Annotated in this window: 58 protein-coding genes and 1 pseudogene (2 of these 59 cut by a window edge); 24 read left to right on the forward strand and 35 right to left on the reverse strand. The window is 50.0% G+C overall.

Translation table 11 applies throughout. The annotated features are described in order from the left end of the window. From megL to CBW65_RS22465, 4 genes are all read right to left on the reverse strand, one after another. On the reverse strand, positions 1-60 hold the 5' end (the start) of the coding sequence (megL, locus tag CBW65_RS22450; RefSeq protein WP_087458788.1) for a methionine gamma-lyase. Its footprint begins 1131 nt before the window's first position; 60 of the gene's 1191 nt are visible here — the first part of the coding sequence; its start codon is at positions 58-60; the stop codon falls past the left edge of the window. Positions 61-139: 79 nt separating this feature from the next. Next, entirely contained in the window at positions 140-604 is a 465-nt protein-coding gene (locus CBW65_RS22455; protein WP_087458789.1) for an SRPBCC family protein, read from the reverse strand. After that, entirely contained in the window at positions 585-1001 is a 417-nt protein-coding gene (locus CBW65_RS22460; RefSeq protein WP_087458790.1) for a hypothetical protein, read from the reverse strand. Before CBW65_RS22460 ends, CBW65_RS22455 begins: the two co-directional genes overlap by 20 nt. A 69-nt stretch (positions 1002-1070) precedes the next feature. Beyond that, complete coding sequence (locus tag CBW65_RS22465; protein WP_157722134.1) at positions 1071-1376, reverse strand: 2Fe-2S iron-sulfur cluster-binding protein; 306 nt, start codon at positions 1374-1376, stop codon at positions 1071-1073. Between the two features lie 121 nt (positions 1377-1497). Between CBW65_RS22465 and CBW65_RS22470 the strand changes: the two genes are divergently transcribed. From CBW65_RS22470 to CBW65_RS22480, 3 genes are all read left to right on the forward strand, one after another. Beyond that, positions 1498-2469, forward strand: a complete 972-nt coding sequence (locus tag CBW65_RS22470; RefSeq protein ID WP_087458792.1) for an alpha/beta hydrolase — start codon at positions 1498-1500, stop codon at positions 2467-2469. Between the two features lie 159 nt (positions 2470-2628). Then, positions 2629-4305: a helicase-associated domain-containing protein gene (locus CBW65_RS22475; RefSeq protein WP_087458793.1), complete on the forward strand. Its 1677-nt coding sequence runs from the start codon at positions 2629-2631 to the stop codon at positions 4303-4305. After that, on the forward strand, positions 4296-5444 hold the full coding sequence (locus CBW65_RS22480; RefSeq protein WP_087458794.1) for a hypothetical protein: 1149 nt from the start codon (positions 4296-4298) through the stop codon (positions 5442-5444). The genes CBW65_RS22475 and CBW65_RS22480 overlap by 10 nt, the downstream gene beginning before the upstream one ends. A 152-nt stretch (positions 5445-5596) precedes the next feature. Here CBW65_RS22480 and CBW65_RS22485 read toward each other — a convergent pair whose 3' ends face one another. From CBW65_RS22485 to CBW65_RS22495, 3 genes are all read right to left on the reverse strand, one after another. Beyond that, positions 5597-7072, reverse strand: a complete 1476-nt coding sequence (locus tag CBW65_RS22485) for an ABC transporter permease (RefSeq protein ID WP_087458795.1) — start codon at positions 7070-7072, stop codon at positions 5597-5599. Between the two features lies 1 nt (position 7073). Then, positions 7074-8153 (reverse strand): ABC transporter permease subunit, encoded by a 1080-nt coding sequence (locus CBW65_RS22490; RefSeq protein ID WP_087458796.1) that lies wholly within the window; start codon positions 8151-8153, stop codon positions 7074-7076. A gap of 120 nt (positions 8154-8273) precedes the next feature. Further along, positions 8274-9245, reverse strand: coding sequence for an S-layer homology domain-containing protein (locus CBW65_RS22495; protein ID WP_198299699.1), 972 nt, complete (start codon positions 9243-9245; stop codon positions 8274-8276). A gap of 203 nt (positions 9246-9448) precedes the next feature. Here CBW65_RS22495 and CBW65_RS22500 point away from each other — a divergent pair, with 203 nt between their 5' ends. Both CBW65_RS22500 and CBW65_RS22505 read left to right on the forward strand, forming a co-directional pair. Further along, complete coding sequence (locus CBW65_RS22500; protein ID WP_087458798.1) at positions 9449-9889, forward strand: peptidylprolyl isomerase; 441 nt, start codon at positions 9449-9451, stop codon at positions 9887-9889. A gap of 154 nt (positions 9890-10043) precedes the next feature. Further along, positions 10044-10406 carry a hypothetical protein gene (locus tag CBW65_RS22505; RefSeq protein ID WP_087458799.1) on the forward strand — a complete coding sequence of 121 codons (363 nt, stop codon included), beginning with the start codon at positions 10044-10046 and terminating at the stop codon, positions 10404-10406. 47 nt (positions 10407-10453) lie between these two features. Here CBW65_RS22505 and CBW65_RS22510 read toward each other — a convergent pair whose 3' ends face one another. Continuing rightward, a complete protein-coding gene (locus CBW65_RS22510; RefSeq protein WP_087458800.1) occupies positions 10454-10810 on the reverse strand; it encodes a DUF6864 domain-containing function in 357 nt (118 codons plus the stop codon). Positions 10811-11011: 201 nt separating this feature from the next. On the opposite strand from CBW65_RS22510, the gene CBW65_RS22515 reads away from it, so the two are divergent. The 3 genes from CBW65_RS22515 to CBW65_RS22525 all read left to right on the forward strand — a co-directional run bounded on the left by CBW65_RS22515 (position 11012) and on the right by CBW65_RS22525 (position 12926). Next, entirely contained in the window at positions 11012-11401 is a 390-nt protein-coding gene (locus tag CBW65_RS22515; protein WP_087458801.1) for a hypothetical protein, read from the forward strand. A 59-nt stretch (positions 11402-11460) separates the two neighbouring features. Continuing rightward, positions 11461-11829: a hypothetical protein gene (locus CBW65_RS22520; protein ID WP_087458802.1), complete on the forward strand. Its 369-nt coding sequence runs from the start codon at positions 11461-11463 to the stop codon at positions 11827-11829. 101 nt (positions 11830-11930) lie between these two features. Then, on the forward strand, positions 11931-12926 hold the full coding sequence (locus tag CBW65_RS22525) for a CobW family GTP-binding protein (RefSeq protein WP_087458803.1): 996 nt from the start codon (positions 11931-11933) through the stop codon (positions 12924-12926). A 24-nt stretch (positions 12927-12950) separates the two neighbouring features. Here the strand turns inward: CBW65_RS22525 and CBW65_RS22530 are convergent, their stop codons facing one another. Next, a complete protein-coding gene (locus tag CBW65_RS22530; protein ID WP_087458804.1) occupies positions 12951-13220 on the reverse strand; it encodes a hypothetical protein in 270 nt (89 codons plus the stop codon). Positions 13221-13321: 101 nt separating this feature from the next. On the opposite strand from CBW65_RS22530, the gene tnpA reads away from it, so the two are divergent. The 3 genes from tnpA to tnpC are packed head-to-tail and all read left to right on the forward strand — an operon-like array spanning position 13322 to position 15640. After that, the gene (tnpA, locus tag CBW65_RS22535) at positions 13322-13633 is read left to right on the forward strand and encodes an IS66 family insertion sequence element accessory protein TnpA (protein ID WP_087456258.1); all 312 of its coding nucleotides are present in this window, start codon (positions 13322-13324) and stop codon (positions 13631-13633) included. Then, a complete protein-coding gene (tnpB, locus tag CBW65_RS25430; RefSeq protein WP_087456259.1) occupies positions 13627-13983 on the forward strand; it encodes an IS66 family insertion sequence element accessory protein TnpB in 357 nt (118 codons plus the stop codon). Before tnpA ends, tnpB begins: the two co-directional genes overlap by 7 nt. Positions 13984-14041: 58 nt before the next feature. After that, positions 14042-15640: an IS66 family transposase gene (gene tnpC, locus CBW65_RS22545; RefSeq protein ID WP_087456260.1), complete on the forward strand. Its 1599-nt coding sequence runs from the start codon at positions 14042-14044 to the stop codon at positions 15638-15640. A gap of 154 nt (positions 15641-15794) precedes the next feature. On the opposite strand, the gene CBW65_RS25220 is transcribed toward tnpC, so the two are convergent. Together CBW65_RS25220 and CBW65_RS22550 are read right to left on the reverse strand one after the other, a co-directional pair. Beyond that, positions 15795-15923: a hypothetical protein gene (locus CBW65_RS25220; protein ID WP_269767975.1), complete on the reverse strand. Its 129-nt coding sequence runs from the start codon at positions 15921-15923 to the stop codon at positions 15795-15797. Continuing rightward, entirely contained in the window at positions 15920-17230 is a 1311-nt protein-coding gene (locus tag CBW65_RS22550; protein WP_087458805.1) for a helix-turn-helix transcriptional regulator, read from the reverse strand. Before CBW65_RS22550 ends, CBW65_RS25220 begins: the two co-directional genes overlap by 4 nt. 267 nt (positions 17231-17497) lie before the next feature. On the opposite strand from CBW65_RS22550, the gene CBW65_RS25225 reads away from it, so the two are divergent. Then, a complete protein-coding gene (locus CBW65_RS25225) occupies positions 17498-17725 on the forward strand; it encodes a helix-turn-helix domain-containing protein (RefSeq protein ID WP_087458806.1) in 228 nt (75 codons plus the stop codon). Positions 17726-17730: 5 nt separating this feature from the next. After that, a complete protein-coding gene (locus tag CBW65_RS22560) occupies positions 17731-18930 on the forward strand; it encodes an MvaI/BcnI family restriction endonuclease (RefSeq protein ID WP_087458807.1) in 1200 nt (399 codons plus the stop codon). Positions 18931-18968: 38 nt separating this feature from the next. Here the strand turns inward: CBW65_RS22560 and CBW65_RS22565 are convergent, their stop codons facing one another. The 3 genes and pseudogenes from CBW65_RS22565 to CBW65_RS22575 all read right to left on the reverse strand — a co-directional run. Beyond that, positions 18969-20333 (reverse strand): DNA cytosine methyltransferase, encoded by a 1365-nt coding sequence (locus tag CBW65_RS22565; protein WP_087458808.1) that lies wholly within the window; start codon positions 20331-20333, stop codon positions 18969-18971. A 190-nt stretch (positions 20334-20523) separates the two neighbouring features. Continuing rightward, a complete protein-coding gene (locus CBW65_RS22570) occupies positions 20524-22164 on the reverse strand; it encodes a DNA cytosine methyltransferase (RefSeq protein WP_087458809.1) in 1641 nt (546 codons plus the stop codon). A 98-nt stretch (positions 22165-22262) separates the two neighbouring features. Next, positions 22263-22850 (reverse strand): annotated as a pseudogene (locus tag CBW65_RS22575) (AIPR family protein); the annotation flags it as partial. Positions 22851-23001: 151 nt separating this feature from the next. Between CBW65_RS22575 and istA the strand changes: the two are divergent. Then, a complete protein-coding gene (gene istA / locus CBW65_RS22580; protein ID WP_087455348.1) occupies positions 23002-24501 on the forward strand; it encodes an IS21 family transposase in 1500 nt (499 codons plus the stop codon). Further along, on the forward strand, positions 24498-25226 hold the full coding sequence (istB, locus tag CBW65_RS22585) for an IS21-like element helper ATPase IstB (protein WP_087455364.1): 729 nt from the start codon (positions 24498-24500) through the stop codon (positions 25224-25226). The genes istA and istB overlap by 4 nt, the downstream gene beginning before the upstream one ends. 18 nt (positions 25227-25244) lie before the next feature. Here the strand turns inward: istB and CBW65_RS22590 are convergent, their stop codons facing one another. The 8 genes from CBW65_RS22590 to CBW65_RS22625 form a co-directional block, all read right to left on the reverse strand. Beyond that, positions 25245-26486 carry an AIPR family protein gene (locus tag CBW65_RS22590; RefSeq protein ID WP_087458811.1) on the reverse strand — a complete coding sequence of 414 codons (1242 nt, stop codon included), beginning with the start codon at positions 26484-26486 and terminating at the stop codon, positions 25245-25247. Then, positions 26487-27509 carry a PD-(D/E)XK motif protein gene (locus tag CBW65_RS22595; protein ID WP_087458812.1) on the reverse strand — a complete coding sequence of 341 codons (1023 nt, stop codon included), beginning with the start codon at positions 27507-27509 and terminating at the stop codon, positions 26487-26489. Continuing rightward, positions 27502-28878, reverse strand: a complete 1377-nt coding sequence (locus CBW65_RS22600) for a Z1 domain-containing protein (RefSeq protein ID WP_087458813.1) — start codon at positions 28876-28878, stop codon at positions 27502-27504. Before CBW65_RS22600 ends, CBW65_RS22595 begins: the two co-directional genes overlap by 8 nt. A gap of 120 nt (positions 28879-28998) precedes the next feature. Continuing rightward, on the reverse strand, positions 28999-29799 hold the full coding sequence (locus CBW65_RS22605) for an ExeA family protein (protein ID WP_087455883.1): 801 nt from the start codon (positions 29797-29799) through the stop codon (positions 28999-29001). Next, positions 29792-31147 carry a DDE-type integrase/transposase/recombinase gene (locus CBW65_RS22610; RefSeq protein ID WP_087455884.1) on the reverse strand — a complete coding sequence of 452 codons (1356 nt, stop codon included), beginning with the start codon at positions 31145-31147 and terminating at the stop codon, positions 29792-29794. The genes CBW65_RS22605 and CBW65_RS22610 overlap by 8 nt, the downstream gene beginning before the upstream one ends. Positions 31148-31191: 44 nt before the next feature. Beyond that, a complete protein-coding gene (locus CBW65_RS25000) occupies positions 31192-31728 on the reverse strand; it encodes a DUF6431 domain-containing protein (protein WP_232463330.1) in 537 nt (178 codons plus the stop codon). 155 nt (positions 31729-31883) lie between these two features. Beyond that, positions 31884-33248 carry a hypothetical protein gene (locus CBW65_RS22620; RefSeq protein ID WP_087458814.1) on the reverse strand — a complete coding sequence of 455 codons (1365 nt, stop codon included), beginning with the start codon at positions 33246-33248 and terminating at the stop codon, positions 31884-31886. After that, positions 33241-34734 carry an ATP-binding protein gene (locus CBW65_RS22625; RefSeq protein ID WP_157722136.1) on the reverse strand — a complete coding sequence of 498 codons (1494 nt, stop codon included), beginning with the start codon at positions 34732-34734 and terminating at the stop codon, positions 33241-33243. Before CBW65_RS22625 ends, CBW65_RS22620 begins: the two co-directional genes overlap by 8 nt. 242 nt (positions 34735-34976) lie before the next feature. Here CBW65_RS22625 and CBW65_RS22630 point away from each other — a divergent pair, with 242 nt between their 5' ends. From CBW65_RS22630 to CBW65_RS22640, 3 genes are read left to right on the forward strand one after another with little or no spacing between them, the layout of a single operon-like run. After that, the gene (locus CBW65_RS22630) at positions 34977-35861 is read left to right on the forward strand and encodes a metal-dependent hydrolase (protein ID WP_087458816.1); all 885 of its coding nucleotides are present in this window, start codon (positions 34977-34979) and stop codon (positions 35859-35861) included. Continuing rightward, positions 35861-36655 (forward strand): DUF6602 domain-containing protein, encoded by a 795-nt coding sequence (locus CBW65_RS22635; protein WP_087458817.1) that lies wholly within the window; start codon positions 35861-35863, stop codon positions 36653-36655. The genes CBW65_RS22630 and CBW65_RS22635 overlap by 1 nt, the downstream gene beginning before the upstream one ends. Before the next feature lie 9 nt (positions 36656-36664). After that, on the forward strand, positions 36665-37324 hold the full coding sequence (locus CBW65_RS22640) for an oxidoreductase (RefSeq protein ID WP_087458818.1): 660 nt from the start codon (positions 36665-36667) through the stop codon (positions 37322-37324). An 87-nt stretch (positions 37325-37411) separates the two neighbouring features. On the opposite strand, the gene CBW65_RS22645 is transcribed toward CBW65_RS22640, so the two are convergent. Then, a complete protein-coding gene (locus CBW65_RS22645; RefSeq protein ID WP_087458819.1) occupies positions 37412-38101 on the reverse strand; it encodes a DUF421 domain-containing protein in 690 nt (229 codons plus the stop codon). 183 nt (positions 38102-38284) lie between these two features. On the opposite strand from CBW65_RS22645, the gene CBW65_RS22650 reads away from it, so the two are divergent. Next, positions 38285-39478: an S-layer homology domain-containing protein gene (locus CBW65_RS22650; protein WP_087458820.1), complete on the forward strand. Its 1194-nt coding sequence runs from the start codon at positions 38285-38287 to the stop codon at positions 39476-39478. 120 nt (positions 39479-39598) lie between these two features. Continuing rightward, on the forward strand, positions 39599-40396 hold the full coding sequence (locus tag CBW65_RS22655) for a carbon-nitrogen family hydrolase (protein WP_087458821.1): 798 nt from the start codon (positions 39599-39601) through the stop codon (positions 40394-40396). 264 nt (positions 40397-40660) lie between these two features. Here the strand turns inward: CBW65_RS22655 and CBW65_RS24455 are convergent, their stop codons facing one another. From CBW65_RS24455 to CBW65_RS22680, 6 genes are all read right to left on the reverse strand, one after another. Continuing rightward, entirely contained in the window at positions 40661-40825 is a 165-nt protein-coding gene (locus CBW65_RS24455) for a hypothetical protein (protein WP_157722137.1), read from the reverse strand. Between the two features lie 184 nt (positions 40826-41009). Then, positions 41010-42467 carry a protoporphyrinogen oxidase gene (gene hemY / locus CBW65_RS22660; RefSeq protein WP_232463399.1) on the reverse strand — a complete coding sequence of 486 codons (1458 nt, stop codon included), beginning with the start codon at positions 42465-42467 and terminating at the stop codon, positions 41010-41012. Positions 42468-42472: 5 nt separating this feature from the next. Beyond that, positions 42473-43408, reverse strand: coding sequence for a ferrochelatase (gene hemH / locus CBW65_RS22665; RefSeq protein WP_087458823.1), 936 nt, complete (start codon positions 43406-43408; stop codon positions 42473-42475). After that, a complete protein-coding gene (hemE, locus tag CBW65_RS22670) occupies positions 43405-44448 on the reverse strand; it encodes a uroporphyrinogen decarboxylase (RefSeq protein WP_087458824.1) in 1044 nt (347 codons plus the stop codon). The genes hemH and hemE overlap by 4 nt, the downstream gene beginning before the upstream one ends. Before the next feature lie 173 nt (positions 44449-44621). Beyond that, positions 44622-46175 carry an L-glutamate gamma-semialdehyde dehydrogenase gene (gene pruA / locus CBW65_RS22675; protein ID WP_087458825.1) on the reverse strand — a complete coding sequence of 518 codons (1554 nt, stop codon included), beginning with the start codon at positions 46173-46175 and terminating at the stop codon, positions 44622-44624. A 103-nt stretch (positions 46176-46278) separates the two neighbouring features. Further along, entirely contained in the window at positions 46279-46680 is a 402-nt protein-coding gene (locus CBW65_RS22680) for a hypothetical protein (RefSeq protein ID WP_087458826.1), read from the reverse strand. Between the two features lie 179 nt (positions 46681-46859). Here CBW65_RS22680 and CBW65_RS22685 point away from each other — a divergent pair, with 179 nt between their 5' ends. Beyond that, positions 46860-47783 (forward strand): proline dehydrogenase family protein, encoded by a 924-nt coding sequence (locus tag CBW65_RS22685; protein WP_408646515.1) that lies wholly within the window; start codon positions 46860-46862, stop codon positions 47781-47783. A 48-nt stretch (positions 47784-47831) separates the two neighbouring features. On the opposite strand, the gene CBW65_RS22690 is transcribed toward CBW65_RS22685, so the two are convergent. Further along, the gene (locus CBW65_RS22690) at positions 47832-49223 is read right to left on the reverse strand and encodes a class II fumarate hydratase (RefSeq protein ID WP_087458827.1); all 1392 of its coding nucleotides are present in this window, start codon (positions 49221-49223) and stop codon (positions 47832-47834) included. Further along, positions 49220-49747, reverse strand: a complete 528-nt coding sequence (locus CBW65_RS22695; protein ID WP_087458828.1) for a D-glycero-alpha-D-manno-heptose-1,7-bisphosphate 7-phosphatase — start codon at positions 49745-49747, stop codon at positions 49220-49222. The genes CBW65_RS22690 and CBW65_RS22695 overlap by 4 nt, the downstream gene beginning before the upstream one ends. Positions 49748-49860: 113 nt before the next feature. Between CBW65_RS22695 and CBW65_RS22700 the strand changes: the two genes are divergently transcribed. The 3 genes from CBW65_RS22700 (at position 49861) to CBW65_RS22710 (ending at position 52296) form a co-directional block, all read left to right on the forward strand. Then, positions 49861-50589, forward strand: a complete 729-nt coding sequence (locus tag CBW65_RS22700) for a PepSY domain-containing protein (protein ID WP_087458829.1) — start codon at positions 49861-49863, stop codon at positions 50587-50589. A 515-nt stretch (positions 50590-51104) separates the two neighbouring features. Then, the gene (gene pheA, locus CBW65_RS22705) at positions 51105-51998 is read left to right on the forward strand and encodes a prephenate dehydratase (RefSeq protein ID WP_087458830.1); all 894 of its coding nucleotides are present in this window, start codon (positions 51105-51107) and stop codon (positions 51996-51998) included. Position 51999: 1 nt separating this feature from the next. Next, positions 52000-52296 carry a chorismate mutase gene (locus CBW65_RS22710; RefSeq protein ID WP_087458831.1) on the forward strand — a complete coding sequence of 99 codons (297 nt, stop codon included), beginning with the start codon at positions 52000-52002 and terminating at the stop codon, positions 52294-52296. Here the strand turns inward: CBW65_RS22710 and CBW65_RS22715 are convergent. The 4 genes from CBW65_RS22715 to CBW65_RS22730 all read right to left on the reverse strand — a co-directional run. Continuing rightward, entirely contained in the window at positions 52293-53474 is a 1182-nt protein-coding gene (locus CBW65_RS22715) for a thiolase family protein (protein WP_087458832.1), read from the reverse strand. The two genes, CBW65_RS22710 and CBW65_RS22715, sit on opposite strands and share 4 nt — an antisense overlap. Before the next feature lie 68 nt (positions 53475-53542). Next, positions 53543-54049, reverse strand: a complete 507-nt coding sequence (locus CBW65_RS22720) for a GNAT family N-acetyltransferase (protein WP_157722138.1) — start codon at positions 54047-54049, stop codon at positions 53543-53545. Positions 54050-54099: 50 nt separating this feature from the next. Then, entirely contained in the window at positions 54100-55371 is a 1272-nt protein-coding gene (locus CBW65_RS22725) for an alpha/beta hydrolase family protein (protein WP_087458834.1), read from the reverse strand. 142 nt (positions 55372-55513) lie between these two features. Beyond that, a protein-coding gene (locus CBW65_RS22730; protein ID WP_087458835.1) for a DUF4129 domain-containing protein crosses the window boundary here: on the reverse strand, positions 55514-56419 show its 3' portion. The gene runs 378 nt beyond the window's last position; only the last 906 of its 1284 coding nucleotides appear in the window; its start codon lies off the right edge, out of view; the stop codon is at positions 55514-55516.

The following is a 56419-nucleotide window of genomic DNA, read 5'->3' on the forward strand; positions in this document are numbered from 1 at the left end:
CATACCGTCCGGCTGAATGCTACGCGTCGAAAAGCCTTTTTCGTCCTTCTTCACATTCATCGCCCCCTTTCTGGCAGTCTATGAAAAAAAGGGCTCCCGCGTACATCCCTCCCCGAAACGACAAAAAGCCCCACTGCAACTACGCCAACGGGACTTTTTTCGACTCCATCAATCTCTTCAATTTCCACAGCGACCACCGCGTGACGAGATACATCACCGGCTGCATCAGCCACGGATCGAACAAAAACCGCCACGGCTGCTTCAGCTCAAACCGAAACGCCGTCCGCACCACCGTGCCGTCCCCGTCGCGCAAATACGTCCACGACCCGGCCCCGCCCGCCACCGGCACGCCATGCGCCCGGAGCAGTTTGACCACCGTCTGCCGATACGGAGTCACCGTCAAATACTCCATCTCAAACGAATACGGCAGCAACAGCCGCCCTGCCGTCACAAACTGCGCGCCTTTCGTCGGCAGGCCATCCTTCGTAAACCGACCTCCCGTGATCCGAAAATCCCACTCCCCGCGCCGCGTCGGGTCCTGCATCACCCGCCACACCGCTTCCACAGGAGCGTCGATCTCCACCTCACACGTCACTCTTGCCATTTTTGTACTTGCTCCCGAGTCGTTCCGCCAGCTCCGCACGCAATTTTTCCGTATCGCGCACTTTGGTCAACGCCACAAATTCCCCGCGGCCTTCCCCTTGCAAAATCTCCAATCCTTCCGCCAGACGCTTCTCCTGCGAGTGATAGATGACCTGCAACCGCTGCCACGGATACACCTTCGACTTCAGCAGGCGGCGCTCCACCACAAGCCCTTCGTCAGCCACCCGCAGCCCTTTCATCGCAAAATGCCGCATAAACAACAGCCCCAGCAGCAGCACATACAACAGCGCCAATACAATCGCTTCCTTCACCGTCTCCTGCGCCCAGATCATATACAACACCGGCAGCGTCATCACCAGCAGCAGCCAGCCCATTTTGTTCTCATACCGATACAGCATCTCCCGTGCCTCCTCTTCATAGAAAAACCGCCCCGGTTTCGGTGCGGCCTTCTGTTCAACGTGTATGTATTAGTCGCGAGCCGGGTGATCCACTTCCAAGTCGGCGTTGCACTCGACTTGGCAGCCCAGGCGATGGCCGTCATCGATGCGGAACAGCAGGAAGTCGATCTCTTCTTCTGTCGGATCGTTGAGGTGCTCTTCGCCTTTCAAGATCTTCACGGAGCACTGACCGCATTCTGCGTTCATGCAGCCCCATTCCATCTCGATGTGACGCTTCTTGCATTCTTCCAGCAGGTTCGCGCCCTTTGCAACTTCCATCGTTACAGTTTCGTTCGTTTCTTCCAAGTGAATGGTAACTTTCACCGTATCTGCCATGGTATCGGACCTCATTTCTCTCTGGTTTCAAGCCTAACACCTTCCAGTTTACCAGTAAAAAAGGGTTTCTGCCACTCTGCGCGAAGTAGATAGACGATTCTAACAGAAAGAAGATGAAAAGATGAGCATGCCCCTGTTAAACACCACACCTCCCGCCTACCGGGTCCGCCGCAAGCGGAAATGGCTGCGCGTGAGCCTCACTGTCGCGATACTTCTCTTACTTTTGTTGCCCCTGCTCTCCGGTTACGTCACGTGGAGCCTGACCCATCCCGAACGCCGTCCGATCGAAGTGACGCCAAAGGACATCGGCGTAACCTATCAAGACATCGACTTCACCTCCGCCGACGGCACGCCGCTCAAAGGCTGGTTCCTGCCGGCAACATCAGGCAAAACGGACCGCCTGATCGTTTTCGCCCACGGCTACTCCGGCAACCGCGTCGCCGACAAACCGTCGCTGCCGACCGCCAAAGCTTTGACTCAGAACGGGTTTTCCGTCCTGATGTTCGACTTCCGCAACCACGGCGTGTCGGGCGGCGACCTGACCACCGTCGGTTTAAATGAAAAAGAAGACCTGATCGCGGCCGTCCACTATGCGGAGGAACAAGGCTACGGCACGAAAGGCATCGGCTTGCTCGGCTTCTCGATGGGCGCGTCGACCGCCCTGCTTGCCGCAGCCGACCTGCCCGATGTAAAGGCGCTGATCGCCGACAGCCCGTTCTCCGACCTGCGCCCGTATCTCGAGGAGAACATGCCGCACTGGTCGCACCTGCCCGATTTTCCGTTCACCAACCTGATCCTCTGGGAACTGCCGATGTTGATCGACCATTCTCCGGATGAAGTCTCGCCGCTCAAAGCGACCGAGCACCTGACCACCCGCCCGATCCTCTTCATCCACGGCGGCAAAGACGACGCGATCAACCGCGCCCATTCCGAAAAGCTGATCACCGCCCTCGCGCCCAACCAGCCCGAACTCTGGTCGATCCCACCAGCCAAACACGTCGGCACCTGGGAGCTCGACCCGGTGACCTACATGGACCGCGTGGTCGCCTTTTTCCAACAGCATATAGAAGAAATAGACCAAAACAAAATATAATAACAGATATATCTCCTCCCCTCCACATAACGGAGGGTTTTTTAAATAAACGTTCACTCCGTTATTGCAATTCGTTCAACTCTCCCCACTTGATTTCAAAGCCTAATTCATAAGAATTGAGCATATCTATCCATTGAGAAAAAGATCGGGGGGAGTAGAATGTACCGAAAACCTTTGTTTGTTCATTCCGACCAAACTATTTATCTAATTGAATCTCTCGATTCAAATCGAGAGGTCTCAGAAAAACTTAATCAATTTTCAGAACAGGTTAAAGCACCTGAAGGTGTATTTACCTTTAAAATCACCCCGCATTCCATTTGGTCTGCAGCTGCGAGAAAACTAAGTTCATCAGAAATCATTTCTTTCTTAAAAGAACATTCACAGAACCACATCCAACCAGCTCTAGAAGAAATGATACATAGGCACATAAAGGAATTTGGGACACTAAAACTGATCCGAAGTAACGATTATCTCGACTTAGAAGCAATACATCCCTCCATTATCTCAAAGATTCAAAACGAGACTGAATTAATAGCACTAGAACCAATAAAGGTCGACGACCGTACCTTACGATTTACGTCAACTAATCGCTCAAAAATCAAAGAAACCCTTTTCAATCTTAATTTCTTTGTGAGTGATGAAAGTAATACGTTCGGTGAACCACTGGAAATTCGATTAAATCCAAAAACCAAATCAGATATGTACTTTACACTCAGACCATATCAAGATGACGCCGTGAACTCCTACCTTGAATATAGTGAAAGTACTGGCGGAGGCGTTATTATGATGCCACCAACCTCTGGTAAAACAATAGTTGGTTTGAAGATCATTGAGCAACTTAAAACCTGCACATTAGTCCTAGTTGAGAATTTTGCAAGCGGTTCAAAATGGCTGAGAGAGCTCTCGGATAAAACAGACCTCTCTAAAAATAGTATCGGATATTTTCAAGGAGATCCATCAGATATCAAGCCTATTACAATTGCTGAATACCCTCAGTTTAAAAATATAGACGCATTAGAGTCTATTCAAACTGTTGATTGGGGACTTATTATATATGACAACGCACACCGTTTACCTGCTGATACATTTAGTCAAACAGTCGACATACCTTCATACAAAAAACTTGGATTTGCTTCTACATTGGCTCGGTCTGATCAAAAAGGGCAACTTGTACACGCTTGGATTGGACCGAAACTATATGAAATTCTGCCACGAACTCTTGAAATACAAGGATTTGTGAAGTCAGTCTCGTGCATGGAAGTACGTATTCCGCTTCAAGGTGAAGACTTAGATCATTACAACTACTCTAGAGCTCGAGAAGACACCCCATCTATGTTAAAAATCGCTGCAATGAACCCAAATAAAATAACAAGTCTTAAGCCGATTCTAGTACCAAATATGTCCGAAAACATTCTGATAGTTTCATACAAACCAGCGCTTGCTAAACAAATTTCTAACGAATTTGACTATCCGTTCATTCACACATCCACTCTAGATAAGGAACTTCAGAGCATCATCGATTTGTTTAATTTGCGTAAAAAAACAAGACTGGTAACCACTTCCATTTCCGAGCAGATCCCAATCACAAGTATTGACGTAATGGTTGCTCTTTCCTACAATCACGGTTCCGAACGAGAAGAATATTTAAGGGTAGGAAAGTTGATGTTCCCTGAGAAGGGTACATCGAAAGGCGTATTAGTTTCCTTTGTATCGGAGAACACGGTAGAAGAGGGTGCCTACACTCGACGTCGTAGAAGTATGATCAGAAATGGGTATCGATACAAAATTACCAGCTTGAGTGATCTATTGGAAGGGAAGGTGACAATATGGGATTGAATCTCATGGATTGGTTAGATAGATGCTCGAAAGAGCGTCTTCAAAGCATTACAAAAATACTTTATATTGAAGCGCCAGGGCAAACGGTAGGCTATATGAAAAACAAAATCGCAGATTATCTGTTGGATTCAAAGAAACTTGATAAAATCCTACAGACACTTGAGCCCAATCTTAGAGAAACGCTGCGTCATTTTGCATTGATCGGTGAAAAAAGAATAGGAGGCAGATATGGCGTTTATCTTGAAACGCTTGGGATTCTACATGAAGGAGTCATGCCTGATGACCTTTTTGAACTAATGCAACATGCACTGCTAGATGTCACGACCCGATTTGACGACGTTATCATCGCTCACCAGCCAAGTCCATTTTTAAACCTTGTTCTCTACGTTAGTGTTCTGTTAAATTGTGACATGAAGCTAAAATACAATACACCGAAAAATCGTAGCAACAGTCATACTAAAATCATGGAAAAATCAATGATATATACGGACCAAAATTTATCGCATATATTTAAATATATGCTTCAGAAAGGCTTTTACGAAATTTATGAAGGAGAAATGATTTGTAATAGTACAAAAGTTCAGCAGTGGTTCGATCCGGGGTCACAAGCATCAGAAATTCGAGAGTTTTACAATTTTCTGCTCAGAAGAAGAAACGCGGAAAATCTAAATGGTTTCTTAGAAAAATTGTCAACTTGGCAAAATAGCATAGATGATTGGGTTTTAGTTGATGTTTTGTTAAGTTCCCTTTCCGGTGCAGCATCCATTGAGAAAATTGAATCGTTTGGTTTGATTCGTTTTCATAGCCATGAGGGGAAGATGTATGCTCAGCTTACCCCAGAAGCATGGTTACTCACAAAAGATGACTATCCACTGGTCTGGAGGGAAAAACAAATGCTTCTATCTGCTGACTACGACCTGTTAATCCCTTATACTTTTGACCCTTTTATTATTGCTATGGCGTTAAAGTATGCTGATCTGTCCAGTAATGATGTTTTCCTTGTATTTGATATTTACAAGGTAGTTGAAAAAACGGAGCCTAGTACTTGTGTTCAAAACTTTGTTAAGGAAGTGATTGAGCGGACCGTCAAAGTCCCAAATGTTGTTGATTACGAATTCCAAAGAATTTTGTCTGCATAAATCCATCCCTTTGCGCATCCCCTTCTGTCCAAACAGGAGGGGATTTCTATTGCCACAAGTTATATCAATAAGATAAACGATCTTAGCGGCTCAGGCTAAGATCGTTTATAAACTGCAACCTTTCGCCTGACAATATCAAACCGATCACTTTCTCATTTCAAGATGATCGGCACCGATTCGCCCGGACCGCCTTTTGCCGACTGGATGCGCCCCGTCCCGATCATCTCCAGCACCCAGAATTCCACTTCGCCTTGCGGATTCTGCACCTGCAGTTCCACGTCATAACCGTGCTGCCCGTTCGCCTGTTTGAAAACCCGCTCCGCTTTCAGGAACTTGTACTCCCCGGAAGACAAAGCCTCTAGCCAGCTGTCAAACGGCTGTGGCGGTTGCTTGGAAGGAATCGCGAAAAAGGCTGCTTGCGCGCTGTCCCACCGATTTTGCTTCAAAAATTTCATGAACTCCCCCGCATTGACCAGCGTGGACTCCAAGCCCATCTCGTTCGCCCCGGTGATCACCTGATCGACCGCGCTTGCGCCAAACTCGCCGTTCGCCGCCACCGCTTCCGGCGCTTTGTTCGGCGCGAGCAGCACCAGCGCCAAACAGCCTGCGACCACAACACCGGCCGCTCCGACCGCTCGTTTGTTCTTCCACACCTTTTGCCCGCGATAGAAAGCCGGATGCTCCATCCGCTGCTGCAGCGCATGTGCAAAATACGAAAGGATCAGCACCGACACCGCCATAAACGCACACGGCGCGGCCACCAGCCATTGATAGCTGTTAATATAACCGATGCCGTACGCGATCATGGCTCCCCATTCGCCGGTCATCGACAACAGAATAAAGTTGATCTGCGTTTCATGGCCGAGGTGAAACGGTTCACTCCCGCCGATAAACACGCTGAGCACCGCCAACTGCCCGACCAAAAACAGCACCTGCACCAGTTCCGTCACGAACCCGTACAACAGCTCCGGCCGCAGATGCGGGAACAGATGCCGCCATACGATCCGGCTCGTCGATGCCCCCAAGGCACGGGAAGCGCTGATAAATTCCTTGTCACTGAAAAATTTCGCCCGGTCAGCGAACTGATCGGCCAGCGGAAAAATCCCAGCCCCGACCAGCATCAGGAACACCACGAGGCCAAAAAACAGCACGCGCGGGTCGTTCGGCATCAACCCCTGGTTGATGTACAGCTGCCCCGCCAACTGATACAGCGCCGTAAACAAGATCAGCACCGCCGGCACCGACGTCGTCACGATCTGCAACACCCGGATCACGCCGCGCAATCGGCCGGTCGCTCCGCTGTACAGCCCGATGGGCACAGCCAGCAGAAAACGCGTCGCCGTCACCAGCAAGCCAAAGCCAATCGTGTACTTCGCACCGTTCAACAGCAAGCTCAGCATGTCGTACCCGCGATGATCCGTCCCCAGCCAATGTTCACGGCTCGGCGCAAACGGCGGCATGACCATCTGCTTTTTGCCGTCGATCACCTGTTCCACCATCTGTACCTTGTCGAGGTCCCCGATCGTGCTCGGCATCAGATAGCTGCCAAACACCGTCACCACCGCCAGCAGAAGCAGCAGCGTCCAGGCCAGCCCGTATTGAAACCGCATTCCGCTCAGCGTCATCATGCTACTTCCCCTCCTTAAACGCCACAGCCCGGCGGTGGCGCACCAAAGCGATCAACCCGTTCGTGACCAGCGTAAACACCGCCAGAATCGCGCAAGTCACCGGCAACGACGACACCGAAGTCACCCCGTCGGCAAATGCGTAGCCCCCTAAACCAAACGTCCAGGTGATCACTTCCGCCGCCACCATCGACGTCACCGCGACCAACACCATGCGCGGCAGAACGGCCAGCAGATCCTCCCACGTATTGCGCAGCAGATGCGACAGGACGACCATCGGACGAGTCAGCCCTTTGGCATAGGCGGTGCGCACATACGCCTCCTGCCACTCGCGGGCAAAGGCCAGCCGCAGCGTTCCATACAAAATCGCCCCCGGCAACAAAGCAATCCCCAGCAGCGGCACCAAAAACGGCGTCTGATCCCCGAACTGCATCGCCACGATCAGCGGTTTCCCCGCCTGCTTGTCGATCACAATCGCCGCATACTGGATCATCACGATCAAAAAGAAATCGGGCAGTGACAGCAGCACCCGGTTCAGCACATCCAGCACCTTGCCCACCCGTGGCAGAAGCACCGCGAGCAGGACCGTCAAAAGTCCGCCGACAGCGGCCAGCACAAACGCCGGGATCAGGTAGGAAAACGTCCGCTGCACCATATCGCCCAAATGCCGCTCCAGCGGTTCATTGCGCGGATAGATATCCGTCTGGAACGTGATCTCGCCCAGCTCGCCTTTTGCATAAAATTCAACGGAGCGCTTCAGCACCACCCCGTACTGCTCCCAATCAATACGTGGGAACGCCGGCACCACAACTGTCAAATCGATCTGCCTGTCCATCTTCAGCAGCTGTTTGTATTTCTGCTCCTCCGCTTCCGGATAACCGACGATGATGCTCGGCTCTTTCTGAATCAGCGTCAAGCCCGGATAGCGGGCCACGATCTCTTCCGCTTTTGCGCCAGGCATGATCGTGATCTGCACCCGGTCATGCGCAACCGCGTCGATCGCGTAGCCCAAATTACTGACCAATAAGATGCCTGCGAGTACGCAGACGACAAGCATAAGTCCTTTTAGTAAACGAATCATCATATGAGATCAACTCCCTGCTACACCAATTAATTCCAATGTAGCACAAAAAAAAGGTGCGTCGAGAATATTTCCTCAATTCGCACCCTTTGTAACTATATTGTAAATTTCTTGCAATCAAAACTAATCCAAAATGTAAACATCCATCGCCTTGCGCCCAAACAGGCGGGCGGAGTAGTAGTCCGGATGGAACAGATCAACGCGCAGATTCTTGATCGCGCCGCCCGTGTCACCCGCGATCCCGTAGCCGTAGCCCGGAATGTACAGATGCGAGCCGAGAGCGATCTGTGCCGGGTCGACGGCGACCATGCCGACGCGCGGATTGATGCCGGTGTACGCCGGGTTGCCCGAGTAGGTGTAGGCGGTCGCTTCTGTCGCTTTTTTCGTGTGGTAGTTCACGCCCATTCCGCCGCGCGACGAGATGTTGAACACCTTCGTCGGCGTCGGCCGCTGCATGATCGCGTGGTAGAGGAACGTCGCCACTTCCTCGCGTGTTGCGTAGCGTTTCGGAGCGACTTTGCCGCCCGATCCGTGAATGATGTTTGCATTGGTCGCGTAGGCGACCGCTTTCACCGCCCAGGACGAGATGCTTCCGCGGTCGGTGTAGCCGGAAATGGCGCGGGAATAGGCGGTGTAGCTCATGCGGCGCGCCGACTCCGATTCCTTGCCGAGGGCGCTGACCGTCATTTTGATCATTTCTTCCCGACTTAACGGTTTGTTCGGTTGGAACACGCCGTCGGCGGTTCCACTCGTGACGCCCAGCCGATAGGATAGCTCCGCGTAGGTGGTGTACCATTCTCCCCGCGGGACGTCGCGAAACACTCCTTTATAAGGATCTGCGAGCGGCAGTTTCTTGGCGTTGATCAGCATCGCCGCAAACTCTGCCCGCGTCACTTGCTGTGTGGGCCGGAATGTGCCGTCAGAAAAGCCTTGGATGATGTGGTGGCTGTACATCGAAAGAATTTCGGTTTTTGCATACGACTTGTCGATATCGCTGAATGGATTTCCACTTGCCGCCTCTGTGGTCTGTGGCATGGCCAAAAACATGGTGGCAGCCAGCGCCAGCAAAGGCAGTGCTTTGATGATTTTTTTCATGATCTCCTCCTGCTTGCTTTCTCCCTGTGCCCCCGTGCACATGTACAAAGTTCGGAGTTTGTCCCGGTTTTCTGTCTCCTACTTTCGACTTACTTCGACAGACCCCCTGCGAGAAAAGCCCCTCCTCTTTTTGGCAAGGCTCCTTTTCGTGTATAATGGGATAGGTAAGCAGCAAGTACATAACGAAAGGCAGTGACTACATAATGAAAAAAGCAATCATCGAACTCGAGCGCGGCGGCGTGATGGAATTCGAAATGTTTGACGAGCACGCACCGGGCACCGTAGCCAACTTTGAGAAACTCGCTAACGAAGGCTTCTACGACGGCCTCAAGTTCCACCGCGTCATCCCGGGCTTCGTCGCCCAAGGCGGCTGCCCGCAAGGCACCGGCACCGGCGGCCCTGGCTACACCATCAAGTGCGAAGTAGAAGGCAACCCGCACCAACACCAAAAAGGCGCCCTCTCCATGGCACACGCCGGCCGCAACACCGGCGGTTCCCAGTTCTTCATCGTGCATGACCGCAAGACCACCGCTCACCTCGATGGCAACCACACTGTGTTTGGCCAGATCCTTTCTGGTGAAGAGTTGATCGACGGCATCGCGCAAGGCGATAAGATGAAGTCTGTAAAGATTGTAGAGGCGTAAGCAAGCCAACTGAGCCGACTCCGTATAGGAGTCGGCTCTTCTTTTTCCACAGCAAAAATTGTGATTTAAAAACAGCAATTCCTGAGAAGCCCGCTTATCAAAATCATCGTATGATATCCCTATCGTTAAAAACTCAAACGAAGGGTGATATCCGATGAAAAGAAAAATTGCAACTGCACTCCTGACCTCTGCACTGCTGATGACCAGCGCCTCTGCCGCATTCGCAGAGACGGAGCCGAACAACACCTGGGAAACGGCCGATGTGATGTTTGACAACAACTCCGGTGACATTTCCAATATCGACGACCAAGACTGGTTCTACACCACTGGCGGCGGCACGCTGTACTTGGACCACCAGAGCTTCTTCGGCAACACCGACATGTATGTCTACAATGCCAACATGGTCCGCATCGGCGTTTACTCCACGGCCGGTGATGAGGAAGTCTACCTTCCGTACGGCACCTACTACATCTGTGTGCTCGGCAGCAGCGGCCACTATGCGTTAGACTGGAGATAAGCAGCAAAAAGGGACTTTGTTCAACACGAACAGAGTCCCTTTTCCATCTACTCCTTCGGCCCTAAAAACCACGTGTAATGCACCAGCATGTTCTCCGAGTCCTTCGACCCGATCACAAAATACCGCAAATACAAACTCCGCCCGCGGAACTCCCCGACCTCGAGCAACTTCTTCTTATTCGAGACCCCGTCCGGGTCGTCAAAATTCACAAACGTCAGCAGCACTTCCCACTCGTTAAGCTCCTCAAACTCCACGTCCCGCTCACAATTGCGCTTATCCTTAAACGTCAACCTTACAGTCAACGCCCCGTCTCCATCGTCAAACTCAAACAACAACGACTCCTCATGCAATGCATGCAGCGACCCGCTCTCCAACACTTCCAGCCCGTCCACCGTCAGGATCATGTACCCTCTCTCCTTCTGCCAATCTATCACTCTCGTATATCGTATTCCCCCTCTTCTGCACCTATGAATAAATTATATTAATCTGATAATTTCACAATCGTAAATGATAATCATTTTCAAATATTTATATTGACATGAACCCCACTTCATTTGTATGATACTTCCATAGAAAAAATATACAGATTAGAAGGGTGATTCCAAATGAAGAAAAAACTCGCAACCACAATCCTCGCAGCAGCTATGTTGATCTCCGGCACCACGTCCGCCTTTGCAGCAGTAGAAGCTGAATATAACGGCAGCCAAGACCTTGCTGACTGGTTCGACAGCAGCATCTCCGGCGTGATCAGCGATGCGAATGACTACGACTGGTCCTATTCCTACGGCTGCGGCCATCTGTACCTCGACGCGATCGGCTTGACCGGCGATGTCGACCTGCGCATCTACCAAGACAAAGCATCTTGGGGATACGGCTGGCAACACAGCAGCTACACCACCGCCATGGATGAAGAGACCGGCACGCTCAACTGCGGCACCTGGTACTTCCTCGTCACCGGCGATGCAGGTGCCGACTACACCTTGTCCTGGAAGTAAGCCTACTCCCCAGCCCTATATCCAGCTACGTACCTACTCATGAAAGGTTGTTGATCTCTATGAAAAAGAAACTCATCTCCGGCCTCCTGGCTTCCGCAGTTCTCCTCGGCGCAGCATCTGCTGCCTACGCCGAAACCGAATACAACGACATGTTCGAGTACTCCAACTTCTTCGCAGAAAACGTCAACGGCACCATCGGCGGCGAATGGGACGTCGACTACTTCAAGTCCTACGGCTGCGGCGTCATGTACCTCGACTCCACCGACATCCTGGGCGAAGTCAACCTGTACGTGTACAACTCCGAGCGCACCCGCATCGGGATCTACGACACCTACGGCGACGATGAGACCGTCTCGCTGGTATGCGGCACCTACTACTTCCGCGTGACCGGCTTCAACGGCAGCACATACATTCTCGACTGGAGATAAGATAGAAAAAGAGAGCCTCTGAGGCTCTCTTTTTGTTTGCGTCCTCACGCATCCTCCCGTAGACTAAGAGATGATTCCTACTCACGGAAGGAGACCTATCAATGACAACGAACTCAATTCCCGTTTACATACTGACCGGCTACCTCGGCGCCGGCAAAACCACCCTTTTGAAAACCCTGCTCCGCCACGTCAAAGCAGCTGGCCAGACCCCCGCCGTCCTCATGAACGAGTTCGGTTCGGAAAGCGTCGACACCCTTCTGTTGCAAAACTCCGCCGTCCCCGTCATGGACCTGCTCGAAGGCTGTGTGTGCTGCACCCTGCGCGGAAGCCTAGCGATCACCCTGCAGCAGATGGTCACGCAGTACAAGCCCGACGTGATCTTCCTCGAAACCACCGGGGTCGCTTCGCCTGTTGACCTCGTCGAAGCGCTGGTCGAGCCTGAGTTGGCGGACATCATGCACCTCGCAGGCATCTACACCCTCGTCAGCGCCAAACGCTTCCCACTGGACCTCTCCCCTGAGTCCCTCGATGCGAACGAGCGGACGATGATCCAGCAAGTGCAATACGCCGACGCGATCCTCGTCTCCAAAACCGACCTCGTGAAGCCCGAGCGCTGGGAGTCGTTGCAGAACGTCCTACAGGAGCTGAACAGCAACGCACCACTCTTGCAAGTCTACAAGGGCGAGGTAGACGCCGCAGTACTGCTCGAAGTGCGTACCACGCCAAAAGAGAAGCCATCTGCCTCCGCCAAACCAAAAGGACTCACCCGCCGCACCGTAGGGCAAGTGAAGCCGACCACTCGTGAGCGCACCAGCTTCGGGAACTTGCAGACGTTTACTTACGAGTTTCAAGGGGCGGTGGACAAGGAGAAGTTCTTGGACTTCCTAAGAGCCCTGCCGGACAACGTCCTTCGTGCGAAAGGGTTCTACAAAGACTCCGAGCACGGCATGCTCCACGAGTTCCACTACGAGCCCGGCGCGCCGATGTCAGCCATCGTTGACATAGACGGCAATGGCAGAGCATTTGCAGTGTTTATCGGGAAGGATTTAGACGAAGCAGCGATCATCGAGCAACTTCAAGCATGCAAAAAAGACTGAGTTCGTTTTCACGGACTCAGTCTTTTACAATCTAGTCGGCCCCGTCATCAGGTCATATCCAACAATCCCTGCTCCAATCAGTACAAAGAAGCCCAAGACCATCCAGAACACCTTACGAGAAGCAGTGTGATACAGCACAACCAGCAGCAGATAAGCAATCAGGATTGGTATGCCGATCGCCAAATACAGCCAGAGCAGCATTACCAGTTCATCTTTCAGCGTTATCCCCATAAACAGGGCGAGGACTGCATAGATCGCGGAGATCACCGACCAGATTATCAAAGAATGTCTCATCTTTCCCCTCCATCTCGGTAAGCGTCTAATACTCCCCACCTCCACACGAAACATAGAGCATGAGATAATCCTCCTCAGACGGAAATGAGGAGGAATTTTTTATGACTCGAAGCGAGCTTCGAGCTGTATGGGAATCTCGAATCTCTGACTGCCGCGCCAGCGGTCAAAGTGTAGCGGCGTGGTGTACAGCTCATCAGATCAATTCTCGCCAGTACTACTATTGGCTGCGCAAGCTCTCCAACACTGAGATGCCTTCACCTCGCTGGTTGGAGGTCTGCGCAGACCAACAGCCAAGTAACGAAACCGACTCCTGCTTGCAGGTCAAAATTGGCTCTGCCGTGATCGAAGTCAAGCCAGGTTTCAATCGAGACCTGTTGGCGGATGTCGTCCTTGCCTTGCAAACGATATGTTAAACGAAACCGACATAACTCGTGTCTACATAGCCAGCGGCCACACGGACCTTCGCAAGTCGATAGACGGTTTGGCCGCCTTGGTTCAGGAGAGTTTCGAACTGGATCCATTCTCCCAATGCCTGTTTGTCTTTTGCAATCGGCAACGAGACAAACTTAAAATCCTGCACTGGGAGCATAACGGCTTTTGGCTCTACTATCGCCGCTTAGAGCGAGGAACCTTCCAATGGCCGCAAAAGAAATCTGGTCCAACGATGCAGATCAGTCGAAGAGAGTTGCGGTGGCTTCTGGATGGCTTGTCGCTTCAGCAACGAAAGGCACACCCGAAACTCACCGCACAGACGGTGATTTAGTATGAAAAAATTCTTGTTCTCACTAGGAGAATGAGAGCTTCAAGGCGAAGAAAAAAGTATGAAACCTACAATAGCCATCCCAACCACCATTGAAGAACTTCAAAAACAGAACATACAACTTGGAATACAAAACGCAGAGTTGAAAGCTAAGCTCAACTGGTTGGAACAACAGTTTCGTCTCAGCCAACAGAAGCGTTTCGGTGCCTCAAGTGAGCGGACAAACGCGGATCAGTTGGAACTGTTCAACGAAGCGGAATCCGAATCCTCCACTGCCGTGCCAGAGCCGACCGCAGAAACGATTCAATACGTCCGCAAGAAGAAACGTGGACAGCGAGAAGAGTTGCTTGAAAACCTGCCGGTTGAAACGGTGGAATACCGTCTCTCGGAAGACGAGCAGGTCTGCTCGTGCTGCGGTGGTCCCACCCATGAAATGAGCACGGAGGTTCGCCAAGAGCTGAAAATCATCCCGGCTCAAGTAAAAGTGTTGAAGCATGTTCGCTATGTGTATGCGTGCCGCCGTTGTGAGCGTGAGGAGATCAGCACTCCCGTGCTGACAGCTCCCATGCCGCAACCTGTATATCCTGGCAGTTTGGCTTCCCCATCCGCATTGGCTTTTATCATGAATCAAAAGTACGGGGAAGGCTTGCCCTTGTATCGTCAGGAGCAGCAACTCATGCTTCTCGGAGTAAACCTGTCGCGACAAACGATGGCCAACTGGATGATCTATGCAGCTGACCGCTGGCTGAGCCTGCTGGAGAATCGTATGCGAGAGCACATGCTGAAGCAAGACATTCTGCATGCCGATGAAACGACCCTGCAAGTACTGCGTGAACCGGGTCGGGCAGCCAAGAGCACATCGTATCTCTGGCTTTACCGTACCGGGCGCAACAGTCATCCGATCATCGTGTATGACTACCAGCCGACACGAGCAGGCGAACACCCGCGACAGTTCCTGTCCGAGTTTCACGGCTACCTGCATGTGGACGGATACGCGGGGTATAAGAAGATCCCTAACGTCACCCTGGTCGGGTGTTGGGCACATGCTCGCCGCAAGTTCGACGAGGCTCTGAAAGCATTGCCGGCCTCCAGCCGAACCGCAGCTGTAACCGCGAAAGAAGGGCTCGAGTTCTGCAATCGTCTTTTCGCGATCGAACGCGAGATGAAAGATGCCTCGCCGGAAGAACGATACACGGCCCGTTTGGAGCGTAGTCGGCCCATACTGGAGGAATTTTCGGTATGGCTACAGACTCAAAAATCCCGCGCGTTACCGAAGAGCGCACTGGGGCAGGCCATAAAGTACTGCCAGAACCAATGGGTAGCATTGGGGGCGTTTTTGCTCGATGGGCGTTTGGAGATCGACAACAACCGAAGTGAACGCGCCATCAAACCATTCGTGATTGGACGGAAAAATTGGCTGTTCGCCAATACTCCACGCGGCGCAAAGGCAAGCGCTGTGATCTATAGTCTTGTCGAGACGGCGAAGGCGAACGGGGTAAATCCGCTGGTCTACCTGACCTATCTCTTCGAGACCCTGCCCAACCTTGCGAACCCTCATGATCACCATGAGCTGGATCGCTTGCTCCCGTGGTCGGACACGCTGCCGCTCATCTGCCGAGTATTTAATAAAAAGCACGAATCGCCTTCAGTTCTTGCGTAGCTGAAGGTTATTCGTGTTTTGTTTACGATGAATATCTTTCAAGCAGTCCCCACCTTTCGGCAAACGACACAAGGTGGGGACTGTTTTACGCTTACCCATCTCGGAGCCAAGTACAACAAAGCCATGACAACTAAGTCATGGCTTTCATCATACTTTATTTTTGTACTGAGATGCCCATAACCGGGGGACCAGGCACTGACTCGGCGTTAGCATTTACTTCCATTGTCAGTGCAGAAATCACCATAATACAAACCAAGAGACCTAATGCCACATATTTTCTCATCTTACAGCCTCCTTCCGATACAGTTGTGCCATCAGTTTGTTACGTTCTCTTTCCAAATCCAATGCAGATACGAGATCACCGGATTCTCGGTAGGCATCCACAGCAACTTCCAAAGAATCCACTTGTTCGGCAATGACTCCCATTCTAGCATAGATAATTGCAGATTTTAACGCGCAACTCAGGCTATCAGCGTACCTTTTGCAGTGCAAAAAGTACTTTGCATTAATCCGGAGATAGTACACGTATTCCTCGGTTTCTTGAAGTGATTGTCGATTGATGAGTTCTTCTGCAAGTGTGAGCATTGCTTCAGCTTCTTCTAGATTTTGATCCAAGAGTAGTTCTGCCTTTTTTGAAAGAACTAGTAAGTAGTTCGTGTAATCATTGTCCCGTAGATAAAATTCAGCACATTCGTTCAACTCTCGAAGTGCTCTATCCTTATCCTCGATAAGAAATACGGCAACATTGTGCTGAACCTTAACGGCCATAGAAATCAGATTCAACCCCGTATACAGGACGTGTGCCTGTTGGTAGAGTTCCGCAGCTCTTTTCTGATCCATAGCTTCGTAATACACTTGTGCATTCGCAAAAAGAGTATCTGCAACACGTCTAACGTCTTGATTGCTTTGGAAATATCCCTGCGCACTTTCTATATATGCCCCAGCTTGCTTGTATTGTCCTAATAAGCGTAATGTTCTCCCTAAGTTATATGATATGAACGCAGCTAATTGATCGTAGGCGGAGAAACGTTCAATACGGTCATACGCTTTTTGATAATTGTAGTAGGCTAATGTGAACTCATTTCTTAAGAAATGTGCATTCCCGATCTTATTTCGCATTCTAGCCAAGGTATGTACGTCATCAAAAAGATTTGTTTCTAACTCAGTTACTGTTGGAGTCAAGAGTTCGATTGCCGATTCATACATCCCTTGCTGAATCATACATTCCGCATGATCAATAGCTACTTCAAGCTGATCTGCATACGAAAGGTCAGATTGCTGCTTTAAATAAAGTAGATGAGGTTCTGCTTGCTCAGGTTGATGAGTCTCCAGGTAAATCTTTGCAAGTTTGTGGCGGTTGTACAACTCCATCTGATCCACTTCGTCCCGAACTAACTCATGAAGTTGTACCTGCAGTTTCCGTGCAATATGTCTTAACAGCTCTATCGAGGCTGTATTTTTATCGCGCTCAATTTGACTGATCATAGAAACTGTAACAAAACCATCAGCCAATTCGCCTTGACTCATACCTTTTTCAAGTCGGAGTCTCCTGATCTTTTCACCTAAGGTTTCTGTTTGATTGTCTTTCAAAATCTCCGCCTCCTCAACCTAACATTAATAACATATCACAATATTTTTAGATGAGGTAGAGAATATTCCAGTTAGCGTATCTAATACCAGATTGTATTTGCTTTCCTGAAAAGGACCTGAATCAACGATTCAGGTCCTTTTTTGTCCTATCTATCCCCAAAAACCAGTAAGGGGAATTAAGAATTAAGCCTATAAAATGACGGATATAATCTGCATACTACCGGAAGATTTGCTGTTAAACTTTTCATAGAGGATCGAGGTGAGAAAATGAGGACCTTAAAAGTGGAGTTCGGTTACAACGTTTCTTCTCGCAGAAAAGCCCTAAGGTTGACGCAAGAAAAGCTCGCTGAAATGTGCGAATTGGACAGAACGACAATCGGCCAAATCGAAGCAGGCAAATCAAATGCAACATTGGAGACGATTGAATTAATTGCGAATGCTCTAGACGTACACCCCTCCGAGTTACTAAAAACAGAAACGTACCATAGGGGGTAGAATACATGCAGTTATTCAAAAAACCAGAGAAAATCGATGACGTATTCTGTAAAGTTTTAACCCGCAATGATGACAGCGGACGACATGGGGTTTTGATTCCAGTTCACGCATACCGACTTTTCCCAACATTCAAAAACTTCATTCCGGATACACCTGAAAACTACGAGGAGGATATCATTACATATTGGGAAGAGTCAAGGGGATGGGCACAAAAGAAAAGTAAGTGGAAGCACTATCACAGATATCCCGAAAGACGTATGACATCCCTCTCACCCGAAAATTTGAACAACAAGATCGAAGGCTCATTAATTGTTGTGGGCAAATACCGTGACAACTATGAGTACGAATGTTTTGTTGTTAGTCCAGATGACCCACTCTACTTAGAAGTGGGTACGTTGTTCAATCTCGGAGAAGAAGGTGGCCAATTTGTTGGATCATCGATAATCCCAATTGCAGCTTTCGAAGGTGACAATGACGAAGATGAAGTCATTGATGAGTTAGTAGAAAAAATCAAACAGATTCGCTCACTGGGTTTCGTTAAGTCGTTAAAATCTGGGGACACAGGTGTTGGTTTCACATTCGAGGCACTGCTCGGTATTGCTGCTAATTCTGACAAGGCTCCTGACTATAAGGGTATAGAGATTAAGACAACACGATCTGCTCAATCAAAAGAGACTCGAAAAGCGTTAACAGGGAAACAAACACTTTTTTCTTTAATCCCGCAATGGGGAATTGCCGGTTCTAGAAAAGGACTAGTCGAAGAATTTGGCTATTGTGATAAGATACGAGGACGTACTGCCCTTTACTGTACTATTAAGGTCGTGCCAAATAGTTTAGGCTGGTCATTAGACGTGTCAGAGAAAGATGGACTAATCTACGTTTTGCGTGATGGAGTAAACGTTGTCCATTACTCTATGATCGATTTACAGAATTCTCTCGAAAGCAAGCATAAAGAGAGCGTATTCGTGACAGCTCAAGCACGAAAAAACAAAGATGGCTCCGAAGAATTTCTTTACGATTCAGTGTTACATTGCAAAGAAGTTTCGTTTGTGGAATTCATCACCATGATCAAAGAAAACCTAGTTGGAGTAGATTTTGCAATTCACTCTTCGGACGGAAAAGTTCGTGATCACGGATTCTTGTGGAGGCTTGAAAACAAAAAGTATGTACCTAGACTGTTTAAATACGTACAGGAAAGACTCTAATAAAAAAACCTCTGCCGACATATGGCAGAGGTTTTTTATTATTGATGAACAAGACTCTGTTTACTTGCTAGGATTGCTTTTTTGATTTCTAATGCAATTGCTTTAGCTAATAAGGGAGGGACCGCATTCCCAACCTGAGTGTATTGTGGTACATCTGACTTTCTCCGATCTCCGCCCGTAGTTCTTTTACCTAAAAACTCAAAGCTGTCATCGAATGACTGTAGTCTGGCCATCTCTCTAACCGTAAGACATCGATCCTCAAATGGACTGATAAAATCATCAGGTAAGGTAACCATTGTTAACGACTGTCGGTGTCTTTCTAACCTAATACGACTATTCTTTTTTGTTAGCAACGCCTTGAGCATTTCCTCTGTGATTTTCCCGCTCTTGAATGCTTCTTTTATCCGATCTGCCTCATACTTCCCTTTCAGTTTCCCTATACATTCCTCGATTAGATTTGGATACTTTTCATAATCAATTCCTTGGGCCAAAATTCTCTTGGCGACTTGTGCTGCGCTTTCACCTTCCTGAAACAAAGAGAATCGTTCACGCACAACAGCTGTATGTTTTGAAGACTCGTGATTTAAGGTAACGCCGTTACTAGGAATACGTCCTCCGGCAAGTGTCGGAGTTCTCCCATTTCTTGAATCGTTTTGATAGTCGGAAAGACCAAAAGCTTGACATTGCTTGCCAAACACCAGATCACTTATTGCTTCATCTACGGTTACTTTTTGATCACTTTCTGCTGTCGAAGCTTCGGGATAGCTTGGAATTGCCAGCCGATCCCCTTCATGATTTCGGAAAGCGATAAAGATAACCCGTCTTCGTTTTTGTGGCACGCCATAATCTGACGCATCCAATAACCTCGGCTCTATCGTAACATAACCAATGCCGTCAAATTCTCTTCTTAAGATATCAGGTACCAGACAATTTTGAGGATATACTTCTCCATTAACTCCAATAAAATTATCTAGTTTCGTATCAAGAAAACCTTCTACATTTTCCATAACAACATACTTGGGCTTAATATCTCGGATAAGACGAATATATTCTTTAAACAACTGATTACGAGGATCATTCTTGTCCCTACGTCCCGCCCGACTAAACCCCTGACACGGAGGACCACCAAAAACTGCATCAATCTCGGGGAAAGCTTGTCCACTGAACATCTTAAGGTTCTTTACTGCGTCCTTCACGAACTCTTCCGTAAGATCCCTTATATCTGCACATTCGAAGTGTGTATTCTTGCCTTGAATAAGTCCTAACTTCTCATGCCGATTCGTATATGTTCTCATGACGTCTCGATTTATGTCACTTGAAAAAATGATGTGAAACCCTGCCTGAAGAATCCCTTCGCTCATCCCTCCCGCTCCACAAAATAAGTCAATTGCTAATGGCTTCATTTCAGACACCTCTTCTTCACTGTCTTTCTCGAACGTACTTTCGTATAATGTTATTATCCTAAAAAAAAGCCGATCTGTCCAGGCCTAAATCATAGAAAATAGTGCCCTTTTTGGAATCGTCTCAAGTAAAAAACAAAACCACCTATACATAAATAAGGTGGTGGATAATTTATAGGAGCGAAAAATAAACCTAAACTTCGCGCTTTAGTATATTGACAATGCTGCTATTAACTGGATTTCCAAGTAGACTCAAAACTTGCTCCGCTATCGCTCGACCTAATAACGGTGGGACAGCATTGCCAATTTGCTGGTATTGGGAATCCTTACTCCCCATAAATCGGTAATCGTCTGGAAAGGATTGTAATCTAGCTGCTTCTCTAATACTTACAGCTCGATTCTTTGTCGGGTGTATCCACATAGACTTACGAACATTTACCACAGTACGAGAAGGTTTAGCATATTCTAATCTTAGATACACGGTTTTTTGTGTACGTTTAGGATCTGTATAATTTGATTTCTTGTCCTCATCAAGATCTTGAAAACTCTGACCTTGATCTAGTAATTTAAATCGTTCCATCGCAGTTGGTCGTGTATCAGTCGTAATGTGATTATATAATTCATTACCCTTACTACGGAGTAGTCTTTGTAATGGGTTTGTAGGTATATTAGATAAATTGATTTTTCCAGACACTACTGTCTTACTTGGCTCAATATCCTCAAGGTCTTGAATAGCCTCTTCAATGGTGTAATACTCCCCTTCAGTAAGAAAACCTTTCGGAAAACTTATTTTGGGCTCTGGACTATCCACTGTTTTCCTAATACCAATTACAAAGCACCGCTCCCTGTGTTGAGGAACACCAAAGTTAGCAGCACTAAGTACCTCAAAATCAACTGCATAATGCATACTTCTAAGTTTTGCTATGACATAATCGAAAACTTTGTATGTCTTGACTTCGACAGTACACTCGTCACCGGTATTCATGAAGCTGTAAATTATGCTATTTGCTTTTAACTCGGAAATCTTGGAAATAACTTTCTGAATCTGGATGATAGATTCAATATTATCGATTAATTTAGAGGAGATTTGACCATTAGTGATACTTTCAGATATCTCAACACCAAGACTATCCCAAAGCTCCATATAATCTCTGCCCCAAAGAACATGAATTCGCCGCCATTCATCTATAAACTTCTTAAATACATTGATATTCTTCTGCATATAGTTATTCATATTTTGGTACGAGGATCGCACACGATACAACGAGTTAAGTTTTGACATTACATCTTTTCTAAGGATGAATTGTGATAAAACTTCTTGGACTTGTACAAACCTTTTCAACTCATCTATAAATCTAGGAATTTTCCCAAGACTCAAATATTCTATTTCAGTTGTAATATTTAAATCATCAAGTTCATTTTCCATATCGGAAGAAAGGAAAAATTTGTGCGTATCTGAGGTTATGGTTTTAACATTCTCCATAACAAATGCTTTAGGAGTAAGATGCTTGATTGCTTTAATAAACTCTTTAACCAAACTATTATTACCTGAGATCAATGAATTTTTCTGTCTATTTGCATTCGAAAATCCTTGGCAAGGCGGACCCCCAATTACTACATCGATTTGTCCAAACTTATTGCTAAGTTCCTCATAATCAAGTTTTGTTACATCATTATAGACCTTAACTCCTCCTCGATTCTTCATATAGGTCTGAATGGCGTACAAGTTGATCTCAACTGCAGCCTTTGTTTCAAACATCTCTGTCTGCTCAAAACCAAGACTTAATCCTCCTGCACCTGCAAAAAGGTCTACTACTTTTAATCGATTTGTCATTTACCGTTTTCCTCCTGAACTTCGAACGAATGTTCTATTTATTCAATAAAACAGAGAAAATACCCTCCTTATGTCTAAGAAAGGTAAAAAGTAGAAATCTATGCTTCATGTGTGGTTGCAACAAACTCCGCTACTGTAGGTATAAGACTTTGACGCTCTTTCAGCAGATCCCAGCACTCTTCTTTTTTACACCATTGAGTGACGTTTGTACCAGCAGCCGTTGGATGGGTAATATGTTCCCATACGATTTTAGCTATTTCTGTGAGCATTTCTCTTAGTTTTTCATCTATATCTTGTCGTTGCCATATTTGCAGTAGATCTACCCTTTGTCCAGTCAGATAAGATAATAAAGCGATCGAATATGTTACTACATTTGCTTTATAACCAGGATAATCAAGATCTCTAACGATATTGTCGCACTCTTTAAAAAGAATCGCTTTCGCAACCATTTCCTTGAAATAATCCTGATCGGGTTCCTTATTGGCAAATTCGTCATTGATTACCTTGGTAAAATGGACAAAATTTGTTTCACCGCCTTTACTGACTAAGTGGGGAAACTGTCTCCAAGACATATCGTATTTAGCAACTGCTGTTTTAACTAGTTTTTGCTTGTTTGGATGTCGATCTAAAAACTCTTTTCTTTTCTTAGGTGACAATTGTCGATTAGCTTCAACCATATATTGGCCTCTAGCCTGTTTATCGCATAATGAAAATGCAGAATGTCGCGGCGTAAAAGTGCAGACTTTGCCCGCGACATTTTGGCATTAAAAAAGCACTTGCCAACATCGATCTACTATCTTACCCTACGGTTTGCGACGACCAAGGGGGATCGAGAGGATGTTGAAAGTGCCTGAGCAACAGTATATCAAATTTTTGCGCGAACACGAAGGGTGTTCGATTACCGAAATTGCAGAACGATTGGACATAAATTGGAGAACTGCCAAAAAATATGCGGACAAGGACGATTGGAACGAGACGACTGGAAAACGATTCGGACGTTATCCGGTTCTCGGTCCGTTTCTCGAAATCATAGATACATGGCTTATGGATGACGAGGCTCTTCCACGCAAACAGCGCCACACCGCTCGGCGGGTCTTCCACCGTCTCAAAACAGAGCATGGATTTAATGGCGGCGAACGAACGGTACAGGAGTACGTGTCCAAATGGCGGGCGGCTTACGCCCATGAACGAGCGAAGAGTTACGAACGGCTGGAGCATCCAGGTGGCGAAGCCCAGGTGGACTTTGGAACCGCGCATGTTTCGCAGAATGGGAAGTTGGTGGAGCGCAAGATTCTTACAGCGTCTTTCCCATTCAGCAACGCTGCTTTCGCATTCCCTGTTCCTTCGGAAAATAGCGAGTGCTTCCTCGAAGCCTTGAAGCGCCTCTTTGAGCAAATAGGTGGTGTACCGCGACGAATCTGGTTTGACAACCTCGCGGCAGCGGTTGCATCCATTGAGAAGAACGGTGACCGAAAGCCGACTGATGCGTTCGCAAGGTTTTGTGCTCATTACCGTTTCGAACCAGTCTTCTGCAATGTGGCAAGTGGCAACGAGAAAGGAAATGTAGAGAACAAGGTCGGTTACGGCAGGAGGAATTGGTGTGTCCCAATCCCCATAATTCAATCGCTCGACCAATTGGCTGAACATCTGGAAAAGGAATCTAGGGAGGATCGTCAACGCATTCACTATGCGAAGAAGGAGAAGGTGGACGATCTATGGCGACAGGAGCAGACAATGCTTTACTCCCTGCCATTAGAACCGCTCGAAGTCTTTCGCCTGGATATAGGCCGATTAAACAAATATCGTGAACTGTCGTTCGAGAAAGTCAAGTATCCACTCCCGCAATGCAAAGCGGAGCAGCGTGTGTTGCTCAAGGTCAAGTGGGATCGGATTGAGGTATTGGACGAATCTTACAGCAAGATCTTCGAGTTTCCGCGCCCCTATACGGACAAGACGATAGAAGTCGAGTGGAGAGCCGTTTTGGACGGGCTCAAGCGGCGCCCCCGTTCCGTCAAATACTCGACCTTTGTGTCGATGATGCCCGAGACCCTGAAACGCTTCTTGAGGGAAGTGGAGTCGGAGAATTGTAAGGCACGCCTGTCACTTGTGAGACGTTTGTTGGAGAACTATTCGATGGAGGAGATCGCCGATGGCCTGCACGAACTCATGCCTTGGGATTCTCGCGCTGAAACGGCTCTAGAGCACGCCTTGTACAAGAAACGGCATCCTGAGTTTCATCCTGAACCGTTCCAAGAGCTACACACCCCGACAGAGATTCAAGGCTATCATCCCGGTGACTTGGCTAATTACAACGACCTGCTGGGGGTGACACTATGAATACAGAGATGTTGGCGCAGGCGTGCAAAACGCTCCATCTGGCGCATGTGATGAGCAACTACGATTCGGTTCCGTTCGAGAATCGGATTGACTTCTTGCTGGCAATCCTGCAGTCGGAGATCCAAGGACGTGAGTCCAGCAAGATGAAAAGACTGTTGAAACGCGCCAATTTCCCGCATTTGAAAACGTTTGAAGGGTACAACTTTGAGGAAGTCACGTTTCCAAATCATTGCACGGAGCAGTCGTTACGAGAACTCGCCTTTCTGAAACATAAAGAAAACATTTTGATGTTGGGCAAGGTGGGAACTGGGAAAACCCATCTGGCAATTGCTTTAGGAATGGAAGCCTGTAGGCAGGGGCATAACGTGAGGTTTTACCGTGTCTCGGAGCTGGTTGGAAAATTGCTGGAAAGACATGAAAGCGGGACTTTGACGAGATTTCATAAGGAACTGATGAAGTGTGACCTGTTGATTTTGGATGAGGTGGGCTTTGTACCGTTTCACCAAACGGGCGCTGAACTTCTGTTTCACGTCATCTCGGAATGCTACGAGCAGCGAAGTCTCATCGTGACCTCCAATCTGGAGTTTGGACAGTGGAACAGCGTGTTCGGTGATACACGATTGACCAAAGCGCTGGTGGACCGATTGGTTCACCACGCGCACATTCTGGGCTTCACGGGCGAGAGTTATCGCTTGCGCCATGCTCTATCGAGCGTAAATTCATAAATTTCGGTGTTGGCGGTGCTATGCACAAAATGGCCGCGACACTCTGCACTTTTTAGTTGCGAAACACACTCTAGCCCTTTCATAAAACCACATTGTTGTAGATTTTCCACGAAAATCTTTATTTGGTGCCCATATACTTCTAGACAACCTTTCCAAGGCAATATGATACTTGTCATTCGAATTAAAATCGGAAATATTGATTTTCGTTTGACTGTTTGCATATTTCGATATCGAAGAAACTACAAGGTCTGCCTGACTCAGATCCTTTAGAATTGTAAGTTTCATTTGTACTTGAGCTTTTGATAGATCGATTTGTTTATGCTTCAATCCATAATACAAAGAAGCTGTTGTTTGACCTCCATTGACGATCTGCCAGCCCACTAACTCTTCTAATGCCAATGTTTCATCCGTTTCAGAATTCCCACTGAAAACGGCTTTTTCCGCGGTAGTTGAAATACCATTATTGTAAGCCAAAAACATATGCGGCTCTTGCAATAGAGTATCTCGAATACCCTTATTTACCTTACCAGTGGCTTGAAGATAAGAACGAACATTTCGCTCGATCAACCTTTGTCCCCACTTTTCATAAATTTTCGCCAACATTTCTCCAGAAATAATAGCAACGTAGGAGGTATAGACCTCATTCTCGTCCAGAGTTCGTAGACATTGCAACGTTCTCCCAAATTCGTCTACAAAGTTTATTTTCAGCAATTCCGGCCCAATATTTTGATGTGCAAATTGGTAAAGTCGCTCGATATCCCAAACACGATAAATAATATTGATACCATCAAAATCTTCATTTAGTGGAAGTTGGTTGTTCGTAATCCCGTTCGTAACTACAAACACTTCTAGCTTACTCCAATTACCACGCTGCTCATAAATGAGGTGTGCTAGTGCGTAAGCCTCGTGGGATTCTTCGATTGTTTCGGCTAGTCCGCCTAGACTTTTGACAAAAAAGTTCTTCCCACGCTTAAAAAGGTCTTCGATTGTTTTCGCATTAATTTTACGTACATGGTTTATTGCATCGAAACTCGATATAAATAACACAAGAGTATCGGTTTCTTCCCGATACTCATAGGCGTTAATTTTCATCCCGGTTTTCTTAAAAAAACACACTTGGGGATCAAAACATTCTTCTGCGTCAACTAAGTACCCACAAAACTTTTCAGTAAAAGTATCTTCTTGGGAACTATTGTTCGCTTGAGTATCCCCCAGTGTTTCTTCCAAGAATTCCTTCGCAAATGTATCCAAGGTAATCATTTAGCTCTGCTCCTCCACTCCACATAATTTTACAATTACTTTCTCTGTAGTTGTTTTATGTGATTCGCATGCCGATAAGTCAACTGAATAAGTCACATTACTGACGCCAACCGGTAATTGAGCAACGAGAATTCTAGGAAAATCATCATTTACATGATAGGAAAGAACATCTCGAATTACATACCCAGTTGTGTATGTTTTCGAATGTATTTCCAAATAGCCCGCAAATAACAACAGTTCTTCAAATCGGCCCAATGCAACTAGATCAATACTTAACTTTGAACGAATCTCTTCGACAATAGCTGGTAAGGAAGCACTTGTATTATTTAACTCCCCAATAGAAATGTACGTTAAAAATAAAGCATCTAACCCGGTATCATCAAGCTGTATTTCGCTTGATACTTTAAAGCTCCGATGTGAGCTCGATATTGAAGTCTTGATCTCAACGGCTATGGTCTGGTTAACAAAATCATGGTTCTTTCGTTCAACACCTTGCCAATATTCTATTACATTTGTATGACTTCCAGAATCTATCAACCGGTTTAAAAACCATAATTCCCCAAACAAGCCGCGCTGCTGTATGTTAGATAGTCCGCCTTTCCCGTAAGAACTGAAAAACATCTTCCATTTTTGCAAGATGTTTTTCAGAAAGACGTGCAATATACTTTCGGTGTCTAATTCCAAAAGTTTATTACAGATATTCCCCATGAACACTTCAAAGATCTCACGGTCTTCCGCTTTCTGGTTATATAGTAATAGAAATGGACTATTAGTGTAATTCAAGATACTCATTTTTAGTTGCTCTACAACCATACCGTCCCAACGCGGAAGCTGTTCCAGTTCACTATCAGACCACTTGCCAGAGAGCTTAATCAAAATATATCGTTTTTCTTTGCTTTTGTCTGTACCAATAAAAACCTTTACTGGCGAAGAACTTGAGATGAATCTAGCAAGAAGAAAATCGGTACTTGCTACCTTCGGATCATTATCCAAACTCTCCAAAATAGACAAAATATTAATCATTCAACTCCAGCTCCCCAAAAACGTTATTTGCAACGTAATCAACGGAAAGAGCAGTGTCACTGCCTGGAAAACTTAGAGCAATACCAATTGGGGAGTGTTTTAAGTCATGCATCGTAAATACCTCACTAGACACATCCAACGGGTAGATTAAAAGAAGTCCATTTTTCTTGTCCCTTAAAGTCTTTCTTACCTCTTTATTGGACATTTTTTCAGCATTAACTATTTCCTTTTGACTCTGATTGAGATCAAACAATTCGTGATCGGGTGTAACCAATCGTTTGATGGATGCAATTGTGTCGTGATAGATAACACCATCTTTTGAGGTGTTTCGTTCTACTCTCCCAACATGATGTCCACCCAATGTTTGATCTTCAGAACTATCACCAACGTTGATCAAGGCTACAGACCATGATGTTAATTCACCTTGGAGATATTGTTTTGTAATATATTGACTTAAGTAACGAGCATTGGCTCTTGTGCAATACTTGTGGGTTTTGAATTCATTCAAGAAGTCGATAATTGTACTTCCATCAACGTTATCCCACATTAAATGCTTGCCTGGATTATGTCTGCCACGTTTTGCAAAGTAATTTTGATCAGGAGTACCCAATTTAGACACAAATTCGTCCGTGAGTATAAAATTACTCTCAAGTATTTTTTCATCAAGATCAAAAACAGTGGTTTCACTAATACTTCCGGCATAGCTTAATTTCATATGAATACCAGTTTTCATTTTGACTTGACTTGTAATCGACATAATGGGGTGGGCCATTACTTTGAGACCGAATTCTTCCGGAGTTGCGCCATGCGCTGCCATTGTTTGTAATTCGTCTCTCAGTTCTTCCATAGCAGTTGCAATATGCCTAAACCATGTTACCAAATCACCTGTCGTATAAATTCTACACAGATCTTTATAGCCGTCCCGATACCCGAACCATCTGCCCATTTGCATCAATGTATCGTACATTTTGCTTGTTCTGAGATAGTAACTAACAGTTAAGCCATCTAAGGTTAATCCTCGAGATAATTTGTCACCACCTACGGCGATTACATTCAAACCAGTTTCGTTGTATTCTTTGTAATCAAGAACGTCTCCGGCAGATCCATTTATCTCTTTTACCTTAATACTTTCCATAGTGGCAAGAAGCTGCGATTCGATTAGTTCCCATGTTTCAGGCGCTACTTGAATATCCATTTCATAAGTTGTTTTAACATAATCGGATTCCCATAGCTTTTTTAAAACATTCTTTATATCACTAGTACCTGATTGTCCATAACGAATCTCTCTCCAAATATTGCTTACATAATCTGACACCATTTCGTGGATTCTGTTCTGAACCGCATTATACCTAGTGACATGTACGAGCATAGAGTTATGTTGTTACTACTGCCCTATAATGTCCGTAAATTGACAGGCTCTGCTGTCCAAGAATTGACGAAAAAGATGACCGCGTGAGCGATGTTAAACCTGAAAGAAAAAACGGGAGAATCAAGTCAATTCTCCCGCGATTACCCGTTTCACCATGTGGTCGTCAATGATTCGATGCTTATTTGCTGCTCCATAGATCAGACTATGTGTGGCAGCCTTATTAACCAAGCGAATCGTACCACTTGAATAACGATAGATCTCATCGACCGCACCATCCGTGAAAATGTCACGGCTAACGCCCGCATATTCCAGATGACGAGCTATGTACGCCCCAACCTGTGCGCGGTCGTAGTGAACCAGTTTGCACTGTAGATCAATCCTTTGCCGAATGGCCGTAAACATCTGGAGTTGAAGGCGATCCCACAGTTCATTTTGTCCGACCAGGATCAGAGCCATTGGACTCTGGGCATCCATTTTGAAGTTCAGCAGAAACCGTACTTCTTCAAACATTTCTTTGTCTAGCAGATGCGCTTCATCGACCACCACGACTGGTTGCAGGCGATGAATCCCCCGCATCAGCTCAATTTCCCGATGCAGTTGTCTCTTGCTGTCCCCTCGATAAAACTTCGCTTCACACCCCAACTGTTCAAGCAATCCCTTGTAAAAATGGCGAGGCGTTAGCTTTGAATCGGATAGGTACAACAGTTTAAATCTCGATGTGTCGAGCACATCCGCGAATCGGCGGATGGTCGTTGTTTTACCAGTTCCGCAATCGCCGGTCACAACGGAGAACCATTGCCTTTCGGCCGTATATTCCAATCTCTCAAGCGTTTCTTCCAAAACATCCGACGCATACAGCTCATGGGTAGGCATATCACGAGAAAAAGGGGTTCTCGCCATTTCATAAAACGCCTCAAACATCTCGCTTCGCCTCCTCCCGAATTTTGCGGAATGAGACGGCGCGTGTTTGACGTTCTTTCCTGACTTGATTCTTCTTCTCCGCAGCGTCCAGTAACCGTGAACCTTCGACTATAAGCGGTTCAATTGTCGACGGGATAGAGGGGCGTCTTCCTGCCCATTCACCTATGATCAGTTCTTTCGCCTGCCACGGTGTATGGCTGCCATACTCAATTGTAATCGTCGAGATGTCACGCGGGTCGTAGACGACTTCAACCTTTTGTCCAATGAAAGAAAGCCCGACCTCGTATTTCTTCCCCATAAAACTAATACAGCCAGCCTTGTCCACTTTTCTCGTTTCGCTGTGTAAAAACGCATCCGCAATGAGAGATTCCTCGGCGAGCCGGAGCGGCGTCGAGCCGCTTCGAAATGCCACCTGCGGGCTAGAATTGTCATCGAGTGCGGAATGGGGTTTGGTCTGGTAACATTCGGTGAGCCAAACTTGGAACAACAGATTGAGCTGGTCGAGTGTCTGGGGCTTTTCAAGCGCAGCTTCCGTTAGGAAACTGTCTATGACCCGGTTGAAGCGCTCGATTTTCCCTTTGGATTCGGCTGCATATGGCCTAGTAAAGCGAAGACGTATGCCAAGTTTTGCACATGTACGAGTCATACTTTTGGTTCGAAATTGCTTGCCGTTATCAAAGTAGACAGAATCAGGTACGCCATTTGTTTGTATTGCGAAACGGAAGCAGTCTTCTACGATCGTTTGGTCGAGTGTTGGATAGAAAGCCGCATGCAACACATAACGAGTCGCATCGTCGATGAACGCAACGAGATAGACTTGCTTGTTGGCTCCGCCTTCACCAATCGGTAGATACGGCCCGAATTTTATGTCAGCTTGCCACAGTTGGTTACGCTGTTTGTGTTGAAAGCGTCTGGCCGCAAGGCCAGAGGTTGAGTATAGTCGCATGTGGCGAGTGCTGTAGCCGTTCTCCATCAATTTTTCCTGCAAGGTGCTGCGCTTGATCTCACCGGGCTTCGCTAAACCTTCCCACTCCAAGATCTGAATGATTTGTGCAACACTGCGGCTGGGTACTTCTCGGCGAAGCAGGATGGCTTGCTCAAGGAGATAGGGAGTAATTGCTTCGGCTGTTTGCCTTTGACCCTTCCCTTGAGGTCGAAGTCCGGCGAAACCTTCGGCCCGGTAGGCAGATAGATAACGACGGAGAGTTCTTTCGGATAAGCCGGTTTGTTCACAAATGGCTTTCTTCAGCTCTTTGGCTTTTCCAGGGTCAATACCATCGGCCAACAGAGGAGAGATCAACTGCATCCGTTCGACGGCGATCTCTTCTGCCTTTTTGTCGTTTTTCATAGGAATCTACAGTCCTTTCCAATAGGATGTAGATTCACGATACCTTAGGGAATCGCGGACAAGAAGGCGAAACGGGTATGTACCCATAATTGAGAATGAACGATGGGTCGGACAACTCTCGCCAGCCAACCTGCCTCTTGTCCAACGTAATGTCCGATCCTTTGGAGTGCAGACGGTGAAGGTACGGACAATGGCTCCACCGGATTTTCTTGACGCGCTGCAACCGTTGATAAACAATTAACCCAGTATTGCCAGCACACCTTGAACCAAATGTGCCAGCGATACAGGGTTGATTCATCAGCGGCTACGTCTGAGGTCTGCGCCTGAGACAAGACTGCTTCAAGGCATTCGGCTTCATAACGTTTATAAGGAACGAGCAGGTCCGGCAACTCATGATGGATCTTCCCGCACCCCTTGCAACGCAAACGACGAATGATATAGGTGACCCGTTCACTGGTTGGCTTACGCCCAATGCGACTCCTGCTACCGATCACGAACAGTTCATGCTCACAGACAGGGCAGATATGCTGCTCTGCACTCCTAACGAAAAACACCACGTTTTCTATTTTCTTCGAGCCCATAATTTGATAAAATGATCATGCGATTTTTTGGGACGACTCTGGTGCAACTGTTAGCGCAGCGGCACATCATACAGAGTCGTCTTTTTCCTTTTTTTAATTTGTACGTGGTCATTATATCCGTCAATTTTTGGACAGGCAATAGCGTCAGCTTTTGGTCAATTGGCATTGGCTGTAACATTATGTGCCTTGAGCTGTCCCCGTACCCTTCTAATAGCAGTGGAAAGGATAAAGGAGTGAATTGCTTCTTTAAGCGAGTCAGGAACTCCGGAGGGAACAAATTCCTTACTCTGTTTCTTAGGTATTAACGCATCAGCATCTTTAACAATGCGAATCAATGGTTGCTGTCGGTCCTTTTCATTATTGAGTCCAAAAAATTCAGCAGGTCCAACATAATTTGAAGGCTTAGGTAAACTAATAATGAAACTATTCGGGAACAGTTCATCTCCAAACTCATCATGAGTCGCCGCATTATGAACGTATATGTTTGCAAAAGGAGTAGCGGTATAACCTACATATGCACGCTGATCAAATGTAACGTATAGTTGTCGAATCAACTTATTAATTGTGGTCGGATCATATTCTTCTAATACTTTCCCATCTTCATCGAGAACATCACCAGTGTTAATAGATGCTTGGTCCGCTTCGTCGTCTATCAGCAAGAGGGGTACCCTTTTAACTGTTTTACGTCCTGAAATTGGATCTTGTTCAGCTAACGGACTTTCATCTCTAAAATATTTGACTAGATTCCGTAAGACACTTGCGTTTTTCTTAACTACTAAGAGGAAGGGTTGAGCCCCCGGATGAACACTCACTGTACTTGCTATACTTCTACTAAAGTCACCGTTCTCATCTCTTGAGGTAAGGAACCCAATATTGACAAATCGTTCACCGGTAAGAGTACTTACACCAATTTTTGCACCTTTTTGATCCTTAAAATGTTTTCTACTTGTTTCACAACCCAACACTTCTTCATCCAGTCTCATCTGGGTTTGGCTGCGTAAGTTGTTATGCATTCCGGCAAGAACGATTACAAGTTGATATCCAGCATCAATCGCCTTGTTAATTAAACCAGTAAAATTGGCAGTCTTTCCGGATTGTACATAGCCAACAACAAGACCACGACGATCATATGACCGATTATGATCTTTAGGATTCTCAAGTAACCCTAAGATTTCGTCTGATGTTTTGTCAATCGTATCAACAATCTTTAATGGCCATTTTTTTCTCTGCAATAAATAGTTCCGGTAACGATTCCAGAGCTCCCATTTGATATCTGCTTTGTTTTCAAGCAACCAAGGAATGTGTTTTTCATCCTCATCTGTCAGTATGGAAGAAGACCCTACACTTATATTGATTGCAGCTTGAATATCGTTAAAAAGTTCTTCTTTGCTGACGTCCATGAAGAACCCTGTTGCTTGTTCTACAGCAAGACGGATTGCTTCAACTATATCATTACCTTGAGCACTATAAGTCTGAAAAAGCGTTAATGCTATATTTCGAGCACCATCATAATTATTCATCGCTATCATGACCTCCTAATATTTCAGAAATTAACTCAGGGAAGCGGTAAAATGGTTCCATCTTCATAACTTGATGTCGAATGGTGCTGCTTGTATTTCCCGAGCTTTTTAAAGCAAGCACAACGGTTTGCAATAACTTCCTAACCTCAACAATTCTGCTTTCGTCTATTTCAATTTCATTTGAATCACCAGAATCATTATCTGGACTAAACATCACAAGATTACTAGGCAACGTTTCCTCAATTAACGATAGAAAAGAATCTAACACTTTACGCTTTTTGTCATCGCTACCTATAATCGAGTTAATTATTGGATGCTCCCTATTGATCTTATAGAACGATTGCCCATGCCTCTTTATTTGCTGCCAAACAAAAGTCCTCTGAGAGCTATTTGCAGTTACTTTTGTTCCACGATGATAGTAAACCTTATGTGACTTGACTCGGGTTAATCTGCCAACCCTTTTTAATTCTTCTACTAATCCTTCAGGCGGTTTGGCAAATGCCTTTTTAACATCAATATTCCAAATAAAATCGGAATCACTGGTAATATCAACCTTTATCCTTGCAAGTTTATAGGCATCCTCCTTCCTGAATAGATTAAACCAGCTCCCGGCAACCAATAGACGTTGATTTCTGTAAATATAGAACCCTTGATGGTCATTCCAACCGTTAGTTCCTTCAGCATATTCATACACTTCACGTGAGATCTTGGAATGATGAGGAAGAACATATGGTTGAATAGTTACAACAGACGTTCCATCAGCATATGTCTCCGGTGAAAGTTCCTGAGTTGCAGGTTCTTTTGTGAGAAACGGATCCCAAGGGACTACCCTTCTGCCATTAAGGAGGATCTTGACTGGATTAGGCCTACTAAGGTATCTGTGAAAGACCATACCAATATGTTTTTCTACCCGTTCCACTTGTCGTAAAAAAGCATTGTATGATCTTTCATCAGTGGATTTCTTATCGATGAACCTATCGATTATCTCCCACAATACAATAGTACCAGAGCCACCTGTAGGAATATTACCTAGACGCTTTTCTGAAAGATGATTGAACGGAGACTTTAACAAAGTCCATTTCTTCTTTTTTTGTATCAGATCCAAATCCCAACATCGAATGCTCTCCGAAGAATCCCTTGTCCTTGACCTCACAGAAAGCCTTCTACACTGAGAAAAAGAAGCAGTCTTCAATCCCATACCAAATCGGCCAAGGTCGCTTTTACTTCTTTCATCCAGAGGGCTTTTGGAACCTAGTCTCATTGCACGCACTAACTCATCTTCGGTCATTCCCGTACCATCGTCTTCGACCCTAACGTACGAGTCTGTCCCTTTCCAGTAGAAATCAATCTTAATCACTCTGGAATTTACGGCTAGACTGTTGTCGATTATATCTGCAATTGCGGTTTCAAGTTGATACCCAATTGCTCTTAGCGATTCAACTATGGATTCTGCAGATGGGTCAACTATTTCGAAGTCTTGGTTCACGATGATGAACCCCCTAGTTAATAGACATATGTACCTTCTAGAATGAGTTAGTTACTATTTACTAAGAGTATATCATATTATTTAGGAAATACGTTCATTACATTAGAGCACATTTCAGGAGAAGCAGGAAACGATTGCATCAAAGAAATTGCAGTTTATTTCTTCGATTAACAAACTATTTTCCCCTTAGCGAACCCCTTTTGATAAACTACTAGTACTGAACAAACATTTGGAGGGGTTATATGGATACTGTAACTCATACGCTTTTTGGTATTGTTCTTTATCGTGCAATCAACAAAGTCGAAATGACACCGAGCTTAAAAAGATCCTTTTTGTTCACTTCATTAGTCGGCAGCCAAAGCCCCGACATCGACGTAATCTCACAACTCTGGGATACACAAGGCATGTACCAAATGTGGCACCGCGGCATCACACACTCAATTTTCATGGTGCCTATATGGGCTATGCTCTTATCCCTAATCTGTTTCCTTATCTGGCGCACCAAGGACAAACGGATCTTCTTCCTAGGGGTGCTAGCGGTCTTCATACACGACACCTCAGACATATTTAACGCTTGGGGAACTGGTTACTTCGAGCCATTTACGCATGCCCGCCTCACCTTTGGTACGATTCCAATACTGGACCTGACGATCTGGGCGATCATTCTTGGTGGGCTTATCTTTGCAAGAGTTCGGAAGCACATTGCTTCTCATAAAGTCTTCAAAGGCGTTTGGTGCCTGATTACAGCACACATCATCATCCAGTCGGTGCAAGGATACGCGATCTATCAGTCTGTGGATGATCGTTACGAGCAGGTAGCGTTATCTGCTGAGTTTGCTCCTTGGAACTATCAGGTGATTGGGAAACACGGGGATATGGTGGAGATATCGAATGCAACTGTGTGGAGTGAACCTGAAGTAGTGTATACACTCCCTTCAGCGACAAAAGCAAACTTGGACGAACTGTTTGAAAAGAACCCCGCTGCTAGGACACTCCGACAGTGGTCCCCGTTTGTGGTAATTGTTGACGATGATAAACAACTAGGGATATACGACCCCCGCTTCTACCGTAATGGGCAATCCTTTCTTTTTGAATATATCGAGAAAAATAACAAAGGAGCAAACTAATGGCTACCGAACGGAACCTCCCCAATTATTTCAGGAGTTTTGCAGATGAACTAAACACAACGAAAAATAGAATACGAAATTTAATTGGAGAAGAACATTGGGGAATGGATGGATCACACAAAGAGGCAATTCTCCGTGAGACCTTGAGAAAGTTTTTACCTAGCAAATTCGAAGTCGGCTCAGGTTTTATAATCGACGACTCCGGACACTCTTCAAGTAAACAAATCGACATTTTGATTTACGATAATGCCTCGCCGCTAATTTACAGGTCTTCCGAATTTGTAATTGTACCTAGACATTATGTCAGAGCTGTAATTGAGGTTAAGACTGACATTTACTATAAAGTTCAGAGAGAAAGTGCTTTTGAAAATCTATATTCTGCTCAAACTATACTGAATACTGGAGCTAATGAGGTCTATACCGCGATCTTTGCATACGACTATAAGGATATTGGACAAAAAAGAATCGAAGGAGTTAGTACACACATAGTAAAGCGAATGTCAGAGTTCTACCTAAGAAAATACGCTGAAATGAATAGACATTTTGCAGTTTGCTCAGAAGATGAGTTCCTTCGCAAATATTGTCTATCCGCTTTCTGCATCAACCAACAGATGTATGGACTACACTGGAACAATGACGACAATCCAGAGTTCGGTATGTACAATACCGAAGAAAAATCTTTTAACTTCTTCGTGTCCAACCTGCTAAATACATTGGATGAAAAGGTTCAAGGAAGTCTTTGGTACCCGGATGAGAAAGAATCTAAAAGATTCTTTAAAATCAGCCTACTCTGAGGTGAACAGATGAATAACACGAAAAAGTCCGCCTTTCTCGTCGGCGCCAGTGGCCTTGTAGGGGGCGAAGTGCTGACGCAGCTCCTGAGCAACGATACATACTCCAAAGTAACCATTTTCGTCCGCAAGCCCCTGCCTCACTCGCATGCGAAGCTGGAGCAGGTAGTGGTCGACTTCGACAACCTCCCTGCCTACAGTGAGCACTTCCTAGTCAACGATCTCTTCTGCTGCCTTGGCACCACGATCAAGATCGCCAAAACCAAGGAGGCGTTTCGAAAGGTCGACTACACCTACCCGCTGGAACTGGCACGGCTAGCCAAGGAGCACGGCGTGGAAAAGTTCCTCATCATCACGGCGATGAGTGCGAACGCGAAGTCTTCTGTTTTCTACAACCAAGTCAAAGGCCAGGTCGAGACGGACATCCGCGCGCTCGACCTGCCCTCGCTGCACATCTTCCGCCCTTCCCTGCTGCTCGGTGAGCGCAAGGAATTCCGTCTGGGTGAGCAGATGGGAACGGTGGTGTCCAAAGCGCTCACACCGCTGATCCCAGCCAAGTACAAGCCCATTCACGGGCGCACGGTGGCTGCTGCGATGATCAAGGTGGCGCAGGATGGCCAAAGCGGGACACACGTCTACGAGTCAGATCGGATCACCGCTCTGGGGAAGTAAGTAGCTCTCATGGGAAAGAACGACACACAAAGAAAAGCCGGACTTCACGCACCACGCGTAAAGTTCGGCTTTTTTATATACCCGCTTCTAATACGGCTGGTCCTTCTTCCGATCCACATACAGCCCTCCGCCCTCTTGTGCTTCGGCATAGAACACTTCTTTGTACGTCGGAATCCCTTGCTGCTTTAACTGCTGCTCCAGCCACTTCTCATCCCTTTTGATCGTCTTGAGGTTATGTGTCAGCAACTGCCCGTCAGATACGATCTGCACGCCAAACGGGGCAGTGTTGGCGCGGCCGGTTTCGACGTCGTGTTTGGAAGCGGGCAGGTGTTTCGTCTTTTTCAAAATACTCAACTGGCCGTCCGGTTCGAGGATGGCGTAGTCGACTTCGGTGAGCGAGAAGATGCGCTCTTGGCGGAGCAGCATGATCAGCTCCTCGACGTTCATCTTTTCTTTGCGCAGGGACTTCTCCAGGATCTTGCCTTCTTTGATCACCACGGTCGGCTCGCCTTCGAGCAGGAGGCGGATCTTGCGGGACTTTTGGGCAAGCATCTCTGTGACGTAGGACAGACCGCCCCAGATGACCATGGAGACGAGCGCATGCAGGAACGGGATCAGCGGGTTGAACGCGACCATCGCGGCGCTGGCGCCAAAGGCGATGCTGGAGATGTAGTTAAACGCGGTGATCTGGCGAATTTGCTTTTTGCCGAGCAGTCGGGACAGGACCAGCAGGGCGACAAACGCCGCGAGGGGCCGGTAGAAGGTATCGAGATGCAACGGGAACCACTCCTTTCCCCTTACTCTTCCCCGACTGCCAGAATTGTATGGGTGCAGTTAAATGCTCCCGAACTTCCCAGAATCTTAGGTGGGTTGAAGCATTTACAGAGTCTGCAACGGTTGCTAAGATGTTGATTGACATAAAAAATTCAACGAATTCCCGAGGGGAGACAACCACCTACAATGGCAAAGAACCGCTTCAAGTTTCTGACATCCGCAGTTGCAACTGCTGCCCTGATTGGTACTCTGGTAAACCCGGCATCTGCCGCAGAAGGCAGTGCTTTTAAAGATATCTCCGATAGCTATGCAGAAGAAGCAATCATGTTCCTCAACCAATACGAAATTCTGATGGGCGTTTCCGATACTGAGTTCGCTCCGACCCAGAAAATGACCCGTGAACAGTTCGCGACAATGCTGGTAAAAGCACATGCTCCGAACAATGCTCCGAAGCTGAACAAGGCATTCGTGGATAACACGAAGCAAACCGAATGGTACTATAACTTTGTACAAACTGCTTTTGATGAAAAGATCATGAGCGGCGTTGGCAAAAACAAGGCTGGCCAAGACGTGTTTGGCGTGGGCCAGTCGATGACTCGTGAGCAGGCGCTCGTTGCGACTATGAACATGTTCGGCATGACCGACCTCGTTGATCCGGAAGCAACTCCGGACTTTGACGATGCAGACAAGATCTCGGACTGGGCAAAAGGCTATGTCGCGCTGGCTCAAGAGATGGGCATCGCGTTTGGCACCGGCAATGGCATGTTCGATCCGCAGGTAGCGACCACTCGTGAGATGGGCGCGCAAATGCTGTTCAAGACCACGATGGAAATCGTCGAGAACGGCACGTTTGTTAACATCGGCTTTGGCGGCTTTGAAAACGTCGTAGCTGGTCAGGAAACTGCATTTACCGTGTCTGCTGCAACCTTGAACGTTCCGGAAGAAATGGCGCTGCGCTACCGTGCCACCTTGGTCGGCAAAGACGGCACTCCGGTTGCGAACCAGACGATCTCCTACCAAACCGAACTGGGCTGGTTGTCCTTCACCACCGACGCTAACGGCGTAGCATTCTTCGGCCCGGCAGCAGGCTTCAAGCCGGCTGAAATCGGTCTGGAATCGGAAGAAGGCCTCACCACCAACTTCAAGACCACCATGGCAACCGCTGGCGACTACACGCTGAAAGTTGCGTTTGTTGACGCGACAACCAGCGAAGTGCTGGGCGCTGAGTTCACGAAGGACTTCACCGTAGCTGCGGCTGCAACTACTGAAACCGGTACTACTGAAACCGGCACTACCGAAACTGGCACCACCGAGACCGGCACTACCGAGACCGGCACTACCGAAACCGGCACTACCGAAACCGGTACTGTTGTTGAGTAATTGACTCACCTATAAGCATGCCATAAACCCGCCCTCCGCGATTGGAGGGTGGGTTTTTTCTTGGCTTCGTGCTACTCTATAAGCACTGACCATTTTTTCGTTGAGCGGAGGAATTGAGAGATGAAACAAGCTGTACGTATCGCCCTGCTGCAGATGGACATCGCGCTGGGCCAACCCCAGGCCAACTTTGCCAAGGCGGCCGAATGGATTGAAAAAGCGGCTGCACACGGCACCGACCTGATCGTATTGCCGGAGATGTGGAACACCGCCTACTCCTTGCAGAACATCCGCGACATCGCCGACCAAAACGGGGCCAAGACGCGTGAAGTGATCGGCGGGCTGGCTGCGAAACACGGCGTGAACATCCTCGCCGGATCGGTCGCAGATGTGCGCGGGGGCGAGGTGTTCAACACCACGTACCTGTTTGACCGTACCGGCGCTGTCGTTGGCGACTACTCGAAGATTCACCTGTTCCGCCTGATGGATGAGGAAAAATACCTGCAGGGCGGCGACGAAGTGGGTCGCTTCTCGCTCGACGGCGTGGAGATCGGGTCGATGATCTGCTACGACCTGCGCTTCCCGGAACTGTCCCGCACGCTGTCGCTGTCCGGCGCACAGGTGGTGTTCATCCCGGCCGAATGGCCGCACCCGCGCCTGAACCACTGGCGGCACCTGCAGATCGCCCGCGCGATCGAGAACCAGATGTTTGTCGTCTCCTGCAACCGCGTCGGTCGCGCTGGGGACACGGAGTTCTTTGGCCACTCGATGGTGATCGACCCGTGGGGCGAGATCCTGCTGGAAGCGGACGAGGCGGAAGGCATCCACCACGTCACGATCGACCTCGGCATCGTGCCGGAGATCCGCAGCCGGATTCCGATCTTTGAAGACCGCCGTCCGGAGCTGTACAAGCAAAAATAGACGGTCGCGGAGCACCGAAAGGGACGTGCTTGCATCTTCTAAGGGTAGGGGTTACGTACAATCTTTCCCCCTGAGAGGAGGCGTCTTCATGGGCACTTTCGGTTACTACACCCGTTGGGCAGTGGTGTTCCTGATCATCTTCGTTCTGTTCTTCCTGCTCGTTCCGGAATACTCCGGCGCTGGTGGTTGCTAATACCACCCTGCAAAAGACCTCCCGTGCATCTGCACGGGAGGTCTTTTGCCTGTTTGGTCCGCTCGTCGTCTCTACAGCAGGTTGTGCCACTCTTTGTTCTGCGCGATCTCTTCGTAACACTCCGCACACAGCTGGCCAGCCGTGTCGATGTAGTTACGGCGCTCGTAGGACGGCGTTTCCGGCTCGTAATCGGTTTCGGCTTGACACAATGCACATTGTTCATGGTGTTGAGACATGTTGATACCTTCCTTTCATATCTTAAATGTTATTACTGATTATACAGAATTCTCCGCAAAAAACAAGCGGAATTTTCTGAAAAATAGGTGAATGATTGGATAACAATTTGTGAAAGCTGCCCTGCCGACCTCAATACTATGGTTTGTATTTTCCGCCCAGAGTATGCAAAAAAGGGCTGATTGCTCAGCCCTTTTTCAGGTACGAAATCACTTTGTCTGCCGTTGTGATGCCCTGCCCGATGCAGTCCGGGATGCCCAGGCCGGTAAAGCCCGCTCCGGCGAAATACACGCCCGGCAGGTCGCGCTCGGCCTGGTCGGTGAACGACTTGACGCGGTCGAGGTGCCCGACGGTGTACTGTGGCATGGAGCGCTTCCAGCGCGTGACGATGGAGAAGGCCGGGTCGGCCGTCACACCCATCGTGGACTGCAGGTCTTTGCGCACGCGGCGGATGATCTCCTCATCCGGCTCTTCGACGATCGCTTCATCGCCGCCGCGCCCGACGTAAAAGCGCATCAGCACTTTGCCGTCTTCGGCGGTGTGCAGCCATTTGCTCGACGTCCAGGTCGCTGCTGTGATCGTGATGCCTTCTTTCTTCGGCACAACGAATCCGCTGGCATCGAGCGGGAAATCGATCGCGCCTTGGTCAAACGCCAGCACGACGGTCGCGACCGATACGTACGGCACTTGGTTGAGCTGCGTCTTCGCCGCAAAGGAAGCCGGCAGCATGTTTGCCGCTTCGAAGTTCGGCGTGGTCAGCACCACCGCATCCGCTTCGAGCGCGCTGCCGTCTTGCAGGCGCACCGTGTAGCCGCCTCCCTCCCGCTCTTCCAGCTTCTCGACGCGAGTGTTCTTGCGCACTTCGGTGCGCTTGTACGCCGCTTCGATGCTTTCGATCAGGCGGGCCAGACCGGTGCGGAAGGTCAGGAAAACGGAGTTCGGCAGCGGGCGTGCACCCAGCTCCGGCTTTTTCGGGGCGTTTGCTTGCGCCTTGGCTTCTTGGGCTTGGGCGAGCATGCCGCGGATCAGCGAGCCGTGTTTTTGTTCCAAGGTCTCGTACTGCGGGAAGGTCGCGCGCATCGAGAGCTTGCGCAGGTCGCCCGCGTAGATGCCGGCCAAGAGCGGCTCGGCGAGGCGGTCGACCACTTCGGTGCCGAGTCGGCGCTCAAGGAAAGCGCCAAGCGACTGGTCGCCTTGGTGCGTGCTCTTCGGCTTGATCAGGTCGAGCCCGGCGCGGAGCTTGCCGCCCCAGGACAGGAGCGTCGTGGTCGCAAACGGCATGAACTGGGTCGGAACGCCGATGTTCAGGCCCTGCGGAATGCGGTGCAGCTTGCCTTGGTGCAGGATGTAGGTCTTGCGCGCGTTTGGGTTGGTGCCGACCAGTTCCCCGTCGATGCCCAGTTCCCGGCACAGGTTGACCGCTGCCGTCTTGCGGGCCAGAAAGGAGTCCGGGCCTGCTTCGATGACGAATCCGTCGCGGCGCACAGTCTGCACTTTGCCGCCGAGCTTGTCGTCCGCTTCGAGCAGGATGACTTGCAGATCGACGCCCGCTTCGCGCGCTTGTTGTTCAAGGTAGTAGGCGGTGCTCATCCCGGTGATGCCGCCGCCGATGACTACGGCTGTTTTCCCCTGTTGTTGTTCCATCCGATTCATCCCTTTTTGGCTTGTTCGAGCACGGCGGTCGCGACCGCTCGCAGGAAGAGCGGTTCATCGTTGGGGCTAGCCACGCGCACCAGCTTCATGCCGAGTTCGTCAGCCAGTTGTTTGGCTTCGATGTCGATGTCATATTGCACTTCGAGGTGGTCCGAAACAAAGCCGACCGGGCAGATGACGATCGACCGCACACCTTTCTCATGCTGATCGCGAATGACGTCGAGGATGTCCGGCCCCAGCCACGGCTCCGGGGTGCGGCCGGCGCTTTGCCAGCCGGTGAACCAGTTGCTGTGGCCGATCTGCTCCGTCACAGCACGCCCGGTCTCTTCGATCTGCCGCGGGTACGGGTCGCCCATCTGCAAAATGCGCTCCGGCAGCGAATGCGCCGTGAAGACGACCGGAACGGACGCGCGCTCTGCGGCCGGAATTGCGGCGAGAGCGGCTTCGACCCGCTTGGCGGTGGAGTCGATGAACAGCGGCTGGACGTGCCAGCTTTCCACATAAGCGATCTGCGCAGGTCCACCCCATTTGTCACGAGCTTCTTCTGCGCTTTTGATGTAGGTGGCGATGCTCATCGTCGAGTAGTGCGGAGCCCAGACGACACCAACCACCTCGGTGATGCCGTCTTGAACCATCTTCTGCACGGTCTCTTCGATGAACGGATGGGCGTGCTTCATACCGGTGTAGACGCGGTATTCGGCGTCCGGGTTCAGTTCGTTAAGCGTGCGTTCCAGGCCTTGCGCCTGCGCCGCTGTGATCTCGTTGAGCGGCGAAAGTCCGCCGATCGCTTCATAGCGCTCGATCAGCTCCTGGAGCTGGTGCGGCTCCGGCTTGCGACCGCGGCGGATGTGGGTGTAATACGGCTCGATCTCTGCGACGGAGGACGGAGTGCCGTACGCCATCGCCAAGATCCCGATCACCAGCTTGCTCATCCGCGCAGCCTCCCTGCCGAGTATTCATGGATAAACGCGGTCAGCTTGGTCACAACATCTTCCGGCGCTTCCGGGAACAGGCCATGGCCGAGGTTGAACACATAGCCGCCTCCGTGCTGAAGGCCAAGGTCGATGATGCGCTTGACTTCTTCTTGCAGCACTTCAAACGGTGCCAGCAGGTAGACCGGGTCGAGGTTGCCTTGCAGGGCAAATTTATCGCCGACACGCTCGCTCGCCAGGTTCAGCGGCACGCGCCAGTCGACGCCAATCACGTCGATCGGCAGCTCTTTCCACAGGTTGAGCAGATGGCCGGTGTTGACGCCAAAGTAAATTTTCGGAACCGGCACTTCGCGCAAGCCTTCGAAGATGCGCTTCATGGTCGGGAACACGTAGTATTCGTAGTCGCGCGGGGACAGTGCGCCGATCCAGGAGTCGAAGATCTGGATGGCTTGGGTGCCGGCTGCGACTTGAGCTTTCATATAGGTGATGACCATGTCGCCGAGCTTGTCCATCAGGGCAAACCATACATCCGGCGCTGCGTACATCATTTGCTTGGTCTTGTGGTATTCGCGGGACGGACGGCCTTCGACCATGTAGGACGCGAGGGTAAACGGTGCGCCTGCGAAGCCGATCAGCGGCACTTTCAGTTCGCCCCGCAGGATGCGGATCGTTTCCATCGTATTCGGCAGGTCTTCTTCCGCTTCGAGCGGGCGGAGCGCCTGGACGTCGGCCAGCTTGCGGATCGGGTTGTCGATCACTGGGCCCACGCCTGCGACGATGTCCACGTCTACGCCCATCGGCTTGACCGGGATCATGATGTCGGAGTACAGGATTGCAGCGTCGACGTTGTGGTCGCGCACTGGGGAGATCGTCACTTCGGCGCAGAGGTCCGGGATCTCGCAGATCTGCATCAGGGAGTGTTTTTCTTTGATCTTGCGGTAGGACGCTTGGTAGCGGCCGGCTTGGCGCATGTACCAGACCGGCACATGGTCCACTTTCTCGTTGCGAATCGCTCGCAGGAAGGTATCGTTAAAGGTCATTTGTAGTCACCCAGTTTCATGAGAGATATGTATGTAGATAAAGAAACAGCATAATTTGGTCATTGTCATTCTAGCGCAAGTGTCTGGGAGAATCAAATGAAGGAATTGTGTCACAACAGAAACGGACACCCTTAGAGTTACAGGGTGCCCGTTTTTTGGAAAGTTATGTGAGATTAGTAGCGCTCCACCACGAGTTTTGCCTGGGTGAATTGCAGCAGGTAGTCGTAACCGCCCGCTTTGGAGTCGGTGCCGGACATGTTGAAACCGCCGAACGGTTGCACGCCAACGAGCGCGCCGGTGATCTTGCGGTTGAAGTACAGGTTGCCGACATGGAACTGTTCACGAGCTTTTGCCAGGTTGAAGCGGTCGTTGGAGTACACGCCGCCAGTCAGGCCAAACTCGGTGGAGTTCGCGATTTCCAGTGCATCGTCGAAGTCTTTTGCTTTGATCACGGCGAGTACCGGGCCAAAGATTTCTTCTTGTGCGACGCGCGCGTTGCGGCCGTCAACGTCAGCGATAACGGTCGGCTGGATGAAGAAGCCGTTGCCTTCTGCTTTGCCGCCGCCAACGAGGACGCGGCCTTCGCCTTTGCCGATCTCGATGTAGTTGAGGATGTTGTTGTATGCGGCTTCGTCCACAACCGGGCCGAGGCCGATGTTGTATTCGTGGGACGGACCAACGGTCAGTTGCTTGGTCATCTCAACAACATGGTTCAGCACTTCATCATAGAGGTCCTCGTGAATGATCGCACGGGAGCAGGCGGAGCACTTCTGGCCGGAGAAGCCAAACGCGGAAGTGACGATCGCTTGTGCAGCTTCTTTGGCGTTGACGCCTTTGTCAACAACCAGAGCGTCTTTGCCGCCCATTTCTGCGATGACGCGCTTGAGCCAGATCTGGCCCTTTTGTACTTTTGCAGCGCGCTCGTAGATGCGGATGCCGACTTCTTTGGAACCGGTGAAGGAGATGAAACGGGTCTTCGGGTGGTCGACGAGGTAGTCGCCGATCACAGCGCCGGAGCCCGGAACGTAGTTGACAACGCCAGCCGGGAGACCCGCTTCTTCGAGCAGCTCAACGAATTTCGCTGCGATGACCGGAGTTGGGGTCGCCGGCTTCAGCACGACGGTGTTGCCTGCAACAACTGCTGCAGCGGTCATGCCTGCCATGATCGCCAGCGGGAAGTTCCACGGCGGGATGACGATGCCGACACCCAGCGGGATGTAGGACAGTTCGTTGTCTTCGCCTTCGATGCGGGTGAGGTTTTGGTCTTCTGCGAGGCGGACCATCTCACGAGCGTAGAACTCGAGGAAGTCGATCGCTTCTGCGGTGTCCGCATCTGCTTCGCCCCAGTTTTTGCCTGCTTCGTACACGAGCCAGGAGGAGAACTCGTCTTTGCGGCGGCGCATGATCGCCGATGCGCGGAGCAGCACGCGAGCGCGCTCTTTCGCCGGGACGGTTTTCCACCAGTCAAAAGTGGTCAGTGCTGCCTGCATCGCTTCTTCAGCGTGCGACTGGTCAGCTTTGGCAACGCGGCCGATCACCTGGTCTTTGTTGGACGGGTTGATCGAAACGGATTTGCCTTCGGTGGAGATGCGCTTGCCGTTGATCACGAGATCGTAGTCGCGGCCCAGTTGGGATGCGACGAGGTCGAGTGCAGCTTCCATCGAACGTTTACGCTCAGGATTGCTGTAATCGCTAAATGGTTCGTTTTTGAAAACGTTAACGCCCATCTTCAATTCCCCCATATGTATGTATTGGTGGTTTCATTCCATTAGTAATTGTATCGGAGTTGAATGGGGGAAGCAAGTTTTTGCTTTCCCCCGTTGATGTGAATTAGAAGATAATAGGAAATACGACGGGCGGTGCCGGGTAGGGATAGAACGGCGGCGGCACTGGCGGGAACAGGGGCGGAAATGGTCCGTAGACCGGTGGAAAAAGCGGCGGGATCGGCGCCGGGAAAAATCTTGCGGAACCGGTGAGCCGAAGCTGGGCTTGGGCATCAGGACTTTGGTAAATGTCTGTGGGATGCGGGTGGTTGTAGAGTTCGGCCGGGTTCTGGATGAAGTGGTCGGGGTATGGGACTTCGTAATAGGTCGGATATGCGCTTGGCTGCAGTGGAAATTGCAACGGCTGCGCGACAAGATGCGGGTTGGCAATGATCACGGGCGGCACCGCGCCAGGCGGCGTGGTGATGACAGGCCCGGTCAGGACGGCGTGACGGTGGCGTTTGCTCATCGGGCTGATCTCCCTTCGGAAAGGCATTTATCTCGGGACACCCATACAATATGTGACTGCTGTCCAACTCGACACAGAATCGACAAATCTTGCTTTACGTTGCGGATTTTGTGCTATACTATTTGAGAACTATTGGTTAGATATGTTTATAACCTTTTGAAAAAGTGGGGTCGATTCGATTGTCATTGAGCCGCAAGATCGTACTCTCTGTGGCCGGCAACAAGCTGGTCAGCGGGTTCATTAAAAAATATGGCATGCGTCTTGGTGCAGCTCGCTTTGTGGCCGGTGAAACGTTGAAGGAAGCGATTGAACAGGTCCGTCTGCTGAACAACGACGGTCTGGTGGTCACGCTGGATCATCTGGGCGAGTTCGTGTTTGATGAACATGAGGCTTTTGCTTCGACGCAGGCTTGTTTGGACGTGCTGGACGCGATTCATGCAAGCGGTGTCAAATCGAACATGTCGCTGAAGATGACATCGCTGGGTCTGGACTTGAGCAAGGAACTGTGCATGAAGCATATGCGCATGATCTTGGACAAGGCGCGCGAACTGGACAATTTCGTTCGCATCGATATGGAGGACTACGCTCATATTGATGTGACGATGGAGATCTTTGATGAACTGAAGCGTGAATACGGGAAGCATGTGGGTCTGGTCATCCAGGCTTATCTGTACCGCACGGTGGATGACATGAAGCGCTTGGAGACGGAGTTTGAGTCGATGAACTTGCGTCTGGTGAAGGGCGCTTATCTGGAGTCGCCGAAGGTGGCTTATCCGGATATGGCGGATGTGAACAAGAACTATCTGAAGATCATTGAGATGCACTTGTTGTCGGGGCACTACTCGGCGGTGGCTTCTCATGATGATATGGTGATCAACTGGACGAAGGAATTTGTGAAGAAGCACAACATTCCGAATGAACAGTTTGAGTTCCAGATGCTGTATGGGGTTCGCCCGGAGACGCAGCGTGAGTTGGTGCGTGAAGGCTATACCATGCGGGTGTATGTTCCTTATGGGAATGACTGGTATGGTTACTTCTCTCGCCGCATTGCGGAGCGTCCGGCGAATGCGCTGTTTATCATCAAGAACATGTTCAGAAAATAGAAAAACAAGAGCCTGTCCCGGTGGGACAGGCTTTTTTTGTGCAGTCGGTTAGTTGTTTCCTGTTAGTTTGCGGATGTCGAGCAGGTCGTGGAGTTGGGTCTCGTCGAGACCTTGCTCTTTGGCTACGTCGCGGACCGTTTTGTTGGTTTTGTAGGCGGTTTTGGCGATGTCGGCCGCTTTGTCGTAGCCGACGAGCGGGTTGAGCGAGGTCGCCAGGGCGGTGCTCATTTCGGCGTAGTGGAGACAACGCTCGGCATCTGCTTCGATGCCGGTGACACACTTTTCGGTGAAGGCGCAGATGCCATTGGCAAGGATATGGATCGATTGCAGGAGGTTGTAGGCCATGACGGGCATCATGACGTTGAGTTCGAGCTGGGACTGCCCTCCTGCTGATGCGACACAGGCGTCAAAGCCTATAACTTGGTGGCAGATCATGTTCATCATTTCGGCCATGACCGGGTTGACTTTGCCGGGCATGATCGACGATCCGGGCTGCACCGGCGGCAGTTTGATTTCGGCGATGCCGGTGCGCGGGCCGGAGGAGAGCAGGCGCAGGTCGTTGGCGATTTTGTTCACGGTGATCGCGAGCGATCTCAAGGTGCCGCTGACTCCAACGGCCGCCTCCGGGTTCTGGACGAAAGTGAAGAAGTTTTGCGGTGGGACGAAGCCCAGTCCCGTCTCTTCGCCGATGAAACGGATCGCTTTGTCGGAGTAGTCGGGGTGGGCGTTGATGCCGGTGCCGACCGCATTGCCGCCGAGGCCGATTTCGAGCAGGGCTCGGGATGTTTTTTCGAGCTGGGTGCGGCGGTTGGAGATCGCTTGGGCATAGCCCGCGAACTCTTGGCCGAGGCGGATCGGGACGGCATCTTGGAGATGGGTCCGGCCTGATTTGACGATGTGGTCGAACTCTTTGGCTTTGAGGGTCAGCGCGTCTTCGAGACGCTTGAGCACGGGAAGGAGATCGTGGTAGATGCCTTCCATGGCCGCAATGTTCATCGCCACATGGATCGTGTCGTTGGTGGACTGGGCCATGTTGACGTGGTCGTTCGGATGAACGACCGCGGAGTCCCCTCTTTGGCCGCCGAGCAGTTCGGATGCTCGGGACGCGATCACTTCGTTGGCGTTCATGTTCTGGGACGTCCCTGCCCCGGCTTGGTAGACATCGACGACAAACTCGCTGTCGAAGTCGCCGTTGATCACTTCCTGGGCAGCAGAAATGATCGCGTTGGCGATCTCGGTGTTCAGATCGCCAACATCGCGGTTGGCACGGGCGGCGCACAGTTTGATGATGCCTTGGGCGCGGATGAACCGGCGCGGCAGACGCAGGCCGGAGATCGGGAAGTTATGTCTGGCCCGCTCAGTCTGGGGGCCGTAATAGGCATCGATTGGGACTTTGACTTCGCCGAGGGAATCGCGCGAGATACGGAATTGTTCGTTCATGCTGGCTGTCCCCCCTCTTGGCTCAGGATCAGGTCGGCCGCTGCGACGAGCGTCGGGACGCTGTAGTCGGCCTGGGCGAATGGCTCGCCGATGAAGATGGTCTTGGCGCCCGCTTTTTGACCGGCGTAGACGTCGGTGTCGCGGTCGCCGACCATGTAGCTTTGTTTGACGTCGATGTTGTATTTTTCGGCGAGGTCGAGGATCATTTTCGGCTCGGGTTTGCGGCACGCACAGTTGGATTTGGGCTTGTGCGGGCAATAGGCGATCTCGTCGAGGATCGCCCCGTCCTGCTCCAGTTCGCGCTCCATTTTGTCGTGGACGGCGCGGAGGTTATCTTCTTTCATGAAGCCAAGGCCAACTCCCCCTTGGTTGGTGACGACAAATACTTTATAGCCCGCGTCGTTAAGCTTTTTGATCGCTTTGCCGACGCCGGGAAATAGGATGAGATCTTCGGGCGTGTTGACATAGGTGACATGGTCGTTGATCACGCCGTCGCGATCGAGAAAGACTGCTTTGTCTGCCATTTCGTGACTACCTCCTTCAATCTGTAGGTTTCCCCCAACGCTTGTGCGTAGTCCCTCTTTTGTCTGGGTAGGCTAAAGCTGACAGAATCAGTCAAAGGAGGGAATGCTGACAGATGGCAATGAAAGCAAAACGTGTGGTTGGCGCGGCCCTGGCCTTGGCTGTGCTTCTCTCGCCACTGACCGCAGCGGCGAACCCGGACAAGATGAGCAAAGGCGAACACCGCCAACTGCAGGACCTGACGGAGAAAAGCGGCGGCACGATCCAGATCCGCTGGGATCAGAAACGCGGGACGCCAAGCTTTATTTCGGGCAAGCTGTCGAAGCCGCTGCGCGGTGAACCGATGGAACAGGCTGTAAAGTTTATGGATACGGTGAAGTCCCTGTATCATTTTGATTCGGCGAAAAAGACGTTCCGGCTGCGCAAGGTGCAGAAGGACGAACTGGGCATCACGCACGTGCGTCTCGCTCATCTCTGCAACAACATTCCGGTGTGGGGCGATGAGCTGATCGTGCACATCGATAAGGACGGAATCGTGCGCTCGGTGAACGGCGAGTTTACGCCCGATATGGGGAAAAATACGGAACGGATTCAGAAGCCGACTTTGAACTCGGATCAGGCGATTCAGAAGGCGCTGGATGAGGTGAAACCGAAGCAGTTGGACGGAAAACCGACCGCTGGGCTGTTTTACTTCCCCTACCCGGAGCCGGATGTGGTGACGCTGGTCTATGTGGTGACGATCCGCGACATGAGCGCACCTGCGGAGTGGAAAGTGTTTGTCGATGCGGTGAGCGGCGATGTGGTGCACAAATACAACAATCTCAAGTTTAAGCAAAAAAGATAGTTGACAAGCAAAATCAATCTCTCTATACTTCACTGTAATCAAACAACGCAAGCGTTGATGAGGACCTGTAGACAGGAGCTCTCGTGTCAGAGAGCCGCCCCTTGGCTGTGAGGGCGGTACGAACTCTTCGTCGAAATTTCGCCTCGGAGCTTTGCTTTTGAACGGCTTTTGACTTCTTGAGAAGCCTGGTAGAGAGCGACGGCTGGTCATCGTTACCCGACCGGGTCTTTGAGACTGGATGAGTCCGCCTTTCGCGAGAAAGCCGGAGCAGCTGAGTGGTACCGCGAGATTTCGCCTCAGCATCGAACTTGTATGCACAAGTTCGGTGCTGAGGCGTTTTTGATTTGGGTTCCCCTGGCCAGTGTGAAAGACGAGTTGAGTCCGCCCTTCCGAGAGGAGGCGGAGAAGCTGAGTGGTACCGCGATCCCTCGTCTCAGCAATCGAGCGCCTTTGGTGCGCGTTCGATTGCCGGGCGGGGGATTTTTGGATGGATGAGTTGAGAGGAGCGTGTGAACATGCAGCAAGTGGTTGCTTATCTGGGGCCGGGCGGAACGTTTACGGAGGTGGCAGCCCGTCACTTTTTCACCGGTCAGACTGCCCGGTTTGATCCCTACCCGAATATCTCGAACGTTTTGGATGCTGTGTCGGAGGGCCGGGCTGAGTATGGCGTGGTTCCGATCGAAAATTCGATCGAAGGCACGGTGACGATGACGATGGACTGGCTGATCCATCAGGTCGATCTGACGTTGAAAGCGGAGCTGACCCTGCCGATCTCCCAGCAGTTGATCTCGGCATCGCGCCGCGAGTTTCACGAAATCAAAAAAGTGTATTCGCACCCGCAGGCGGTCGCGCAATGCCGGATGTTTTTGCATCAGCATCTGCCCCATGCGGAGATTGAATACACTTCCAGTACGGCAGCCGCCGTGCAGTCGATGATGGAGCAGCCGGAACAGCCGTGGGCTGCGATTGGCACTCGCCTCGCCCGCTCTCTTTACCGGGCGGAATTCCTGGGAGAAGACATCCAGGATCATGATCACAACCAGACACGTTTTGTCATGGTCGGGACGGCAGACGCTCCCCTCCTGCAGCGAACGCAGGAAGACAAGGCCAAGAGCACCTATGCGATCCGGCTGAACTCCGATTATCCGGGAGCTTTGCACCGCGTGCTGTCCGCCTTTGCATCCCGGCAGCTCAACCTGACCAAGATCGAGTCGAGGCCGACGAAAAAGGAGCTCGGGAGCTATTACTTTATCCTCGATGTCGAACGGGACTGTCAGGATGAACGGCTTGCGTCGGCCATTGCCGAGATTGAGAAGCTTGGCTGCGATGTCCGCTGGTTTGGATCGTACCCGGTTTATCAGGATCAGCCGGTGACAACATCAGTACCCCAAGGGAAAGGAGCACGATAGCATGCTCGAATGTGTCAGCATTGAAGAAGTCCGGGATTGCATCGACCGGATCGATGATCAACTTGTACGGCTGCTCGCAGAGCGCAGCGACTATGTCCAAATGGCGATGACGTTCAAGCATGATGCTTCGGAAGCGAACGTGCCCAGCCGCAACGAGGAGATCCTCGAACGGGTGCGCAACCTCTCCGTCGAATACGGCATGGACGCCGGGATCATCGATGCGGTCTACCGGACGATGATCGAAAAGTTTGTTTCCCTGCAACAGCAGCTCTTGTCAAAAAACGAGGGGCAGGATTAGACGCGCTCGATCATCAGCGCAAGGCCCATGCCGCCGCCGATGCAGAGCGTGGCGATGCCTCGGGTCAGCCCCTTATGATGCAGTTCGTGTGCGAGGGTGGTGACGATGCGCGCGCCGGTTGCGCCGACGGGATGGCCCAGCGAGATGCCGGAGCCGTTGACGTTGACGATGCTGCGGTCAAGGTCGAGCAGCTTTTCGACGGCGATGTATTGGGCGGCAAACGCCTCATTGATTTCCCAGAGGTCGATGTCGTCCTTGGTGAAGCCGGTCTGCTTCAGCAGTTTGTTCACAGCCGGGACCGGGCCGTAGCCCATCAGTTCGGGTTCGACGCCTGCGACAGCGCCGGCGATGATTTTGGCGAGCGGTGTGACGCCTAGCTCTTGGACTTTTTCTTCAGACATCAGGATGACGGCACACGCGCCGTCGTTGAGGCCGGATGCGTTGCCTGCGGTGACCGAACCTCCGTCGGTGTTGAAGGACGGACGCAGCTTGGCGAGCTTCTCGGCGGAGATGTCGGCGCGCGGGTGCTCGTCGCGGGTGACTTCTGCCGTTTTGCCGCGGCCGAGCTGCACGGTTACGGGCGAGATCTCTTTTTCAAAGCGGCCGGATTCCAGAGCGGCCAGCGCTTTTTGGTGCGATTCGAGCGCGAGGGTATCTTGCTCGTCGCGGGTGATGTTGTATTTTTCGGCGAGGTTCTCCGCCGTGTGGCCCATCATGTCGCCGGTCAGCGGGTCGGTCAGGCATTCCCAGACGGTGTCATAGACGGTGCTGTGCTGCAGGCGCTGGCCCCAGCGGTTTTGTTTGAGCACGTACGGCGAGGAGGACATGACTTCGACGCCGCCGGCGAGCACGATGTCCGCATAGCCGGTCTGGATCTGCTGCATGCCGGACAGGATCGCCTGCATGCCGGAGCCGCACTGGCGCTGGATGGTGTAGCCCGGTACGGTGTTCGGGAACCCGGCTTTCAGCGCGGCGGTGCGGGCGGTGTTCGGCTCGTCGGTGCGCTGGATGCAGTGGCCGAGGATGACTTCTTCGACCTGCGCTTTGTCGATGCCCGCGCGCTCGACCGCTGCGGTCAGCAGTTGCGCAGCCAGATCGGACGGCATCATGTCTTTAAAGGAACCGCCAAACGAAGTGATGGCGGAGCGGACGGCGGAGACGAGGTAGACAGTTTTCATGAAGATCTCTCCCTTTTCCTGTAGATTCGAAGTTGTCTGGGTATTTCGTGTAGTTCTATAGTAGTCTTTTAGACTGGTGAGTTCAATATTTTTTCAAAGAAGACGCGGTCGTAGTGCAAGCCAAAGCGGCTGACCGGTTCGCGGCGGGTCTCGGTGAAGCCGATGCGCTTGTAGAAGGTGACGAGCCCGGTGAGCAGGCCGGTGGTGAAGAGCGTGAGTTTGGCATAGCCTTCTGTGCGGGCGATTTCTTCGGCTTGTTGGATGATGGCGGTGCCGAGGCTCCTTCCTTGGTGGTCGGGGTGGACGCCGAGCATGCGCAGCATGAGGCCGTCAGCTGTGGCTTCGAGCAGCACGGCGGCGATGCAATGTCCGTCTTCGAGGGCAAGGAGCCAGCGGTTGCCTGCTCCCAGCTCTTTTTCGATCATCGGGAGGCCCCAGAAGCTGTCGTCCGTTTCGTAGGCGGCGGTGTAGGTGCCGAGGTTGATGTAGATTTTGCGCCAGGACTCTTTGATGACGTGCGCGAATTGAGTTTGCAGGTCTGGCGCGAGTTGGTCAAGGGATGAGATGATGGTCATTTTCATAGTTCCAGCATAACGAAAGGCCTCGACCGAAGTCGAGACCTTTTTTAGTGCGGACGGGGCTGGCCTGCCGGGGCTTGGCGGTTCAGGATCTGGTTTTGGCAGAGCAGGCCGGAGACCTGATCGAGCTTGTCGGCGGGGATCGGCTTGCGGATGTCGTTTGCGGCCGCACGGTTGATGGCTTCGCGGAAGATCTGCTCGTTCGACCAGTAATGGGTATGCGCCACGCCGTACAGCTTGAACTGCCAGAACAGCCTGCCCAGCGGGTTGCGCGGCTGCTTGCTGACTGGCAACTCATTGGCGAGGCGGATGTTGTCCACACAATCGTAATAGTCGAGATGTCCGGAGATCGGGTCGTCTGGGTGCCAGTAGTTGATCCAGCGCAGGTGCGGGAGGTAGTCCTGCACGCTGCTGGAGACGGTATACTCGTTCCCGCTTGGCATCTCGAGGAATTTTTTTCGATAACCGTTGACGTGTTTGATGACGAGTTGCTTGATGTAATCCGTTTGGCGCAGGTGCTCGCGGAGGAAGAATGCCACTTTGTCTAGCGGACTGCCAAACGTGATCAGCTCGAACTGCTTGTCCGCTTTGGCTGCAAAGGACGGGTTGACGTTCATCTCAAGGTTCACTTGGTTCAGCGCATCGTAGGCGATCACGCTGCCGAGGGAGTGGGCGGCGATGATGATTTTATCGTAATCGGCGTTGATCAGCCCGATCAGCTTGCGGGTCATGCCGTCCAGCACCGTTTGGCGGATTTCGTAAAATTTGGACTTGCTGTCGCTCGTGGTGTAGATCGCCGAATCGCCAAAGTAGTCGGCGCAGACCTGCGTGTATTTGCCCATCATCTTGCGTAACAGCGGATCGAAGGAGCCGGGCAGGAAACGCGTGACATTGCGCAAGGAATAGACGATTTGCAGGGCATTCCCCAGATGCTTGAGGTACCAGCGCCTGCCTTTTTGATAGCCTTCGTAGCGGTGTGCGAGGGTTTCATTTTCATCGTAAAATTTTTCTGCGCCGTTGGCCGTCTCGATCAGCCACTCGATGGTTTCGCCAAAGGAGATGTGGCGCGACATATCGGACGCCCAGTAATATTCATGCAGATCGAGTTCGATCGGGACACTGCCCAGGGAGTAGCGCAGACGTATCGAGTCGTCCACATCGCCGTCCACGCGGCTGCGCATGTGCATCAGATCGACTTTTTCACCCGTTTGATTGTAGAGGGCTCGCACAAGGCTGCGCGTGAACTCATCCAAGGTCTGATATCTGTCCTGCTCCCCTTGGCCGTGAACGACGAGCAGACCTACTTTTCTCGCTTGCATGGTGTTGCCTCCCTTCGCTCTCCTGTGTAGTGTGTACAAGCTAAATGAGCGTTCATCCCTGTTCACACAACCTTTTAGGCAACCTTTTCAGAAAACCTTTGCACAAAAAGAAGCCCCGCGCATGGCAGGGCTTCGGGCTTGCTTATTTGGTTTTGTCGTTGTCGGACAGCTCTTGGCTGAGGACTTCCGCCCGCGGGAGCTTGTCGTCGACCGAATGTGCGCCGTAGCGCTCTTCCATGTAGTAGTCGGTCAGCTCTTGCATGGAAACTTGCAGGTTCGGCTGCTGCTCGGCGATCTTGCCAATGTATTCGCTCGCCGTCTCGCCTGCGCCGCGCGTGTAGCCGGCTTTTTTCATGCTGAGCAGGAAACGGCGGTACGCTTTGCGCATCGGGGTCAAGCTGCCGAGGACGGGGGCGGCTGCCATTTTGCCTTTTTTCGGCTTCGCGGTGTGGATGAACTCGCGCATCTCGACGATGCCAACTGCCGCTTGCAACTGCTGTGCGCGCTTCATGCGGCGCAGGTAGAAGAAGATCAAGAGCAAAAGCCCGATCGCCGACAAAATGAACAAGGTCGTCTCATTGAAGAGGTGCGAGCCGTCGTCCATAAACATAAACTCTTCGGTCGGCATTTCGCCATTCGCTTCTTTCATGTCTTCGATCTGTTGCTTGGCGCCTTGCGGGTCGCCGTTCGCTTTGAGCAGGTTGACGAAGTACTCCACCACGAAACCTACCGCGTAAAACACCGGTTCGATGACGGCAAGCACGACGCCGACCAGCCAGCGGAAGACAGGCACGCCCAAGGTGTTCAAGATCCATCCGGCGACAAGCGTGATGCCGATAAAGAAGAGAGGCAGATTGTTTTGCAGTTTTTCCATGCGGGTGTTTGCGCCTTTGACGCCGCGCTCCAAGCGCGAGGCCATCGACAGCGCCGTCATGCGCAGGAAGAGGAAAAGTACGAAAAAGGGCACCATCTTGCCCTGCCAGGACGGGTCATCCCCGAAAAACATCGTGTAGACGATAAAACCGACGATCAATTGCAGATCGAGCTT

The organism is Tumebacillus avium (assembly GCF_002162355.1).
Classification (GTDB): domain Bacteria; phylum Bacillota; class Bacilli; order Tumebacillales; family Tumebacillaceae; genus Tumebacillus_A; species Tumebacillus_A avium.

Coding starts and splice junctions, on each gene's coding strand:
- CBW65_RS22455 (WP_087458789.1), bottom strand. CDS start 604: ATGGCAAGAGTGACGTGTGAGGTGGAGATCGACGCTCCTGTGGAAGCG.
- CBW65_RS22460 (WP_087458790.1), bottom strand. CDS start 1,001: ATGCTGTATCGGTATGAGAACAAAATGGGCTGGCTGCTGCTGGTGATG.
- CBW65_RS22465 (WP_157722134.1), bottom strand. CDS start 1,376: ATGGCAGATACGGTGAAAGTTACCATTCACTTGGAAGAAACGAACGAA.
- CBW65_RS22470 (WP_087458792.1), top strand. CDS start 1,498: ATGAGCATGCCCCTGTTAAACACCACACCTCCCGCCTACCGGGTCCGC.
- CBW65_RS22475 (WP_087458793.1), top strand. CDS start 2,629: ATGTACCGAAAACCTTTGTTTGTTCATTCCGACCAAACTATTTATCTA.
- CBW65_RS22480 (WP_087458794.1), top strand. CDS start 4,296: ATGGGATTGAATCTCATGGATTGGTTAGATAGATGCTCGAAAGAGCGT.
- CBW65_RS22485 (WP_087458795.1), bottom strand. CDS start 7,072: ATGATGACGCTGAGCGGAATGCGGTTTCAATACGGGCTGGCCTGGACG.
- CBW65_RS22490 (WP_087458796.1), bottom strand. CDS start 8,153: ATGATGATTCGTTTACTAAAAGGACTTATGCTTGTCGTCTGCGTACTC.
- CBW65_RS22495 (WP_198299699.1), bottom strand. CDS start 9,245: ATGAAAAAAATCATCAAAGCACTGCCTTTGCTGGCGCTGGCTGCCACC.
- CBW65_RS22500 (WP_087458798.1), top strand. CDS start 9,449: ATGAAAAAAGCAATCATCGAACTCGAGCGCGGCGGCGTGATGGAATTC.
- CBW65_RS22505 (WP_087458799.1), top strand. CDS start 10,044: ATGAAAAGAAAAATTGCAACTGCACTCCTGACCTCTGCACTGCTGATG.
- CBW65_RS22510 (WP_087458800.1), bottom strand. CDS start 10,810: ATGATCCTGACGGTGGACGGGCTGGAAGTGTTGGAGAGCGGGTCGCTG.
- CBW65_RS22515 (WP_087458801.1), top strand. CDS start 11,012: ATGAAGAAAAAACTCGCAACCACAATCCTCGCAGCAGCTATGTTGATC.
- CBW65_RS22520 (WP_087458802.1), top strand. CDS start 11,461: ATGAAAAAGAAACTCATCTCCGGCCTCCTGGCTTCCGCAGTTCTCCTC.
- CBW65_RS22525 (WP_087458803.1), top strand. CDS start 11,931: ATGACAACGAACTCAATTCCCGTTTACATACTGACCGGCTACCTCGGC.
- CBW65_RS22530 (WP_087458804.1), bottom strand. CDS start 13,220: ATGAGACATTCTTTGATAATCTGGTCGGTGATCTCCGCGATCTATGCA.
- tnpA (WP_087456258.1), top strand. CDS start 13,322: ATGACTCGAAGCGAGCTTCGAGCTGTATGGGAATCTCGAATCTCTGAC.
- tnpB (WP_087456259.1), top strand. CDS start 13,627: ATGTTAAACGAAACCGACATAACTCGTGTCTACATAGCCAGCGGCCAC.
- tnpC (WP_087456260.1), top strand. CDS start 14,042: ATGAAACCTACAATAGCCATCCCAACCACCATTGAAGAACTTCAAAAA.
- CBW65_RS25220 (WP_269767975.1), bottom strand. CDS start 15,923: ATGAGAAAATATGTGGCATTAGGTCTCTTGGTTTGTATTATGGTGATT.
- CBW65_RS25225 (WP_087458806.1), top strand. CDS start 17,498: ATGAGGACCTTAAAAGTGGAGTTCGGTTACAACGTTTCTTCTCGCAGA.
- CBW65_RS22560 (WP_087458807.1), top strand. CDS start 17,731: ATGCAGTTATTCAAAAAACCAGAGAAAATCGATGACGTATTCTGTAAA.
- CBW65_RS22565 (WP_087458808.1), bottom strand. CDS start 20,333: ATGAAGCCATTAGCAATTGACTTATTTTGTGGAGCGGGAGGGATGAGC.
- CBW65_RS22570 (WP_087458809.1), bottom strand. CDS start 22,164: ATGACAAATCGATTAAAAGTAGTAGACCTTTTTGCAGGTGCAGGAGGA.
- istA (WP_087455348.1), top strand. CDS start 23,002: ATGTTGAAAGTGCCTGAGCAACAGTATATCAAATTTTTGCGCGAACAC.
- istB (WP_087455364.1), top strand. CDS start 24,498: ATGAATACAGAGATGTTGGCGCAGGCGTGCAAAACGCTCCATCTGGCG.
- CBW65_RS22590 (WP_087458811.1), bottom strand. CDS start 26,486: ATGATTACCTTGGATACATTTGCGAAGGAATTCTTGGAAGAAACACTG.
- CBW65_RS22595 (WP_087458812.1), bottom strand. CDS start 27,509: ATGATTAATATTTTGTCTATTTTGGAGAGTTTGGATAATGATCCGAAG.
- CBW65_RS22600 (WP_087458813.1), bottom strand. CDS start 28,878: ATGCTCGTACATGTCACTAGGTATAATGCGGTTCAGAACAGAATCCAC.
- CBW65_RS22605 (WP_087455883.1), bottom strand. CDS start 29,799: ATGTTTGAGGCGTTTTATGAAATGGCGAGAACCCCTTTTTCTCGTGAT.
- CBW65_RS22610 (WP_087455884.1), bottom strand. CDS start 31,147: ATGAAAAACGACAAAAAGGCAGAAGAGATCGCCGTCGAACGGATGCAG.
- CBW65_RS25000 (WP_232463330.1), bottom strand. CDS start 31,728: ATGGGCTCGAAGAAAATAGAAAACGTGGTGTTTTTCGTTAGGAGTGCA.
- CBW65_RS22620 (WP_087458814.1), bottom strand. CDS start 33,248: ATGAATAATTATGATGGTGCTCGAAATATAGCATTAACGCTTTTTCAG.
- CBW65_RS22630 (WP_087458816.1), top strand. CDS start 34,977: ATGGATACTGTAACTCATACGCTTTTTGGTATTGTTCTTTATCGTGCA.
- CBW65_RS22635 (WP_087458817.1), top strand. CDS start 35,861: ATGGCTACCGAACGGAACCTCCCCAATTATTTCAGGAGTTTTGCAGAT.
- CBW65_RS22640 (WP_087458818.1), top strand. CDS start 36,665: ATGAATAACACGAAAAAGTCCGCCTTTCTCGTCGGCGCCAGTGGCCTT.
- CBW65_RS22650 (WP_087458820.1), top strand. CDS start 38,285: ATGGCAAAGAACCGCTTCAAGTTTCTGACATCCGCAGTTGCAACTGCT.
- CBW65_RS22655 (WP_087458821.1), top strand. CDS start 39,599: ATGAAACAAGCTGTACGTATCGCCCTGCTGCAGATGGACATCGCGCTG.
- CBW65_RS24455 (WP_157722137.1), bottom strand. CDS start 40,825: ATGTCTCAACACCATGAACAATGTGCATTGTGTCAAGCCGAAACCGAT.
- hemY (WP_232463399.1), bottom strand. CDS start 42,467: ATGGAACAACAACAGGGGAAAACAGCCGTAGTCATCGGCGGCGGCATC.
- hemH (WP_087458823.1), bottom strand. CDS start 43,408: ATGAGCAAGCTGGTGATCGGGATCTTGGCGATGGCGTACGGCACTCCG.
- hemE (WP_087458824.1), bottom strand. CDS start 44,448: ATGACCTTTAACGATACCTTCCTGCGAGCGATTCGCAACGAGAAAGTG.
- pruA (WP_087458825.1), bottom strand. CDS start 46,175: ATGGGCGTTAACGTTTTCAAAAACGAACCATTTAGCGATTACAGCAAT.
- CBW65_RS22680 (WP_087458826.1), bottom strand. CDS start 46,680: ATGAGCAAACGCCACCGTCACGCCGTCCTGACCGGGCCTGTCATCACC.
- CBW65_RS22690 (WP_087458827.1), bottom strand. CDS start 49,223: ATGAACGAACAATTCCGTATCTCGCGCGATTCCCTCGGCGAAGTCAAA.
- CBW65_RS22695 (WP_087458828.1), bottom strand. CDS start 49,747: ATGGCAGACAAAGCAGTCTTTCTCGATCGCGACGGCGTGATCAACGAC.
- CBW65_RS22700 (WP_087458829.1), top strand. CDS start 49,861: ATGGCAATGAAAGCAAAACGTGTGGTTGGCGCGGCCCTGGCCTTGGCT.
- pheA (WP_087458830.1), top strand. CDS start 51,105: ATGCAGCAAGTGGTTGCTTATCTGGGGCCGGGCGGAACGTTTACGGAG.
- CBW65_RS22710 (WP_087458831.1), top strand. CDS start 52,000: ATGCTCGAATGTGTCAGCATTGAAGAAGTCCGGGATTGCATCGACCGG.
- CBW65_RS22715 (WP_087458832.1), bottom strand. CDS start 53,474: ATGAAAACTGTCTACCTCGTCTCCGCCGTCCGCTCCGCCATCACTTCG.
- CBW65_RS22720 (WP_157722138.1), bottom strand. CDS start 54,049: ATGACCATCATCTCATCCCTTGACCAACTCGCGCCAGACCTGCAAACT.
- CBW65_RS22725 (WP_087458834.1), bottom strand. CDS start 55,371: ATGCAAGCGAGAAAAGTAGGTCTGCTCGTCGTTCACGGCCAAGGGGAG.